38 protein-coding genes (1 of these 38 running past the window's edge) are annotated in these 42,067 nt (G+C 47.0%); 20 read left to right on the top strand and 18 right to left on the bottom strand.

The annotated features are described in order from the left end of the window. Positions 1 to 40: 40 nt before the first annotated feature. Both Q4Q54_RS14905 and Q4Q54_RS14900 read right to left on the bottom strand, forming a co-directional pair. Positions 41 to 1,105, bottom strand: a complete 1,065-nt coding sequence (locus Q4Q54_RS14905; protein WP_311988831.1) for a 3-deoxy-7-phosphoheptulonate synthase — start codon at positions 1,103 to 1,105, stop codon at positions 41 to 43. A 182-nt stretch (positions 1,106 to 1,287) separates the two neighbouring features. Continuing rightward, complete coding sequence (locus Q4Q54_RS14900) at positions 1,288 to 2,100, bottom strand: pyruvate, water dikinase regulatory protein (RefSeq protein WP_311988830.1); 813 nt, start codon at positions 2,098 to 2,100, stop codon at positions 1,288 to 1,290. A 124-nt stretch (positions 2,101 to 2,224) separates the two neighbouring features. Here Q4Q54_RS14900 and ppsA point away from each other — a divergent pair, with 124 nt between their 5' ends. From ppsA to Q4Q54_RS14880, 4 genes are all read left to right on the top strand, one after another. Further along, the gene (gene ppsA / locus Q4Q54_RS14895) at positions 2,225 to 4,594 is read left to right on the top strand and encodes a phosphoenolpyruvate synthase (protein ID WP_311988829.1); all 2,370 of its coding nucleotides are present in this window, start codon (positions 2,225 to 2,227) and stop codon (positions 4,592 to 4,594) included. A gap of 98 nt (positions 4,595 to 4,692) precedes the next feature. Beyond that, positions 4,693 to 7,734 (top strand): FAD-binding and (Fe-S)-binding domain-containing protein, encoded by a 3,042-nt coding sequence (locus tag Q4Q54_RS14890; RefSeq protein WP_311988828.1) that lies wholly within the window; start codon positions 4,693 to 4,695, stop codon positions 7,732 to 7,734. A 122-nt stretch (positions 7,735 to 7,856) separates the two neighbouring features. Next, positions 7,857 to 8,330: a DUF1285 domain-containing protein gene (locus tag Q4Q54_RS14885; RefSeq protein ID WP_311988827.1), complete on the top strand. Its 474-nt coding sequence runs from the start codon at positions 7,857 to 7,859 to the stop codon at positions 8,328 to 8,330. A gap of 145 nt (positions 8,331 to 8,475) precedes the next feature. Next, positions 8,476 to 8,892 (top strand): MarR family winged helix-turn-helix transcriptional regulator, encoded by a 417-nt coding sequence (locus Q4Q54_RS14880; RefSeq protein WP_006081948.1) that lies wholly within the window; start codon positions 8,476 to 8,478, stop codon positions 8,890 to 8,892. Between the two features lie 138 nt (positions 8,893 to 9,030). On the opposite strand, the gene Q4Q54_RS14875 is transcribed toward Q4Q54_RS14880, so the two are convergent. After that, a complete protein-coding gene (locus Q4Q54_RS14875; protein WP_006081947.1) occupies positions 9,031 to 9,375 on the bottom strand; it encodes a hypothetical protein in 345 nt (114 codons plus the stop codon). Between the two features lie 192 nt (positions 9,376 to 9,567). Then, entirely contained in the window at positions 9,568 to 10,602 is a 1,035-nt protein-coding gene (locus Q4Q54_RS14870; RefSeq protein ID WP_012197261.1) for a Glu/Leu/Phe/Val dehydrogenase dimerization domain-containing protein, read from the bottom strand. Positions 10,603 to 10,882: 280 nt separating this feature from the next. On the opposite strand from Q4Q54_RS14870, the gene Q4Q54_RS14865 reads away from it, so the two are divergent. Continuing rightward, on the top strand, positions 10,883 to 11,332 hold the full coding sequence (locus Q4Q54_RS14865; RefSeq protein ID WP_106650731.1) for a DUF4826 family protein: 450 nt from the start codon (positions 10,883 to 10,885) through the stop codon (positions 11,330 to 11,332). Between the two features lie 179 nt (positions 11,333 to 11,511). Here Q4Q54_RS14865 and Q4Q54_RS14860 read toward each other — a convergent pair whose 3' ends face one another. The 6 genes from Q4Q54_RS14860 to rluE form a co-directional block, all read right to left on the bottom strand. Beyond that, complete coding sequence (locus Q4Q54_RS14860; RefSeq protein ID WP_311988826.1) at positions 11,512 to 12,651, bottom strand: cupin domain-containing protein; 1,140 nt, start codon at positions 12,649 to 12,651, stop codon at positions 11,512 to 11,514. A 152-nt stretch (positions 12,652 to 12,803) separates the two neighbouring features. After that, the gene (purB, locus tag Q4Q54_RS14855; RefSeq protein WP_012089398.1) at positions 12,804 to 14,174 is read right to left on the bottom strand and encodes an adenylosuccinate lyase; all 1,371 of its coding nucleotides are present in this window, start codon (positions 14,172 to 14,174) and stop codon (positions 12,804 to 12,806) included. Positions 14,175 to 14,203: 29 nt separating this feature from the next. After that, a complete protein-coding gene (gene hflD / locus Q4Q54_RS14850; protein WP_006081942.1) occupies positions 14,204 to 14,821 on the bottom strand; it encodes a high frequency lysogenization protein HflD in 618 nt (205 codons plus the stop codon). A gap of 3 nt (positions 14,822 to 14,824) precedes the next feature. Beyond that, on the bottom strand, positions 14,825 to 15,943 hold the full coding sequence (gene mnmA, locus Q4Q54_RS14845) for a tRNA 2-thiouridine(34) synthase MnmA (protein WP_311988825.1): 1,119 nt from the start codon (positions 15,941 to 15,943) through the stop codon (positions 14,825 to 14,827). A 282-nt stretch (positions 15,944 to 16,225) separates the two neighbouring features. Continuing rightward, positions 16,226 to 16,720: an NUDIX hydrolase gene (locus Q4Q54_RS14840; RefSeq protein WP_311988824.1), complete on the bottom strand. Its 495-nt coding sequence runs from the start codon at positions 16,718 to 16,720 to the stop codon at positions 16,226 to 16,228. Positions 16,721 to 16,787: 67 nt separating this feature from the next. Beyond that, positions 16,788 to 17,573: a 23S rRNA pseudouridine(2457) synthase RluE gene (gene rluE, locus Q4Q54_RS14835; protein ID WP_259510503.1), complete on the bottom strand. Its 786-nt coding sequence runs from the start codon at positions 17,571 to 17,573 to the stop codon at positions 16,788 to 16,790. 343 nt (positions 17,574 to 17,916) lie between these two features. On the opposite strand from rluE, the gene Q4Q54_RS14830 reads away from it, so the two are divergent. Beyond that, positions 17,917 to 20,142 (top strand): NADP-dependent isocitrate dehydrogenase, encoded by a 2,226-nt coding sequence (locus Q4Q54_RS14830; RefSeq protein ID WP_311988823.1) that lies wholly within the window; start codon positions 17,917 to 17,919, stop codon positions 20,140 to 20,142. Positions 20,143 to 20,464: 322 nt separating this feature from the next. Here the strand turns inward: Q4Q54_RS14830 and cspD are convergent, their stop codons facing one another. Then, the gene (gene cspD / locus Q4Q54_RS14825) at positions 20,465 to 20,671 is read right to left on the bottom strand and encodes a cold shock domain-containing protein CspD (protein ID WP_006081937.1); all 207 of its coding nucleotides are present in this window, start codon (positions 20,669 to 20,671) and stop codon (positions 20,465 to 20,467) included. A gap of 194 nt (positions 20,672 to 20,865) precedes the next feature. Here cspD and clpS point away from each other — a divergent pair, with 194 nt between their 5' ends. Both clpS and clpA read left to right on the top strand, forming a co-directional pair. After that, positions 20,866 to 21,174 carry an ATP-dependent Clp protease adapter ClpS gene (gene clpS / locus Q4Q54_RS14820; protein ID WP_311988822.1) on the top strand — a complete coding sequence of 103 codons (309 nt, stop codon included), beginning with the start codon at positions 20,866 to 20,868 and terminating at the stop codon, positions 21,172 to 21,174. 43 nt (positions 21,175 to 21,217) lie between these two features. Then, positions 21,218 to 23,485 carry an ATP-dependent Clp protease ATP-binding subunit ClpA gene (gene clpA / locus Q4Q54_RS14815; RefSeq protein WP_311988821.1) on the top strand — a complete coding sequence of 756 codons (2,268 nt, stop codon included), beginning with the start codon at positions 21,218 to 21,220 and terminating at the stop codon, positions 23,483 to 23,485. Positions 23,486 to 23,601: 116 nt separating this feature from the next. On the opposite strand, the gene infA is transcribed toward clpA, so the two are convergent. The 3 genes from infA to aat form a co-directional block, all read right to left on the bottom strand. Next, a complete protein-coding gene (infA, locus tag Q4Q54_RS14810; RefSeq protein ID WP_006081934.1) occupies positions 23,602 to 23,820 on the bottom strand; it encodes a translation initiation factor IF-1 in 219 nt (72 codons plus the stop codon). A gap of 82 nt (positions 23,821 to 23,902) precedes the next feature. Then, positions 23,903 to 24,613, bottom strand: a complete 711-nt coding sequence (locus Q4Q54_RS14805; RefSeq protein WP_071939369.1) for an arginyltransferase — start codon at positions 24,611 to 24,613, stop codon at positions 23,903 to 23,905. Further along, positions 24,600 to 25,313 (bottom strand): leucyl/phenylalanyl-tRNA--protein transferase, encoded by a 714-nt coding sequence (gene aat / locus Q4Q54_RS14800; protein WP_259561226.1) that lies wholly within the window; start codon positions 25,311 to 25,313, stop codon positions 24,600 to 24,602. The genes Q4Q54_RS14805 and aat overlap by 14 nt, the downstream gene beginning before the upstream one ends. A 54-nt stretch (positions 25,314 to 25,367) precedes the next feature. On the opposite strand from aat, the gene Q4Q54_RS14795 reads away from it, so the two are divergent. Together Q4Q54_RS14795 and Q4Q54_RS14790 are read left to right on the top strand one after the other, a co-directional pair. Continuing rightward, complete coding sequence (locus tag Q4Q54_RS14795) at positions 25,368 to 25,838, top strand: glycine zipper 2TM domain-containing protein (RefSeq protein WP_006081931.1); 471 nt, start codon at positions 25,368 to 25,370, stop codon at positions 25,836 to 25,838. A gap of 70 nt (positions 25,839 to 25,908) precedes the next feature. After that, on the top strand, positions 25,909 to 26,661 hold the full coding sequence (locus Q4Q54_RS14790; protein ID WP_311988820.1) for a Nif3-like dinuclear metal center hexameric protein: 753 nt from the start codon (positions 25,909 to 25,911) through the stop codon (positions 26,659 to 26,661). A 158-nt stretch (positions 26,662 to 26,819) separates the two neighbouring features. Here the strand turns inward: Q4Q54_RS14790 and Q4Q54_RS14785 are convergent, their stop codons facing one another. Together Q4Q54_RS14785 and metG are read right to left on the bottom strand one after the other, a co-directional pair. Continuing rightward, complete coding sequence (locus Q4Q54_RS14785) at positions 26,820 to 27,776, bottom strand: AEC family transporter (protein WP_311988819.1); 957 nt, start codon at positions 27,774 to 27,776, stop codon at positions 26,820 to 26,822. A 294-nt stretch (positions 27,777 to 28,070) separates the two neighbouring features. Then, positions 28,071 to 30,140, bottom strand: coding sequence for a methionine--tRNA ligase (metG, locus tag Q4Q54_RS14780; protein WP_311988818.1), 2,070 nt, complete (start codon positions 30,138 to 30,140; stop codon positions 28,071 to 28,073). A 160-nt stretch (positions 30,141 to 30,300) separates the two neighbouring features. Here metG and apbC point away from each other — a divergent pair, with 160 nt between their 5' ends. The 9 genes from apbC to Q4Q54_RS14735 all read left to right on the top strand — a co-directional run bounded on the left by apbC (position 30,301) and on the right by Q4Q54_RS14735 (position 37,445). After that, on the top strand, positions 30,301 to 31,416 hold the full coding sequence (gene apbC, locus Q4Q54_RS14775; RefSeq protein WP_259580799.1) for an iron-sulfur cluster carrier protein ApbC: 1,116 nt from the start codon (positions 30,301 to 30,303) through the stop codon (positions 31,414 to 31,416). A gap of 11 nt (positions 31,417 to 31,427) precedes the next feature. Further along, entirely contained in the window at positions 31,428 to 32,066 is a 639-nt protein-coding gene (udk, locus tag Q4Q54_RS14770; RefSeq protein ID WP_011846994.1) for a uridine kinase, read from the top strand. Between the two features lie 31 nt (positions 32,067 to 32,097). After that, complete coding sequence (gene dcd, locus Q4Q54_RS14765; protein WP_006081925.1) at positions 32,098 to 32,679, top strand: dCTP deaminase; 582 nt, start codon at positions 32,098 to 32,100, stop codon at positions 32,677 to 32,679. Between the two features lie 5 nt (positions 32,680 to 32,684). Then, the gene (gene pabC / locus Q4Q54_RS14760; protein WP_311988817.1) at positions 32,685 to 33,494 is read left to right on the top strand and encodes an aminodeoxychorismate lyase; all 810 of its coding nucleotides are present in this window, start codon (positions 32,685 to 32,687) and stop codon (positions 33,492 to 33,494) included. Next, complete coding sequence (mltG, locus tag Q4Q54_RS14755; protein WP_311988816.1) at positions 33,491 to 34,528, top strand: endolytic transglycosylase MltG; 1,038 nt, start codon at positions 33,491 to 33,493, stop codon at positions 34,526 to 34,528. Before pabC ends, mltG begins: the two co-directional genes overlap by 4 nt. Before the next feature lie 22 nt (positions 34,529 to 34,550). Next, a complete protein-coding gene (gene tmk, locus Q4Q54_RS14750; RefSeq protein ID WP_006081922.1) occupies positions 34,551 to 35,177 on the top strand; it encodes a dTMP kinase in 627 nt (208 codons plus the stop codon). Then, positions 35,171 to 36,127 carry a DNA polymerase III subunit delta' gene (gene holB / locus Q4Q54_RS14745; RefSeq protein WP_311988815.1) on the top strand — a complete coding sequence of 319 codons (957 nt, stop codon included), beginning with the start codon at positions 35,171 to 35,173 and terminating at the stop codon, positions 36,125 to 36,127. The genes tmk and holB overlap by 7 nt, the downstream gene beginning before the upstream one ends. A 6-nt stretch (positions 36,128 to 36,133) precedes the next feature. Continuing rightward, complete coding sequence (locus tag Q4Q54_RS14740) at positions 36,134 to 36,460, top strand: PilZ domain-containing protein (RefSeq protein WP_006081920.1); 327 nt, start codon at positions 36,134 to 36,136, stop codon at positions 36,458 to 36,460. A gap of 196 nt (positions 36,461 to 36,656) precedes the next feature. After that, complete coding sequence (locus Q4Q54_RS14735; protein WP_311988814.1) at positions 36,657 to 37,445, top strand: YchF/TatD family DNA exonuclease; 789 nt, start codon at positions 36,657 to 36,659, stop codon at positions 37,443 to 37,445. 241 nt (positions 37,446 to 37,686) lie between these two features. Here the strand turns inward: Q4Q54_RS14735 and rsmF are convergent, their stop codons facing one another. Then, on the bottom strand, positions 37,687 to 39,147 hold the full coding sequence (rsmF, locus tag Q4Q54_RS14730) for a 16S rRNA (cytosine(1407)-C(5))-methyltransferase RsmF (RefSeq protein ID WP_311988813.1): 1,461 nt from the start codon (positions 39,145 to 39,147) through the stop codon (positions 37,687 to 37,689). A gap of 223 nt (positions 39,148 to 39,370) precedes the next feature. On the opposite strand from rsmF, the gene Q4Q54_RS14725 reads away from it, so the two are divergent. Further along, positions 39,371 to 40,597 (top strand): nucleoside recognition domain-containing protein, encoded by a 1,227-nt coding sequence (locus Q4Q54_RS14725; RefSeq protein WP_012587487.1) that lies wholly within the window; start codon positions 39,371 to 39,373, stop codon positions 40,595 to 40,597. Between the two features lie 141 nt (positions 40,598 to 40,738). On the opposite strand, the gene Q4Q54_RS14720 is transcribed toward Q4Q54_RS14725, so the two are convergent. Further along, on the bottom strand, positions 40,739 to 42,067 hold the 3' portion of the coding sequence (locus Q4Q54_RS14720; RefSeq protein WP_311988812.1) for an MlaD family protein. It continues 1,311 nt past the right edge of the window; 1,329 of the gene's 2,640 nt are visible here — the last part of the coding sequence; its start codon lies beyond the right edge, outside the window; it ends in the stop codon at positions 40,739 to 40,741.

The raw sequence follows: 42,067 nt of genomic DNA, 5'->3' as shown, positions 1-42,067 counted from the left end.
AAGATGTATATCGCTTCGGACATTTTTTCGAGCGTCAGGCTTATTTCGCTAACAGTACTTTTCGCTCGCGGGAAGCGGCTGCCAGTTTACGCAGCAGGACTTCTGAGTCATCCCAATGTAAGCAGGCATCGGTGATGCTTTGGCCATAACAGAGTGGTTGGTCTGCAACGACTTTCTGGTTGCCTTCCCGTAAGAAGCTTTCAGCCATAATACCGGCGATGGCAGTGCTGCCTGCCCGCATTTGCGCCATGATTTCATCGGCGACGTTAAGCTGTTTAAGGTGGTTTTTCTCACTATTACCGTGGCTGAAATCAATCACTATACGTTGAGTGACCCCAACAGAGGCAAGTTGTTGACGTGCTTTTTCGATGTCTTCGGCGTGGTAATTAGGCGTTTTGCCGCCGCGCAGAATGATATGACCAAACGGATTACCATGGGTGCGATAGACCGCCATCGCGCCATCTTTATCCGGTGAATAGAAAATATGTGGAACTTGTGCGGCGCGCACTGCATCGACGGCGATATTGATATTGCCATCGGTACCATTTTTAAAACCAACAGGACAAGACAGTGCCGAGGCCATCTCACGGTGAACTTGGCTTTCAGTGGTGCGTGCGCCAATTGCGCCCCAAGTAATGAGATCGGCGATGTACTGACCGTTCACCATATCTAAGAATTCGGTGGCGATAGGTAATTTTAATTCAGTGATTTGTTGCAGCAACTCGCGAGCAATACGTAAGCCTTTGTTTGGCTCGAAACTGCCATCAAGATCGGGATCAGAAATTAATCCTTTCCAGCCGACAATCGTGCGAGGTTTCTCAAAATAGACCCGCATTAAGATACACAAATCATCTTTCAATTCTTGATGTAACGCGGCTAAGCGTTGCGCATAATCTAATGCCGCTTTGGTATCGTGTATTGAGCATGGGCCTATGATCACCAATAGACGTTGATCTTCACCCATAATAATGGCTTCGACTTCACGACGTTGCTGAACCAGATAATCGGCCGCAACTTGAGTTAATGGGAACTCAGATGCCAGTTGCGCAGGTGAGATGACTTTTGCTAATAAGGAAGTGCGTAGTTCGTCTGTTTTTATGGTCATTCAAAATACCGAGCTTGCGTGCGGCGCTTTTCGCCAGATTGCCTCGGATTATAACGAATCGAACCGAGTTGCACAGCGCCAATTGTGTTAATTGTCGGCAACTGTGCAATGAATTTGATTTAAGTTAGATTCATTTAAGCTAAATTCACTCGGTTTTTCTGGCTGCGTTTCACTCTGCAAGCTTAGAACATGTGGCGTTCTAGGCCCGTGACATCCAAGATTTTGGTGGCAATTTCTTCCACGGAATGATTCGTTGTATCTATATAAGGAATGCGTTCACGTTTAAATAGCATTTCGACTTCTTTGACTTCTAAGCGGCACTGCTTGAGTGACGAGTAGCGGCTATTCTCCATTCGACTCTGACGGATTTCATGTAAACGCACTGGGTCAATCGTTAAACCAAACAGCTTTTTCTTATTGCGTTTCAACGCTTCAGGTAACTTGAGGTTATCCATATCATCTTCGGTGAAAGGGTAGTTTGCTGCTTTGATTCCAAACTGCATCGATAAATACAGGCTAGAGGGTGTTTTGCCACAGCGTGAGACCCCAAGTAGAACTAGATCGGCTTGATCCATGTGTTTCATGGTCTGGCCGTCATCATTATCCATGGCGAAATTAATGGCATCAATTCGCGCTTCATAGCCGTGATTCGCTTTTCCATGGGTGCGATGTAGCACCGGAGAAGCTGAAACCCCTAAATGTTGTTCGAGTGGGGCAACAAAAGTATTCAAAAAATCATAATCTAAGCCTTCACTCGAGTAGATGATGTCGCGGATCTCCGCTTTTACGATCGAATGGAATACTAACGGCCGCTCACCTGTTGTAATAAAACAATCATTAATTTGTCGCTTAACTTGCTCCGCTTTCGTCAAAGTTTCGACGAATGGAATTGTAAGTGACTCAAATTCTAATGGAAATTGCGAGAGAACCGCATGACCAAAAACTTCAGCTGTGATCGCTGTCCCGTCGGAGATATAGAATACTTTTGGTGCCATACTGACCTCTTGTAGTAATAAAATTACAAATAAAATTATAGATTTACGCGTGTTCGACAGGAGTGTAAAATGCCGCTGCCCTCGTGTGAAGGGGCCACTGAAATAAACTTGCGGAGATAGAACTGTGCAGCAATACGTACTCTGGTATCAAGAATTAGGCATGGGTGACGTCAACTTAGTTGGCGGTAAAAATGCTTCTCTAGGCGAGATGATCAGCAATCTGGCCAATGCCGGTGTTCAAGTACCTGGCGGATTTGCGACAACTTCCCATGCGTTCAACGAGTTCCTTGAACAAAGCGGAGTTAACCAGAAGATTTATGACATTCTAGCCACACTGGATGTAGATGATGTCAATGCGCTGGCTAAAGTAGGTGCACAGATCAGGCAGTGGGTTATCGACACCCCATTTCAACCAGCATTAGAGCAAGCGATTCGTGAAGCTTACGATAAACTTGCCGCTGAAACTAGCGAAGCGTCATTCGCGGTACGTTCTTCTGCAACAGCTGAAGATATGCCAGATGCGTCTTTTGCGGGTCAGCAAGAAACTTTCCTAAACGTTAAAGGATTTGAATCTGTACTGACGGCTATCAAGCACGTTTACGCTTCACTCTTTAACGACCGCGCGATTTCTTACCGTGTTCACCAAGGTTACGAACACCACGGTGTTGCCTTGTCTGCTGGCGTGCAACGCATGGTACGTTCAGACAAAGCGGCTTCAGGTGTGATGTTCACTATGGACACTGAATCTGGCAATAACGATGTGGTGTTTATTACTTCATCTTTTGGTCTGGGTGAAATGGTTGTTCAAGGCGCGGTAAACCCTGATGAATTTTATGTTCATAAACCGATTTTAGCCTTAGGTCATAAGGCTGTTGTGCGCCGTAATATCGGTAGCAAGCTCATCCAAATGGTGTATTCAGATGATGCTGCTCACGGCAAACAAGTGAAAATTGAAGACGTGAGTGCTGACAAGCGTCGCCAATTCTCAATCAATGACGCTGAAGTTGAAGAATTAGCTAAGCAAGCTATGGTTATCGAAAAACATTACGGTCGTCCAATGGACATCGAATGGGCGAAAGACGGTAACGACGGCAAGCTGTATATCGTTCAAGCACGTCCAGAAACGGTTCGTAGCCGTGAAGATGTGCAATTAATTGAGCGTTATCACTTAAAGAGCCGTGGCGCTGTGATCTGTGAAGGTCGCGCTATCGGTCATAAAGTGGGTACTGGTGTAGCCAAAGTATTAACCTCAATCGCCGATATGGATCAAATCCAACCTGGCGACGTGTTAGTGACTGACATGACAGATCCAGATTGGGAACCTATCATGAAGCGCGCAAGTGCTATCGTCACAAACCGTGGTGGTCGTACCTGTCACGCGGCGATTATCGCCCGCGAATTGGGTGTGCCAGCTGTCGTAGGTTGTGGTGACGTGACTGACCGTATCAAGAATGGTCAAATCGTGACTGTGTCTTGCGCCGAAGGTGACACTGGCTTTATCTACGAAGGTAAACAAGAGTTTGAAGTGATTTCAAACCGTGTTGATTCTCTGCCTACATTGCCAATGAAAATCATGATGAACGTGGGTAACCCTGATCGTGCATTTGATTTTGCCCGTTTGCCAAACGAAGGCGTGGGTCTAGCGCGTTTAGAATTCATCATCAACCGTATGATCGGTATTCATCCAAAGGCACTGCTTGAGTTCAATCAACAAGACGCTGCGCTGCAAACTGAAATCAACGAGATGATCGCAGGTTATGAATCTCCAGTTGAGTTCTATATTGCCCGTCTGGTTGAAGGTATTGCGACCATAGGTTCAGCTTTCTATCCGAAGAAAGTGATCGTCCGTATGTCAGACTTTAAGTCTAACGAATACGCAAACTTGGTTGGCGGAGACAGATACGAGCCAGAAGAAGAGAACCCAATGCTGGGCTTCCGCGGTGCGAGCCGTTATATCTCTGAATCCTTCCGTGACTGTTTTGCGCTTGAGTGTGAAGCGATCAAACGCGTTCGTAATGACATGGGTCTGAAAAACGTTGAAGTCATGATCCCATTCGTTCGCACAGTGAAAGAAGCTGAGCAAGTGGTCGGCCTGCTGAAAGAGCAAGGTTTAGAGCGCGGCAAAGACGGTTTACGCGTCATCATGATGTGTGAAGTGCCTTCAAACGCCTTGTTAGCTGACCAATTCCTTGAGCATTTCGATGGTTTCTCTATCGGCTCAAACGATTTAACTCAGCTGACACTCGGCCTTGACCGTGATTCAGGTATCATCAGCCACTTATTTGATGAGCGTGATGAAGCCGTTAAAATGCTACTTTCATTAGCCATTAAAGCGGCTAAAGCGAAGGGCGCTTACATAGGTATTTGTGGTCAAGGACCTTCAGATCACGCTGATTTTGCCGCTTGGTTGGTAGAACAAGGCATAGATACAGTGTCATTAAACCCTGATACTGTGATTGATACTTGGTTGTATTTAGCCGAAGCGCACGCTTGATCTAGATAGTCATTTTATAAACTTGTTAAAAAAGCCGCTTTTTAGCGGCTTTTTTTTGTTTATAATGGCGCCATAACGATAATTGACAGAAGCCATCTATGTTACCCCTGCTATCACATCAACAAACATTAGAGCCAGTGTATTTGGCATACCTTGATGCACTGGAGCAAAGTGAGTATTCCGGTGATATAGACAAACGTTACAGCGCACGTTTAGTGCAAGCCACCGACAACTCGGTATATCAATTTTTACCTCAAGCCGTGTTATATCCTAAAAATCAGCAGGATATCCAAATTGCATTGACGCTGGCCGCCAGCGACACATTTCGCAGCGTGACCTTTAGTGCGCGGGGCGGTGGTACGGGCACCAACGGACAATCCCTCACCCATGGTTTGATTTTAGATGTGTCGCGTTACATGAACCGCGTGCTCGAAGTGAATGCTGAGCAAGGTTGGGTGCGAGTTGAAGCTGGTGTCGTTAAAGATGCGCTCAACGATGTATTGCGTCCCCATGGATTCTTTTTTAGTCCCGATTTATCCACCTCAAACCGCGCCACAATTGGCGGCATGATTAATACCGATGCCTCGGGTGCGGGCTCACTGGTTTATGGTAAGACCTCAGATCACGTGCTGGCGCTACGCAGTGTGTTGATTGATGGCAGTGTGCTGGATACGCATCCCCTAGATGCGGGACTACTGTGTAACCCAGATAACGTCAGTGATAATCCGCTGGGGCAGAAACTGATTTCTGCTGTGGCGGCGGTATGCCGCGAAAAGCGTACTCAGATTGAAAACCAATTTCCTAAACTTAACCGTTTCCTCACTGGCTATGACTTAAAACACGTGTGGAACGACAGCCTGACACAATTCGATTTATCTCGGATTTTAACGGGCTCAGAGGGCACGCTTGCGGTAATAACCGAAGCTAAACTCAATCTCACCCCGCTGCCGACCGAGCGCGCTATGGTGAACATTAAGTACGATTCGTTCCAATCGGCATTGCGTCATGCGCCATCCTTAGTCGCCGCGCGGGCGACTGTGGTCGAAACCGTCGATTCAAAAGTGCTGAATTTAGCCCGTGAAGATATTGTCTGGCACTCGGTATCTGATCTGATCCAAGAAGTGCCGGGTAAAGTCATCGACGGCCTCAATATGGTCGAATTTGCTGGTGACACAGTAGAGGTTGAGCAAAAGCTTGCGAGTCTTGAAGCTGTCTTGACTGAGCAGATCAGCAAAGGCGAGTGCGGCGTATTGGGTTACCAAGTGACGCAAGACAAGCCAAGCATCGAAAAAATATACGGCATGCGCAAAAAAGCCGTTGGCTTACTCGGCGCCACTAAAGGACGTCGTAAACCTATCGCTTTTGCGGAAGATACTGCGGTGCCGCCCGAAAAACTCGCCGATTATATTATGGAGTTTCGCGCAGTACTCGATGGCCATAATCTGCAATACGGTATGTTCGGTCATGTGGATGCGGGCGTGTTGCATGTACGGCCCGCACTCGATATGTGCGATGTTGAAGATGAAAAACTACTGCGGGTCATTTCCGATCAAGTGGCTGCACTGACGCTTAAATATGGCGGCCTGATGTGGGGCGAGCACGGTAAAGGCGTGCGTGGTGAATACGGTCCTGCTGTCTTTGGTGATGAATTATACGGCGTTCTACAAGATATCAAAGGCTTGTTCGACCCCGACAACCGATTAAACCCCGGCAAGCTGGTGGCGCCTAAACAGACTGGCTCCCTCTATTACGATGTTGACAGTGTTAAGCGCGGTAAATTTGACCGACAAATTCCCATCGAAGTACGTGATGCGTTCCCCGATGTGATGAATTGTAACGGCAACGGCCTGTGTTTTAATTACAGTAGCTATTCGCCCATGTGCCCATCGTTTAAGGTGACAGGCGATAGAGTACAGTCGCCTAAGGGACGTGCAGGACTCATGAGAGAGTGGCTCAGGCTGCTGGAGGCTGAAGGGGTTGATGTCAACGCACTGGCAAAAGCAAAGCCCTTAGGTTTGCTGCAGCGCGTTCAAAATACCCTGAACGCCCAGCGCGATTATGATTATTCCCACGAAGTGATGGAATCGCTCAAGGGCTGTTTGGCCTGTAAAGCCTGCTCTGGGCAATGTCCGGTCAAAGTGGATGTGCCTAAGTTTAGGGCGCAGTTCTTTAATATTTACTATCAACGCTATTTAAGACCGGCGAAGGACTATCTTGTTGCAGGTATCGAAGATAGCTTGCCATTAATGGCCGCTGCACCGCGTCTTACTAACTTTGCCGCGCAAAATCCATTGAGCCAATGGGTGATTAAAAAGGCGATTGGTTACGTGGACGCGCCTGCGTTATCTGTGCCGACCTTGAAGCAAAGACTCGATGGTCATGCAAGCCGTGGTTACGACTTAGCTGCACTGCAGGCTATCCCAGAAGAGGCGCGCTCACACTTTGTGCTGGTGGTGCAAGATCCCTTTAACAGTTTCTATGACTCAGGTCTTGTGCTGCGCTTTATCCAGTTGATTGAAAAGCTTGGTTTAAAACCTGTGTTGTTGCCCTATAAACCCAATGGAAAGCCAACGCATATCAAGGGATTTTTAGATAAGTTCGCGAAAACTGCGCAGTCGAGTGCGGACTTTTTGAACCAAGTCCATAAACTGGGCATGCCTATGGTCGGTATCGATCCTGCCTTAGTCTTGTGTTATCGCGACGAATACCGTGAAGTCTTAGGCGCTAATCGCGGTCATTTTGAGGTTAAGTTAGCCAACGAATGGCTACTTAATGTCATCAAGGATCTACCCGCGAAAGCGCCACAAGATAAGCAATATACCTGGTTTAGTCATTGCTCTGAATCGACGGCCAAGCCAAATACCGCCAATGAGTGGACTAAAATATTTGCCCATTTTGGTGCTAAGTTAAGCGCAGTCAATTTAGGTTGTTGTGGTATGGCCGGAACCTACGGTCATGAGGCGGAAAACCTCGAGCGCTCTAAAGCTTTGTTTGAGATGTCTTGGCAGCAAACTCTCGCTAAGATTGAACAGCCGCAAGTGTTAGTGTCGGGCTATTCTTGCCGTACTCAAGTGAAACGTTTTGCCGGTTACAAGCCAAAACATCCACTTGAGGCCTTGCTTGAGTTAGCAAATATATAGTGGTGTTTATCGCTTAGCTTCACCAGTGAGCTTGTCATTATCCTCACTGGCATATCTAAGTGTTGAATGTCACACTAAAGCCAGCCGCAAGGCTGGTTTTTTTATGGACGACGGAGGCCTAGATGGAAAAGATGACTGACAGTATTCAACACACACTCAAACAATTCGCCGCCGATAGCGCATTAACGACAACAACGCCATTGTGCAGTGACATCCCACTATTTGACATTAACGCCTTGGGTGATTGGACGTATTTGGGTACATCGCTGCCAGCAAAGTTTGCTAAGTTGTTCGCCAGTATTTTGCATTGCATCGATGATGAGTATTTCTTAATTACCCCAGTGGAGAAGGTGCGAGTGCAGGTTGAAGATGCGCCGCTGCTGATTGTCGATTTCGAGCGAGCGCAACCTCATTCTCTGCTCAATGTGAGCACCAGTATTGACACTCTGCACCACAATGTGGATATAAAGCAGATGAAGCTCACCGATGACAGTGTTTATTTGCCGCTTGAGCGTGGGTTATGGGGAAAATTAGGCCGTGCCTGTTACTATAATTTTGTGAATGAATTCAATTTATCTGATCTAAATGAGCAGTGAGTTCGTAGGTTAATCGCATAATTAGCTGTGGTGTTAGCTAGTTTATTGCGGGTTAAGTGGTAGTATTAAAACTGACTCTGGGTTCTTATAATGGCGCACAGGGTAAGTGAAAACGCGTTAAAACCTTTGTTGTAGGAGGTGCTGTTTGAATCGTCATGAAAGCTTAGGCTATCTTGTTTCCCACTTAAATATCGAGCTGCAAAATGAGCTTGATCTGCATCTTAAGCGATATCAACTCGATATAAAACTGTGGCCTGTGCTGTTTGCTTTGTGGCAAGAGGAGGGCATCAGCCAAACTGAATTGTCTAAGCGTTGCGATGTGGCAAATTACACGATGACGCGTTTACTCGATCAGTTGCAGGTACAAGGTCTTATTACCCGCCATCAAGAAGCCGATAATCGGCGCGCCTTTCAAATTTTTTTGACCGATGAAGCCAAAGCGTTAGAGCAAGATCTGATTTGCGAAGCTGAGCGGGTCAACGAAAAATTCCTGTCTAACCTCAGTGATGAGGAGCAGCAGCAGTTCGTCTTACTGTTAAATAAGATCAATCGCTTGGCTTAATGATACGGATTCATTCGGTATGGAGGGATACTGCGGTTTAGCCGTTTTCACTGCTATCTGTATGTGATTGCCTAAATTCATTTTCTCCAGTTTAATCCCATCATTCATCTGTCACTTCGCGGGATTAAACTGGCTCAATCAATTCAAGTAAAGTGCAAAGACGCAGAGTAGGCTGACGGCTATTACTGAGTGTTGCAAATAACGGCGGCTGGCTAACAAATTTTCTTTGCCTTGTTTTAGGCTGGCCACGAGTGTGTGCTGCTTATAAATTCGGCACATCAACTCATCGGTTTGGGGATCGATAAGCAGTTCGAACTTGCAAGGTGCGCCGTCTTTAAGTTGGATGGTATGTTCGCTCTGAGGCTTAAAATTCAACTTGTGCGACACCATCTGGCCGTTGACAAAGACCCGCTCTAAACCGCTCCAATTACTGGCTTGCAGTTCAACTACATCTTGGTTGAGATCATACTTAAAACGGATCATAGCGCTATCCTGTGCTGGGACCTGAGAGGCTAATTCAAGCAGACAAATATGACGTTTTCCAGCGTGATTTAATGAATATTCTGTGTCGAAATTAAAAGCGCGGCTAAACCATGGGCTTAGCGTTAGATTAAATTTTAGATAACAAAAAAGCGACCTGAGGTCGCTTTTGCGGATGTTACACAGGTAGAGATATTACTTTTTAGCGGCTTCGATAATGGCTTTGGCCATTTCATCAGCCACTGCGCCGGTTGTACGGTTCTGCGCATCAGCTTGGCTGAATATTTTCAGCAGGGTGTTGTAAATTTCTTCTACTTTAGCGGTCGATTTCGCCGCATCATAATCTTTTTCGAACGACACGTTGATAATACCGCCTGCGTTGATCACATAGTCTGGTGCGTACAGTATGCCCATTTCTTTCAGCTGTTCGCCGTGGCGTACTTCAGCTAATTGGTTGTTGGCACAGCCAGCAACAATTTTGGCTTTCAGCTGCGGTAAGGTCGCATCGTTTAAGGTTGCGCCAAGGGCACAAGGAGCATATACATCCACATCTTGTGAGTAGATTTCTTGTGGCGCGACCACAATAGCGCCAAAGTCGGTAGCGACTTTGTCTAACGAGGCTTGATGAATGTCGGTAACAATCAGTTCAGCGCCTTCGTTATGCAAGTGTTTGCACAGGTAATAGCCAACGTGACCTACGCCTTGAACGGCGATTTTAAGGCCTTTTAGGCTGTCTAAACCGAGTCTATGTTTAACCGCAGCTTTGATGCCTAAATAAGTGCCAAGGGCGGTGAACGGTGATGGATCGCCACTCTTGCCTTCAAGACCCGCCATATAAGGGGTTTCTTCATGGGCGATCATGATATCAGCCGTAGTAGTGCCAACATCTTCAGCGGAATAATAGCGGCCGCCGAGGCTATTGATGAAACGGCCAAAAGCGCGGAATAGGGCTTCGCGGTCTGGTCTTTTAGGATCGGCAATGATCACTGATTTGCCGCCGCCCATGGTTAAACCGGCAAGGGCGTTTTTGTAAGTCATGCCACGAGAGAGGCGTAATACGTCAGTCAGGGCTTCATCATCCGATTGGTAATTCCACATCCGGCAACCACCCACGGCAGGGCCAAGGTTGGTGTTATGGATGGCGACAATGGCCTTTAAGCCACTTTCTTTATCATGACAGAATACGACCTGTTCATGTTCGTCAAAGGATACATGATTAAATACAGCCACGTGAATTTCTCCGCTATACACAATGAAAAAGCCGACGAGATGAGCCTCTATCGACTGCTTGTTATATTTATTGCAGAACCATAGCATTTAGCGATACTCTCAACCATGCATAATGACCGAATAAATACATTATTTGTGGCAATTTAGCTTTCCACTTTACGTAAACGTAAGCTTTGCGGTTGAAAATGGATTGTACTGAATTTAATGTAACGAATAGAATGAATCGCGTACTGATCCCAAGAATTAGGTTCGCGTTATAACAATAAGATAGGACGGAAGTATGACTGAACAAGCTGTCGACCAAACTCAACAGAATTTATCAGCGGAAGAAATAGAAAAGCTGCGTCAAGAGTGGGTCAGAACTCAATTTCAAAAAGCGAATCGTTTCCTCGCTGAAAAAGGCGTGATCCCAACTAAAGTCTTGGCCGATGAAAGTCGTTATCTTGCGCCTTACATGGCAATTTGGAAAATGGAATCCAAGCGTCCCAGCAACAAAACCTATTGGGTTATGTCGGGCGATTTACCCTCGGATTTCGTCGATGTGAAAGTGGCAGCAACGGCCCGTGATGCGGTACGTCATTTCTCTATGATGTGGCAAATGCAGGCGGAAAACTTAGTGCGTTCGGGTGCAACCCGTGATGCCACTCAGGCTAAATTTGCTCAATTATTAGTATCGCGTGCCGAGAGTTTATATCGTATGCACAATGACGATAAACTGTGGAATGCTTAAACTCAAATGAGTTGAGGATTGTATTTAGATAGTATTGAGTTAATACAGTCACTTGTGTTGGTTGCTCAAAATAACGGCATAAATAATAAAAAGGCACTCAATTGAGTGCCTTTTTTATACTGACTTTTATGTTGATTTCCTATGTTAAGAACAAGAGCATCTAGCAAAGTTGATAGGGCTTATTCTTCGCTGTCGCTTAAGTAGAAGAAACCTTGATTGATGAGTTTCAATAGTAAGGCTTGAACTTCTTCATGCTGACATATTTCAGTTGCTTCATCGGCGTTTAAGCTGACGTTATCGCTCAACTGTGCGATAACGTCCACAGGTGTTTGGGGCAATTCGTGCACATCACCATTGATGAATAATCGCGGCGTGGCATCATTTTCAAGGCGCAATACTTTCAAACCACCGATACGGCTGACGCCAGCGCCTTGGGCGAAGGCATCTTGCAGATCCGCTTCTGTGTAAGCTTCTTCGCCTTCACACAAATCAAGCTCGAAACGGTTTTGACTAAGCAACTTGCCCAACACGATTTGATAACTATTAGGATCTTGGCTCAGCTGACTCAAGAGTGACATTATGCCCACTTGATGGTCTTGGCTGACGATACCCGCTGAACTCGGTTCAGTTTGCGACGTGAAACGCTGCTGACCTAAGTTATTGTCGAGCAGATAATCGGCGACTTCACTGATCAGTTCTTGCTGGCTTGGTGCACGAAAACCAATTGAGTAACTCATTGCCACTGTTAGGGTTTCGCCGCAATGTGGGAAACCTGGTGGAATATAAAGCATGTCACCTTTTTCTAACACCACATCGATAATTGGGGTGAAGTCTTCTACCAGCGGCGAGTTGGGATTGCCACCACGGCGTTGTTGCGGGGTATTGTCACCCACAGTCCAGCGACGTTCACCTTCACCTTGAATGATAAACACATCGTAGTTATCAACGTGCGGGCCCACACCACCACTTGGCGTTGCAAATGAGGCCATCAAGTCATCGAAACGCCAGTCAGGTAAAAAACGCAGCGCTTCAACTAATGGTTGCGAATCGGGGTACCAATGGTTGACCGCTTGCACTAGCAATTGCCAATGGGTTTCACCATAGCTGTCGTAATCTTCAAACGGGCCTTGAACCACTTCCCAGTTATCATCTTTAGTGACGACGATACGCGAAGAGATTTCTTCTTCACAGGCAAGGCCTGCTAGTTCATCGGCGCTGATCGGATCTTCAAACTGTGGAAACGCTTTTTTGATCAGTAGGGGTTTCTTTTGCCAGTATTCACTAAGAAACTGGGCGATATCGAGATTGAGTGTATACATAGTGTTAAAAAAGGCGACCACATCGCGGAGATGTGGGTCGCCTTAATCCTTATTTCTGTTTAAGAAAGAGTATTGTCCGTCGCCAACTTCAGTTAATAACTAATTTCAGTCAATAGCTTACTATTAGTTAATCGCCAATTTTAATTAATAACTTACTTCAGTTCGTCGACAAACGTTTCGGCGCGACCAATGTAATTGGCGGGCGTCATTTTCTTCAGTTCAGCTTTAACTGAGTCTGGTAATTCAAGTCCGTCAATAAACACTGACAGTTGCTGCGCGTCGATACGTTTACCGCGCGTCAGTTCTTTTAATTTTTCGTATGGTTTTTCAATGCCATAACGACGCATCACCGTTTGTACAGGTTCTGCTAACACTTCCCAGTTGTGATCTAACTCATCACGCAGGTGCGCTTCGTTAACTTCTAACTTGCTGATGCCTTTTAAGGTCGCTTGATACGCGATCAACGCATGGGCAATACCCACACCTAAGTTACGCAGCACAGTCGAGTCAGTTAAGTCACGTTGCCATCTTGATAACGGCAGCTTAGACGCTAAATGTTGCATCAGTGCGTTAGCGATACCTAAGTTACCCTCAGAGTTTTCAAAATCGATGGGGTTAACTTTGTGCGGCATAGTCGATGAACCGATTTCACCGGCGATAGTGCGTTGTTTAAAATGGCCTAGGGCGATGTAACCCCAAATATCACGGTCAAAGTCAATCAACACAGTGTTGAAACGGGCAACCGCATCAAACAGTTCGGCAATGTAATCGTGTGGTTCGATTTGCGTCGTGTAGGCATTCCAGTGTAGGCCAAGGCTAGTCACAAAACGCTCTGACAGTTCATGCCAGTTAACTTCAGGATAGGCTGACAGGTGAGCATTGTAGTTACCTACGGCACCGTTCAGTTTGCCCATGATTTCAACATTGGCGATTTGTTTGATTTGACGTTCAAGGCGCATCGCCACGTTCGCCATCTCTTTACCTAGTGTTGATGGTGAAGCAGGTTGGCCATGGGTGCGTGACATTAATGGCACTGAGCGATATTCAATCGCCAGCTTTTTAATTGCCGTCAGCAACTCGTTGCAGTAGGGCAGTAAGACTTGCTCACGGGCTTCAGTCAACATTAAACCGTGGCTTAAGTTATTGATATCTTCTGAAGTACAGGCAAAGTGAACAAACTCACCCACAGCGGCTAATTCGCTATTGCCGGCGATTTTTTCTTTGATGAAGTATTCAACCGCTTTCACATCGTGGTTAGTGGTGCTTTCGATAGCCTTAACACGTAGCGCATCTTGTTCGTTGAAATTGTCTTTAATGCCATCGAGCACGGCGATAGCAGACGCGCTCAATGTTGGCACTTCGCTAATGTCTGGGCAGTCTGCTAACAGTTTTAGCCAATTGATTTCAACCTGAACACGGTACTTGGTAAGACCGAACTCGCTGAAAATCCCTCTCAATGACGCGGTTTTACTACCATAACGACCGTCTACCGGAGAGATAGCAGTTAGTGCGGAAAGATCCATGTGAAGCTCCTTGATGAACGCTAATTTTATTATAGGGTAAGACTTTTCTTGGCTGTATCGACTATTGCTTTGCGGGCGAAGACTAAGTGTCGACGCTTACCGCCTAGTTGGCGCCACAGTACAGCGCTGCGCATGGCTGCAAGCAGTAGAGCGCGAATTTTTTGTTGTACGATAGGGCGTTGCAAACATACTGGATTACCAGAGATTTGGATTTTCGGCCCTAAATTACTGATGATGTCACTGTAAATGCTGGCAAGATTGGCAATCACTTGCTCATCGGTGATCGCAAAATGATGTAGCTGGCGATTCACTTGATTAATGCGCTCGGCCAACATGCCTAACCCACTGTTAGAGCGAACTAATTTTCGCTCTAACGCCAACACGCCAACTAAATAGCGGGTGATTTCAACATCTTTTTGACTGCTGTCACCGAGCTGATTCAGGATCAGCTTATAGCCTTTTTGCAATACGATTTTGTCTTGGTAGACATCGGCAGTATTGTCAGGATTAGTGACAAGAATGGTGTTTAAGCTCGCCGCGAGCTCGGCATTATCTAATTCGCCATGGCGGGCTAAATGTTGAACTTGTGCAATGGCTTGCAGTATGCCAGCAAACGCCATGGTCCGATTAACTAATTGCTCGTTCACGCTTTACCCTCGGATCAATTGATCTATGATGCCGCCACCTAAGCAGACTTCACCATCATAAAATACCGCAGACTGTCCTGGCGTCACCGCCGCAACAGGCTCATCGAAGACCACGCGCAAGGTGTGTTCATCTGTGTAGGTCAAAGTACAAGGCACATCTTGTTGGCGATAACGGGTTTTCACTGCGATATGACAGCCATCGACAGGTCCGGTTCTATCCACCCAATGCAGTTGGTTAACTGTCATGCCTGTCGACATCAAACGAGGATGGTGTCCGCCTTGCCCTACGATCAATACGTTACGAGCAAGATCCTTATCGACGACATACCAAGGATCGTCATTGCTGTTTTTCATGCCGCCAATGCCTAAGCCTTTACGCTGGCCTAAGGTGTGGTACATCAGCCCTTGGTGTGTGCCTATGACTTCGCCTTCTGGGGTTTCGATATTGCCAGGCTGCGCAGGTAAATAAGTGCCTAGGAATTCAGTGAACTTGCGCTCACCGATAAAGCAGATGCCGGTGCTGTCTTTTTTATCATGGGTGATTAGGCCCATTTCTTTCGCGATTTCACGTACTTCATGTTTTTCCAATTCACCGACAGGGAATAGACTTCGGGCCACTTGCTCGTGGCTAAGGGTGTAGAGGAAATAACTTTGATCTTTATTGCCATCGACGCCACGGAGCATTTGTGTGCTGCCATCGCTATTGTCGCGGCGGCGCACATAGTGGCCCATGGCGATGTAATCGGCGTCGAGGATTTCGTCGGCAAATTCTAAAAATGCCTTAAATTTGATTTCTTTGTTGCACATGATATCGGGATTTGGCGTGCGCCCCGCTTTGTATTCGGCGAGGAAATACTCAAAGACATTGTCCCAATATTCGGCTGCAAAGTTAACTGTGTGTAGCTTGATCCCGAGCTTGTCGCATACGGCTTGGGCATCTTTTAAATCTTCTGCGGCAGCGCAGTACTCGTTGTTGTCATCTTCTTCCCAGTTCTTCATGAAAAGGCCTTCAACCTGATAGCCTTGCTGCATAAGCAAATAGGCTGAAACAGATGAATCTACACCGCCGGACATGCCGACAATGACTTTTTTTCCTGTACGAGTGGGTTCGATTGATGTCATAGATCCTAAAAACCATTGAGTATGTGTGTTGGCTAGGTTGTTGAAGTTAAGCCGCGACATTGAGCGCGTAACAAAAAGTGCCTAACCTAGCTTAAAAAACATGGGCTAGCGTTAAATCCAAGCTAACTTAAGAGCTAACTTAAAAATCAGGGTGTAGTGCGATCGGTCAGTAAAACTCGTATTTAGGGCCTACTGTACAGTCTGCTATTTAGCCACGTAGAGGCCGATAGGCACTAGCACATGCATAAGTTTAACAAGCAGTTTATGCGGGGCGGTATTCTATCACGCCTTACTCGCTTGGGCTATCGCGAGGCGGTCACTATTGAGTAAGGAGAGGGGATAAGTTTGACCCTGTTGTGCGTTATTAAGGTAGTCTTTTAGGCAATCGAGCACTAAGGGGCTGCGCAGTATAGATGACTTAGCTTCTATCTGTGCAAAACTCAGCCAGTGCGCACTGTGGATAGCCTTGTCCTGCGGCGCAAGTGAGGGCATATCATCTAACTGTACGAAGAAGGTAAAGCGCACAAAGGCTAAGTCTTCACTGGCGCTAAATTGATAGATGCCGACGAGTCCTTGGGGGTTAAGTGATAACCCCGTTTCCTCAAATACTTCGCGCTCACAGGCTTGGATTAAGCTTTCATTTGCTTCTAAGTGACCCGCTGGCTGATTAAAGCGCTGCTCGCCATCAATCCACTCTTCTACCATCAGATATTTGTCCTGTGAAGTCGCATGAATAATACAAGCGACGGTCACATTGGGTTTATATCGTTGACTCATGGTGTCTCCTTTGAGTGGACATGGTGCCACTTTTTAGTGGCGTTGGGCGTAGAAACTTGGCTGAAATTTAGACTTCATCACCGAGACGGATACATTTATGCTCGCCCGATGGTAAATTATCTAGACTCCATTGGCCTATTTTATAACGGATTAATCTTAAGGTCGGAAAACCGATATGCGCTGTCATGCGTCTGACTTGGCGGTTACGGCCTTCATGAATTTGGATTTCTAACCAAGTTGTTGGGATATTTTTGCGTTCTCTCACCGGTGGATTACGTGGCCAAATATCGGGTGAATCCATGATTTTGACTTTAGCTGGTAGCGTCATACCATCATTTAATTCAACACCTTGGCGCAGTTTCGTCAGTGCATCTTCCGTCGGCACGCCTTCTACTTGCACCCAATAGGTTTTAAAGGTTTTCTTTTTCGGTTCTGTCAGTCTTGCCTGTAATTGACCGTCATTGGTCAGCAACAACAAGCCCTCACTGTCTCTATCTAAGCGGCCTGCGGCATACACGTCAGCAATGGGGATATAGTCTTTTAGGGTTTTACGACCTTGTTCATCGGTAAACTGGCAAAGTACATCAAAAGGCTTATTAAACAGCACAATAATCGGCGCAATCGTTTGGCTCTGCACCGGTTTTGCCGCAGCAATTGCGCGTCGATTAGGATTTTTAAAGGGTTCTTTCTTTAAACTGCCATTGGCATTACGTGCCGGCGCCACTTTGCTATCTACGGCGGCAGCGCGGTTGGCTGGGCCTCTGCTTGCGGGCTTAGCGGGTTTAATCGTGCTCTTGGCTGGGGAATTGGCGCTGGAATTGGCACGTTTAGGTGGAAACTTGTTTTTGTTCATACTTTTGCTAACAGGAGGTTGAGACACGCTTACCTGACTTGATTGAGTCGTTAATGTGGTCATAGTGTACTTGGCATTCGCCGTTAGTGGAATTTGAATATTATTGCGAATGCTCTATGATGTCGGCCAGAAAATGTGATCTGTGCCTAAATGTTTATTAGGTTTTAATGAGTCGTTGTAACAAATTTTAGCTTGCGCGCAAAGGCAGAAGGGCATTGATAATTTGAAAGGTTAAGGCGGATTCGATTGCCTTGATTGATATTTTTACTGTGCTCAGATTTGTTCGCCATGCTATAAAATTATTATAAAAAATATTAAATTTTACAATAATGTAGGATGTAACATGAAAGATAACTCATCAACAATTATTTACACTGAAACAGACGAAGCGCCAGCACTGGCCACCCTCTCACTCTTACCTATTATCAGAACGTTTACCGACGCAGCGGGCGTTGCGGTTGAAACCCGTGATATCTCGTTATCGGGCCGTATTATTGCCAGTTTCCCTGAGCAACTGACCGAAGCACAAAAGATTGGCGATCATCTGACTGAGCTTGGCGAGTTAGCGAATCAGCCAGAAGCGAATATCATCAAGTTACCAAATATCAGTGCTTCGATTCCACAATTAAAAGCCTGTATCCTTGAACTCCAGCAAAAAGGTTACAACATCCCTCACTATCCGGATGAGCCAAAAACCGACGCTGAAAAGTCAATTAAAACACGTTACGACAAGATTAAAGGCAGTGCGGTAAACCCAGTACTGCGTGAAGGTAACTCAGATCGCCGTGCCCCATTATCGGTGAAAAACTTCGCCAAAAAAAATCCGCATTCAATGGGTAAATGGGCTACAGATTCTAAGTCTCACGTTGCCCACATGACTGAAGGCGATTTCTACGGTAGCGAGCAGTCTGTTACTTTATCCGATGCGGGCAGCGTGAATATCGTGCTGACGCAAAAAGATGGCCAAGAAGTGGTGCTCAAATCGGGTCTTAAGCTGCTGGCTGGCGAAATTATCGATGCTGCGGTATTGAGTAAAAAAGCCTTAGTAAGCTTCTATGAGCGTGAAATCGAAAACGCCAAAGCTGAAGATGTGCTGTTATCGCTGCATCTGAAAGCCACTATGATGAAAGTGTCTGATCCTATTATGTTTGGTCACGCTGTGAAGGTATTCTTCAAGCCAGTGTTTGACAAACATGCGGCGCTTTTCGCTGAATTAGGTGTAGATGTTAACAACGGTTTTGGTGATGTTTATGCCAAAATCGCGACATTACCTGCCGATAGCCGCGCCGAAGTCGAAGCCGATATCGCCGCCGTTTACGCTGCACGTCCTGCATTGGCTATGGTTGATTCTGACAAAGGTATCACCAACTTACACGTGCCAAGCGACATCATTATCGATGCGTCTATGCCTGCTGCGATTCGTTCATCTGGCCAAATGTGGGGACCAGACGGTCAACTGCATGACACTAAAGCTATGATCCCAGATCGTTGCTATGCCGGTATCTACCAAGAAACGATTGCCTTCTGTAAAGAGCACGGCGCTTTTGATCCTAAAACCATGGGCAGCGTGCCAAACGTGGGCTTGATGGCGCAAAAAGCCGAAGAGTACGGCAGCCACGATAAGACCTTTGAAATACCTGCTGACGGTGTGGTCAACGTTGTCGATGCAAGTGGTAAAGTATTGATGAGCCATAACGTGGAAGCGGGCGATATCTGGAGAATGTGCCAAGTTAAAGACGCACCTATCCGTGATTGGGTCAAACTGGCCGTGCGCCGTGCCCGTTTAAGCAATACCCCTGCGGTATTCTGGTTAGATAGCAAACGTGCCCACGATGCGCAAATTATTGCAAAAGTGCAGCAGTATCTGCCAGAGCATGATACTGATGGCATAGATATCAGCATCATGTCTCCAGAAGACGCGACGCGTTTGTCTTTGGCTCGCATCAAAGAAGGCAAAGATACCATTTCAGTTACGGGTAACGTTTTACGTGACTACCTGACTGACTTGTTCCCCATCCTAGAGCTAGGCACCAGTGCCAAAATGCTATCAATCGTTCCGTTAATGAACGGTGGTGGTCTATTTGAAACTGGCGCGGGCGGTAGTGCACCTAAGCACGTGCAACAGGTTGAGAAAGAAGGTCACTTACGTTGGGATTCACTCGGTGAATTCTTGGCTCTGGCGGCATCTCTTGAGCATTTAAGCCAAACTGTCGGTAATTCAAAAGCCCAAGTGTTAGCTGATACCTTAGATCAAGCCATTGGCCAATTCTTAGACAGCAATAAATCGCCATCAAGAAGAGTCGGTGAGTTAGATAACCGTGGCAGCCATTTCTACTTAGCCATGTACTGGGCAAAAGCCTTAGCCGCGCAAACGAGCGATGAGCAGTTACAAGCTCACTTTATTCCGTTAGCGCATGCACTGGCTACGAATGAGCAAGTCATCGTCGCTGAGTTAAACAATGCACAAGGTGCACCAGTCGATTTAGGCGGTTACTACCGTTTAGATGCGGCTAAGGCTGAAAAAGCCATGCGCCCAAGCGAGACGTTAAACAAGCTGTTGATTGCTTAATCTTGTTAGTTTTAGCTTTTGGATGGTGTGCGCGTCAGTGTGGGCCATCAAAGTTGATGTAAAGTTGTAAGTCATTAGACTGATTTTAAAAAGGGATCTGCATGGCAGATCCCTTTTTTATGCCCTAAATTTGCTGTCGAGACAGATGATAAAATCTTTTTGTGGGGATGCTATGGGTGAGGGACTGCGATTGATCTTGAATTAAATTCATGCGTTATGCTGACAAGCGATGGAGCATTAAGTGGTGGGGATTGATAAAACACGCAGTAATAAAAAGGCAGGGACAAGTCCCTGCCTTTTAGATCATTGGCCTCACCAAACGTTATTTTGTTGGTGAAATGGCTGAAGCGTGCATCCCTTTTGGACCGGCTTCTACTTCAAATTGAACGGGTTGGCCTGCTTTTAGAGTTCGATAGCCTTCCATTTCAATGGTAGAATAGTGTGCAAAAACGTCCTCACCACCTTGATCAGGGCAAATAAACCCGAATCCTTTGGCGTTGTTGAACCATTTAACAGTTCCGCTTGCCATACTTCCACTTCCTTCTGTTGTCTACTTACCAGTAAGATAGTAAAACCTGTATAGACGGGTATTCTTTCACCGTCTGCACAACAGAATGTAAGGAGTAAAAGCGGAAGTCAAGCTAAAATTAACAAAGGGGTAACAACTGATTAATTTGAACTGATCAATTGGAAGAGGCCAACACGAGAGGCTAGTATTAAAAAATGGCAAAGATAGGAAATATTGAACACGTTGAAGAACGTGTCGAATCAGAGTTAATGCCGCCTTCGATGTATAAGGTGGTACTCAATAATGATGATTACACCCCAATGGATTTTGTGATTGAAGTTTTGCAGGTTTTCTTTCGCAAGAAGGAGCAGGAAGCGACCGATATCATGTTGACGATCCATCACCAAGGAAAAGGTATTTGCGGTATTTTCCCGTTTGGGATTGCAGAAACCAAGGTGATACAAGTAAATCAATTTGCAAGACAAAACCAACATCCGTTACTGTGTTCGTTAGAGAAAGCATAAAACCGCTTTACTCTGTAGTCTGTTGTTAATTTTGGGGGTGCTTATGCTGAACAAAGACCTGGAAGTCACCTTAAATCTGGCGTTTCAGCAAGCCAGAGACGCGCGTCACGAGTATATGACAGTGGAACATCTGTTATTAGCTCTGATCGACAATCCTGCGGCTCAAGAAGCGTTAATCGCCTGTGGAGCGAATCTAGATAAACTCAGAGATGAAGTGGCAAGCTTTATCCAACAAACAACCCCAATCATTGCCGATATTGATGATGACAAAGAAACTCAGCCAACGCTGGGGTTCCAACGAGTGCTGCAACGTGCAGTATTCCATGTGCAGTCATCGGGTCGCAATGAAGTAAACGGCGCTAACGTGTTAGTCGCCATTTTCAGTGAGCAAGAATCCCAAGCCGTGTATTTACTGCGCCGCTGCGATATTAGTCGCCTAGACGTTGTGAATTTTATTTCCCATGGTTTCGCTAAAAACGATGATGCTGAGTCACATCAAGATCAAGAACGGGTTGAAGATCAAGGCGAAAGCAGCGAAGAGCGCAGCATGTTGTCGCAATTTGCGTCCAACTTAAATCAACTTGCTAAGCAAGGGATCATCGACCCACTGATTGGTCGTGACCAAGAAATTGAGCGCGCGATTCAAACCCTGTGCCGTCGGCGTAAAAATAATCCACTGTTAGTGGGTGAGGCGGGCGTAGGTAAAACGGCGATTGCCGAAGGGCTGGCGTATCGCATCGTCAATAAACAAGTGCCCGATGTGATGCTTGAAGCCACAGTGTATTCCTTGGATTTAGGTTCACTGCTGGCGGGAACTAAGTATCGTGGCGACTTTGAAAAACGCTTTAAGAGCCTGTTAAAAGAACTGGCGGCGGATAAGCATGCCATCCTATTCATCGATGAGATCCACACCATTATCGGTGCGGGCGCGGCCTCTGGCGGCGTAATGGATGCCTCTAATCTACTGAAACCTTTGCTATCTAGCGGCAACTTGCGTTGCATGGGTTCGACTACTTTCCAAGAATATCAAAGTATTTTTGAGAAAGACCGCGCACTTGCACGTCGTTTCCAAAAGGTGGATATCAATGAGCCTTCAGTGGAAGAAACCACTAAGATTTTGATGGGACTTAAGTCTAAATACGAAGAATATCATGGGGTTCGTTATACACAGGCTGCGATCAGCAGCGCTGCGGTATTATCGGCCAAGCACATCAATGACAGACATTTACCCGATAAAGCCATCGATGTGATCGATGAAGCGGGTGCACGTATGGTGATGTTGCCTATGAGCAAACGTAAAAAGACCATAGGCCAAGCCGAGATTGAGTCGATAGTGGCGAAAATGGCGCGTATCCCTGAGAAGTCGGTATCCGCCACTGATAAGGACTTACTGCGTAATCTTGAGCGTAACCTTAAGATGGTGGTCTTTGGTCAAGACAAGGCCATTGAGAGTCTGAGTTCGGCCATTCGCTTATCGCGCAGTGGCTTAGGCACAGACAGAAAACCTGTAGGTAGCTTCTTATTCGCGGGTCCCACCGGTGTGGGTAAAACCGAAGTCACTAACCAACTGGCCAACTGTTTAGGAATGAAACTGGTGCGCTTTGACATGTCTGAGTACATGGAAAGCCATACCGTGTCACGCTTGATTGGTGCGCCTCCTGGATATGTGGGTTATGACCAAGGTGGCTTGCTCACCGATGCTGTGATTAAAAATCCGCACTGCGTGGTGCTACTGGATGAAATCGAGAAGGCCCACCGCGATGTCTATAACTTGCTGTTGCAGGTGATGGATCACGGTACTTTGACCGACAATAATGGTCGTAAGGCTGACTTCAGACACGTGACTTTGGTGATGACAACGAACGCGGGTGTTCAGGAGACTATTCGTAAGTCGATTGGCTTTACCCAACAAGATCACACCCAAGATGCGTTATCTGAAATTAATCGGGTATTTTCGCCAGAATTTCGAAATCGTCTCGATTCCATCATTTGGTTCAACCATTTGGATATGACGATTATCGCCAAAGTGGTCGATAAATTCTTGGTGGAATTGCAGGCTCAATTGGATGCAAAACACGTTACTTTGGAAGTCAGCGACGAAGCCAGAACCTTGTTGGCCGAGAAAGGCTACGACAAGAACATGGGCGCGCGTCCAATGGCTCGGGTCGTGACCGAATTGATCAAACGTCCATTGGCAGACGAGATCTTATTTGGTGTCTTAGAGTCAGGCGGAGTGGCGCATGTGGATGTGAAGGAGGGCGAGCTTGTCATTCGTACCGAACGTCACGAAAAAGCGACAACAAAAGCTTAACGCTTGATTATCCATTAGTTTTAGACATAAAAATGGCTGCAATTGCAGCCATTTTTTTCATCTTTCGCAAACAAAAAAACCCGGCCTTGCCGGGTTTTTAAATCTAAGAGGCTATATCAGCGTGCGCGGAAGACAATGCGACCTTTGGTCAGATCATAAGGAGTCAGCTGGACGGTAACTTTATCGCCAGTAAGGATCCGGATGTAGTTTTTGCGCATTTTGCCTGAAATGTGGGCTATCACCACATGACCATTTTCAAGCTCTACACGAAACATTGTGTTTGGCAAGGTTTCAAGGATAGTGCCTTGCATTTCAATGTTGTCTTCTTTCGCCATTAATTAATTATCCCATTAGCCTTCGAATATAAAAAACGGGCGTATCATGCCCCAAATTCACCCTGCTGTAAAGGGGAAGTACTTAGCAAACTTGGGAATACTCCCAGCCCGTCGGTGTGAGGATTTGATATGGGCGATATAAACGCTTGTAGGACATCTTACGGTTTTCATCTATTTGATATCCGAGATAAACAAATTCTTTGTCCATGAGTTTTGCCAATCGGCACTGAATTAAAATTAACAGGGCGCCGAGGGAACGCTGTTCTTCGTCGGGGTCAAAATAGCTGTAAATCGCCGACAGACTATTGGGTAAGGTATCTGTGACCGCGACGGCTAATAATTTATCGCCGTTATAGACCTCGATAAACGTCGGCGGCAACCAATGGCAAAAAAGAAAGTGATTATATTGATCTTCACTCGGGGGAAACATAGGGCCGTCAAAATGTCGCTCACGAATGTAATTTTCATACAGGGCATATTGTTCGGCGGTTTGTTCCGATGTAATTCGCCAGGTCAGATCTTGGTTTTTGGCTAAGGTGCGTTTTTGGCGTTTCGATGGCACAAATTCATGCGCTGGCACACGAATAGGCTGGCACGCGCTGCACCTTGGGCAACGGGGTTTATAGATGGAGCCGCCACTGCGGCGAAAACCCACCGCGAGTAAACGCTCAAATAAAATGGGATCGAGCGTATCTTCTTGGATGACAAGTAGCTGCTCCTGCTGGCCATCGAGGTAGCTGCAGGGAAATATTTGACTGATACCGATAGCGATCGATGCTTTACTCGAGTTCAAGGATGACCTCTTTAGTGGTCCAAGTCGCTGGGTCCACGGGATTGTTTCTCAGTTCGCTCAGTAACGTTATAAAATCAATACGTTTAATGGCTTTCGCTCCCAAACTTTCTAGGTGAGGATTCATCACTTGTGCATCGATGAGTTTGAATCCCATTTTGAGTAAATGCTGTTGCAGCGCTGCAACGGCGGCCTTGGACGCATTAGTTTTACGGTGAAACATGGATTCGCCGCAAAACACTTGGCCGATTGCTAAGCCGTAAAGCCCACCAATTAAACGTTCGCCTTCCCAGACTTCAATGGAATGGGCGTGACCTGTGTGATGCAGTTCGCGATAGGCCATTTGAATTTCTTGGGTGATCCAAGTGCCGCTCTGTTTTTCTCTTGGCTGCGCACATCCCGCCATCACATCGGTGAAAGCGTGATTGATTGTGATCCGCCAAGGTTGTTTTTTTAAGTATTTCCGCAAACTTGTGCTGATGTGTACGTCACCGGGAATAAACACGGCACGGGGATCGGGCGACCACCACAAAATAGGATCATCTGAGTTAAACCAAGGAAAAATACCGTTGTAGTAAGCCGAGAGTAAGCGTTCAGGACGTAAGTCGCCGCCGATAGCCAATAACCCATTAGGATCGGTTAAGGCGAGTTCGGGTGAAGGAAAAGCTTCAAATTCGTGATTCAGAAAAGACAGTGACTTCACAATTGAGTATGATTTAGTTATAGACCTTATTATTAAGTTAGCGGAAATTCAGATATGTGGAAACCTACTCTAGCAAGCTTTATGTTTATTTTTGCGTTTATCCTCAGCCCCGCGAGTGCGGGTTATGACCGTAATCAAGCCGTGCCAGTTGAGAAAGTGCTCTATGGCGATATCACTTCGGTACGTAATATCACTGAAACCCAGCTGATTGAAGACCGTAATCGAGGTTGGAAAACCTTTGGTGGCGCCTTAGCGGGTGGGGTGATTGGTAATCAGTTTGGTGGCGGTTCTGGCCGTGATGTGGCGACCATTTTAGGCGCCTTGATTGGTGGCGGAATCGGTAATCGTTATGGCAGTGGCACGAGCGTGCAGTCATTGAAGCTGGTGGAATTGATGATCAATCAAGAAGATGGCACCCAAGTTATGGTGATCCAAGACTATGATGCTGGCATGGTATTCAATGCGGGTGACAGAGTGCGTGTCGTCTATCTGCAAGGTGGTGTGCGTGTTGATGTCGCGATGTAAGCGACTGTCTTATCTTGAATAAGTCGTCATCTTCAGTAAATGATCATCTCGAGTAAAGGACGGTAAAGCAATGACACGGACAGAATTAACCCAATATTTAGCCGATTTTTTACATGTATCGGCGTTTAAAGATTACGCGCCCAATGGGCTGCAGGTAGAAGGCAAGGATGAGATCCGCACCATAGTGACGGGCGTGACTGCGTGTCAGGCTTTGATCGATGAAGCGATTCGCTTAAACGCCGATGCGATTTTGGTCCATCACGGCTTTTTTTGGAAGAATGAGCCTGAAGTGATCACTGGCATGAAACAACGCCGGATTAAGGCACTGCTCGAGCATGATATTAATTTATTTGGCTATCATTTGCCCTTAGATGCCCACCCAATGCTGGGTAATAACGCGACCTTAGGCAGGCAACTTGGGATCGTCGACGCAGAAGCCATCGAAGAGGTGGCTCAGGGGCTGCTGTGGCGTGGAAAACTTGATCTTGCAGTTAGTGCTAGCGAATTTTCTCACACCCTTGAGGATGCGTTAGGCAGAGCCCCACTGCATATAGGTGATGGCGATGCCAAGATCCAACATTTAGCTTGGTGTACTGGCGGCGCGCAGGATTATATCGATGTTGCGGCGAGTTTAGGTGTGGATGCGTTTATCAGTGGTGAAGTGTCCGAACGCACTTTCCACAGTGCGGTGGAGCAGGGCATACATTATTTTGCGGCTGGGCACCATGCGACCGAACGTTTTGGGATTCAAGCCTTAGGCCGTCATCTCGCCCGCGAGTTTGATCTCTTGCACCATTTTGTGGATATCACTAATCCGGTCTAATCCATTAATTAAGCGGCTTATGGTGACTATCTAACCGTTTATCCCTAAACGAAAGGCGAGCATGGCTCGCCTTTTTGCTGTGAGTTATGGTGACTTATCAGCACTCAAACTTGTTCCTCTAGCTGATTTAGCAATCAGCTCTTAGCCTTTAGCAGCAGCTAGATCAGCTCCAAAGTGGACAATACAAAGATGCCTAAGGTGCACGTGATTAACGAGCAGACTGTGGTCAGCGCGATAATATTGGCCGCAAGGGGCGCATTGCCACCCATGGCGCGTGCCATCATATAGCTTGCGGCTGCGGTGGGAGCAGAACTCATTAAAAAGACCAGCGCTAACTCAATCCCTCGATAGCCCAACAGCAAGGCCCCAAGCGTGATAAAAAGCGGGGCAAAGATCAGTTTCAATGCGGTCGAGAACCAAGTTGAATGCTTTTCATGTTTGAGTGAACCAATATCGAGCGAACCGCCAGTGCACAGTAACGCTAGTGGCAGGGTCATATTGGCAAAATATTGGCCCGCATCGAGCACCATTTTCGGTATTGGAATAGCAAGTAAATAGAACAACATACCGACCAAAATGGCAATGATCAGCGGGTTTTTGGTAATGGTCTTGATAATCACGCCAAATGCGCGTTGGCTGGATTCTTCGCCTTTAGGGCTGAGGCAAATAACCGCTTGAATATTGTAGAGCAGCGTCATCGAGGCGACATAAACCGCAGCTAAAGCAACACCAGAACTGCCGTAGGCGTTGGAAACATAAGCTAAGCCGATAATCGCGGTATTGGCCCTGAATCCCCCTTGAATGATCACGCCTTGGTCTTTGTGCTTTGGAAATAGTCGTCCAGTTGCATAGGTGGATAGTATAAAAAACAGCAGATTGGCCGCTAACCCATAGCCAATTAAGGGCGCACTGGAGGCGAGATCGTGATTGGAGCTAATAATGCTAAGGAACAGTAAGGCTGGCAGCGTCACGTTAAAGACTAATTTTGATGCGACATCAATAAAGTTTTCATTGATAATTTGGGTGCGTTTTAGGATCACACCGAGCGCTAACATCAAACAGATTGGACCCGTAATCGAGGCAGAAAACAGCAACTGCTCAACGATATTTCCCATAACTACTCCTCGAATGATTCACTGAACATTGCGTCGATTTTAGACCTGTCACAGATATGGATATCACACTGCAGCGAATGTCTTGTCGATAGAAATACGAGCATTAACTCGATCTCTGAAACCTGTCACTTAAAGCAGTCACTTAAACCTGTCAGCTAAACCTAGTGGCGTAAACTCAGTCTTTTAAAAGACGAATTGACACTCGGCGCCACGAATTGGCTAACAGTCAAAACCAACAAATAAGGCCACATAAAATGCGGCCTTATTGATTTTTCGAGCGTTATCTAGCGCAGATTACTTAACACGCATACCAGGCTGTGCGCCTTCATGGGGTTCTAAAATCCACAGGTCGCTACCACCAGGGCCAGCGGCCAACACCATGCCTTCGGACATGCCAAAACGCATCTTACGTGGCGCTAAGTTCGCCACCATCACCGTCAACTTGCCTTCGAGATCTTCTGGCGAATAAGCCGATTTGATCCCGGCAAACACTTGGCGTGTTTCACCACCGATGTCGAGTTGTAACTTGAGTAATTTGTCAGCGTCAGCAACATGTTCAGCTTTAACGATGCGAGCGATACGCAGGTCGATTTTAGCAAAATCATCAAAGTTGATGGTCTCACTGATAGGATCGTTAACCAGTGGCTCACTACTCACCGATGAAGCTTTAGCGGTTTTTTCAGGCGCAGCCGTCTTTGGCGCATCGGCCGTGACTTGCAGGTTATCCTTGGAATCAGCAACCATGGCATTGACTTTATCCAGCTCAACACGTTGCATCATTGCCTTGAATGGGGCGATTTCATGACCCGCTAAATCTTGGCTCAATGCATCCCAAGTGAGTGGCAATTGGAAGAAGGCTTCTACATCTTGGGCTAAACGTGGCAATACAGGTTTTAGATACGTCACGAGAATACGGAACAGATTCAAGGCGTTTGAACACACTTGATGGGCTGCTTCCTGTTGATCGTCATGTTTAACCATTTGCCAAGGCGCAGCATCGGCTACAAACCCGTTGGCGATGTCCGCTAATGCCATGATTTCACGCATCGCTTTGCCGTATTCGCGCGACTCGTAAAAATCGGCAATCACGTCTTGCTTGGCTAAAAACGCCTCAGTCAGGGTGGTGTCGTTAATTTTCGCGAGCTTGCCATCGAAGCGTTTAGTGATAAAACCTGCGGTGCGCGAGGCTAAGTTCACTAGTTTACCGACTAAATCTGAGTTCACGCGCTGGGCGAAATCTTCCAGATTTAAATCTAAATCGTCGATACGGCTACTGAGTTTGGCGGCGTAGTAGTAACGTAAATATTCAGGATCTAAATGATCTAAATAGGTACGCGCCTTAATGAACGTACCTTTCGATTTAGACATCTTCGCGCCATTGACCGTCACATAACCGTGGGCATAGACGCTGTTTGGCTGACGATAACCTGAGCCGTGCAGCATGGCTGGCCAGAAGAGGCTATGGAAGTAAACGATGTCTTTACCGATGAAGTGATAAACCTCAGCAGTAGAATCTTTGCCCCAGAATTCATCGAAGCTCAGCTCAGGACGTTTTGCACACAGGTTTTTGAATGAACCCATATAGCCGATAGGCGCATCTAACCACACGTAGAAATACTTGCCCGGTGCATCGGGAATTTCGAAACCAAAATACGGTGCATCACGGGTGATGTCCCATTGCTGCAGACCTTGCTCAAACCATTCGTCGAGTTTATTGGCCATTTCGACTTGCAGTGCGCCAGAGCGAGTCCACTCTTTTAGCATGCCTTCGAAGGCGGGCAGGTCGAAGAAAAAGTGCTCAGTGTCTTTCATCACTGGCGTTGCACCCGATACCGCTGATTTTGGATTGATCAGTTCAGTTGGGCTGTAAGTCGCGCCGCAAGAATCACAGTTATCGCCATATTGATCAGGTGACTTACACTTAGGGCAAGTGCCTTTTACGAAGCGGTCGGGTAGGAACATGGATTTTTCAGGATCGAATAACTGAGAAATGCTCTTGCTCTTGATGTAGCCGTTATCCCTTAGCTTGAGATAAATATCGCTCGCCATGAGGCGGTTTTCTTCGCTGTGAGTGCTGTGATAGTTATCGAAGGCGACATTAAAATCGGCAAAATCCTGCTGATGTTCTTTGTTCACTTGGGCGATCATATCTTCAGGCGCTATGCCTAATTGCTGGGCTTTAAGCATGATCGGCGTGCCATGGGCGTCATCGGCACAAATATAGTGGCACTCATGTCCACGAAGTTTTTGATAACGCGACCAGATATCTGTCTGGATGTATTCCAACATGTGACCTAAATGTATCGGTCCGTTTGCGTAGGGAAGTGCGCTGGTCACGAGAATTTTACGTTGTGAAGTTGCCATCTTGTCTCAAATATCGTGGTGGGCCAAAAATATTGGTAGAGATACTAACCGATTACAGGATGATTTTCATCAAAAGCTGAGCCGATTGAGCTAAATCTGCGCTAATGTTTTCTGCATTATCTGGTACACTTGGGCAAATTTATTGGTGGGGGTAATTCTTTTGTCTTCAACTCAAACTGATTATCGTCTAAATGACGATCTTCTCGGGCCAGTTCTGGCTATTCTCGATTCATTTATTGACCCATATCTCGCGAAAGGGTTAGTGAGCGCAGGATGCGTAAATAAACTGGCGTTGGAAGGTAAGCGTTTGCAGCTTGGCTTAGTCTATCCATACCCTTGCATGACCCAGTATCGCGACACTGTGATGGCGTTGACCAACAAGTTGGCCGTGCTCGATGCTATCGATGAAGTCGAATGTGAAATCGATTTTCAACCTAAAGCCTATTCAGCGTTATCTTCTATCGCACCTATTGCCAATGTGAAGCAAGTGATTGCCGTTGCCTCAGGTAAGGGCGGCGTGGGTAAATCAACCACAGCGGTGAACTTAGCCTTGGCCTTAGCGGCTGAAGGCGCGCAGGTGGGTATTCTCGATGCGGATATTTACGGCCCGTCAGTGCCTATGATGCTAGGTATTCCTAATTTCAGACCGCTTTCCCCCGATGGCAAACATATGACCGCCGCCAGTGCCCATGGTATTGCTGCGCAATCGATTGGGTTTATGCTCAGCGGTGATGAAGCCGCCGTGTGGCGCGGCCCAATGGCAGCGGGGGCGCTAGCGCAACTACTCAATGAAACCCAATGGCCAGAACTGGATTATTTAGTCGTCGATATGCCGCCGGGTACGGGTGATATTCAATTAACTCTGTCGCAAAAAGTGCCGGTGAGTGGCGCTGTTATCGTCACTACGCCGCAGGATATCGCGCTGGCGGATGCCAAGAAGGGCATCAATATGTTCCAGAAAGTGAACATTCCTGTGCTGGGTATCGTCGAAAACATGAGTTTCCATTTATGTCCCGAGTGTGGCCATAAAGAACATCCATTTGGAACACACGGTGGCAGTAAAATCGCCGAGCGTTATCAAGTTCCACTGTTAGGCGCCTTGCCGCTGCACATCAATATCCGTGAAGCCATGGATAACGGTGCGCCGACGGTCGTTGCCGAACCAGACAGTGAAGTAGCCGCACTTTATCGGGAAATTGCCCGTAAAGTGGGCGCAGAATTGGCTTTAAAGCAAAGCCAGAAAACAGTTTCTATTAGTGTTTCAGATGACGAGTAAGGTTTAAGGGTATGAATTCTCAGCAGTGTGTCATTATTGCAATTGCTGGCGCGTCAGCATCGGGCAAAAGTTTAATTGCCAAAACGATTTTTGACGAATTACGCCGCGATTTAGGCACAGATCAAATTGGGGTAATTAATGAAGACGCGTACTATCGCGATCAGAGTCATTTATCCATGGATGAACGGGTATTAACGAATTACGATCATCCTAAAGCGTTGGACCATCAACTGTTGTGCACCCATTTACAGTTGCTTAAGTCTGGCGAAGCTGTTGATATCCCTTGTTATAGCTACACAGAGCACACTCGTACAGCAGAAACTCTGACGATGACACCGAAAAAGGTGATCATTTTAGAAGGTATCTTACTGCTGACCGATCCTAAGTTACGTGCGTTGATGGACGCGAGTGTGTTTATGGACACGCCGCTGGACATTTGTTTCCTACGTCGCTTAACCCGTGATGTGGCGGAACGCGGCCGTACGATGGAATCTGTGATTTCTCAGTACAAAAAAACCGTGCGTCCTATGTTCTTACAGTTTATCGAACCGTCGAAACAATACGCCGATATTATCGTTCCCCGTGGCGGTAAGAATCGTATTGCGACCGATATTTTAAAGACTCGTATCCAACATTTACTGGCAAAATAACGACATAAAAACTCAAGGAGTAATAGGCAAGATGCGCTTAACCGATATCGAAATTGAACAGGCCCTTGATAACGGCACTATCGTAATAGAACCTCGCCCAGGTATAGAAGCTATTTCAGGCGTCAGTGTTGATGTGCGCTTAGGTGGACAGTTTCGCGTCTTTAAAGATCATACTGCGCCTTATATCGACTTGAGTGGTCCAAGCGTCGAGATGCAAGCTGCGCTCGATCGGGTGATGAGTGAAATTATCGAAATCCCTGATGGCGAAGCGTTTTTCTTGCATCCTGGCGAATTGGCTTTGGCTGTGACTTACGAGAGCGTAACTTTACCCGCCGATATCGTCGGTTGGCTCGATGGTCGTTCATCATTGGCGCGTTTAGGCCTGATGGTGCACGTGACGGCGCACCGTATCGATCCGGGTTGGCAGGGTAAAATCGTGCTCGAGTTCTATAACAGCGGCAAGTTACCTTTGGCCCTGCGTCCTCGTATGACCATAGGCGCGCTTAACTTTGAACGCTTAAATCATGCGGTTGCACGTCCTTATAACACCCGTAAGAGTGCCAAGTACAAAGATCAGCAAGAAGCGGTGGCTAGCCGTATCAGTCAGGACTAACACACGTGTTTTGGGTGAATGGCGCATCGCAGGCGAGTATCGACCCTTCCGATCGAGGGCTTGCCTACGGTGATGGCCTGTTCGCGACTATGCGGACAGGCGCTGAGGGGATTTTATTTTTAGAGGCCCATCAAGCTCGTTTAACCGCAGGCGCCGCAAGGCTTGGGTTTCAATGGCAAATGAGTGAAGCACTGCAACAGCAGCTTTATGCCTTAGCCATTGAATATCCTCATCATTGTATTAAGTTAATCGTTACCCGTGGTGTCGGTGGCCGTGGTTACACACCACCAGAAACAGTTAATCCGACCGAAATTGTCTCAGTTCATGCTATCCCAAGCCATTATGCAAAGTGGCAGCACGCGGGCATTTGCCTTAAAACCTCGTCGGTACGCTTAGGTTTGCAGCCCTTGTTGGCTGGGATGAAGCATTTAAATCGACTCGAACAAGTGTTGATTAAATCCCACCCTTTATCTCAGGGGTTTGATGACTGGTTAGTTAACGATATCGAAGACAATGTGATTGAATCTTCGATGGCGAATGTGTTTTTTATCAAAGGCAATCGCGTTATAACCCCTTCACTAACCCAGTGCGGCGTGGCGGGTGTGATGCGCGAACAGGTTATGTTAGCCTTGCTTGAACAGAACATGAATATCGAATGTTTGCCCGTTGGCGCCGAGCGTTTAATTGAATTTGACTCGGCGTTTATCACTAACAGCGTTTTAGGAATTGTGGATGTACTGGCGATAGACTCGCTCAAGTTCAGCCGTGCTCCGATTACCGCGCAACTTAGACAGACACTTTCACTTACCCTATGAAAAAACTCATTCTTATCGGCAGTTCAACCCTGTTGACCTTGCTGACATTAGTCTGTTTGGGCGCCTTTTGGGGCTATCAAACCGTCATTGAATACAGTCAAACGCCGCTGAGTCTCAGCGAGCCTAAAGAGCTGACCGTTGAACGCGGTACCAGTGTCAACCAACTTGCGCAGCAACTTGCCGACGATGGCGTGATTCAAGACACGTGGAAACTCAAGTGGTTACTTAAGTTCCGCCCTGAGCTTGCTAAGATCCGCTCGGGCCTTTACGAAATTTCACCTTCACAAACCATTACCGATTTGCTGAATGATTTGATTGCCGGGAAAGTGAAAACCTTCAGTTTGACCTTAGTTGAAGGCAAAACCATCGTTGAATGGGAACAACAACTTGCCAGCGCGCCGCATTTACAGATGTCACCAGAGGTGTTTGCCGCTGTCTTGATGGCGCAGGGCGATGACTCAGGTTTGCCAGAGGGTAAATTCTTCCCCGACACCTATCATTATACCGCCGAGGCGGATGTTAAAGTCCTGCTGACTCAAAGCTATAAGATGATGGAGCAAGAGCTTGCTAAAGCGTGGGCGGAACGGGCACCAAATCTGCCGTTAAAATCCCCCTATGAAATGCTGATTTTGGCATCGATAGTTGAAAAGGAAACCGGCCAAGCCCATGAGCGCGACCAAATTGCCGGCGTATTTGTTAATCGTCTTAATCAAGGCATGCGTCTACAAACCGACCCGACGGTTATTTATGGCATGGGCGAACGCTATAAGGGCAATATCACCCGTAAAGATTTAGTCGAAGAGACGCCTTTTAACACTTACCGTATTTTTGGATTACCGCCGACGCCGATTGCAGCACCGAGTAAAGCCTCACTGATGGCCGTGTCTAAACCTGCTAGTGTGAGTTATCTCTATTTCGTGTCACGCAACGATGGTACCCATGTGTTTTCAAGCACACTTGAAGCACACAACCAAGCTGTAGATGTGTATCAGCGTAAGAAAAAACCGGCGACGCCAGAAAAATCACCAAAGTAAAAATGCAGAGAAAGAAAATCCAATGTCAGTTTTTGCAAAATTTATCGTTATTGAAGGTTTAGAAGGCGCGGGTAAGTCGAGTGCGATTAACCTTATTCGCGACTTTATTGAAAAACATACGGGTAAAGCGCCGATCTGCACCCGCGAGCCGGGTGGCACGCCACTGGCCGAGCGTATCCGTGATTTGGTCAAAATTGCCGATGCGACCGATCCCCTGTGTGACGAGGCCGAGTGTTTACTCATCTACGCCGCCAGAGCCCAGTTGGTTGCCAATGTCATTAAACCCGCGCTTGCGCAGGGTCAATGGGTATTGGGTGACAGACACAATTTATCGTCATTGGCCTATCAAGGTGGTGGCAGGGGCTTAATGCCGTTAGTGGAGGCGGTGAGCACTGCCACCCTTAAAGGCTTTAAACCCGATCTCACCTTGTACTTAGATTTAGATCCCAAGCTTGGGCTAACCCGCGCGGCTAAACGCGGTGAGCTTGATAGAATCGAGCAACAAGCGATTGATTTCTTTGAACGGGCTCGCGCGACTTACCTTAAACTTGCCAGCGAAGATGACAGCATAGTGGTTATCGATGCGAGTCAAACCATGGCCGAAGTGCATAAAGATATCTTAGCCGTACTACAGGCGATGGCATGGTAGCCGAGTCAGGGTTTACGGCTGCGCAATTGCCTTGGCTCGAAGGGCCAAGACAGGCATTTTTAGCGCAACTCACGCGGCAAAAAATGCCCCATGCGCAACTTGTCGGCATTGATTCAGCCTATGGTGGTGAGCTGCTGAGTGTGTTCATGGCGCGTGCGGCCATGTGTTTGCAGCCAACACCGGCGGGGGCCTGCGGTTTTTGTAAGTCTTGTCAGCTCTTTGATGCGGGCAATCATCCCGATTTTTACCATATTGCTGCCGATGGCAATCAAATTAAAGTCGATCAAATTCGTGAGCTTTGCACACGTCTGACGGCCACAGCCCAGCAAAGCGGTATGCGAGTGGCGATTATTCATCATAGCGAGCGGCTTAACTCCGCTGCCGCCAACGCACTCCTTAAAACCCTTGAAGAGCCTGGTAAAGACACTTTACTGATATTGCAGTCGGATACGCCTGCACGTCTAATGGCGACGGTCAGCAGCCGCTGCCAACGCATTCCCTTCGTTGTGCCAAGTCGAGAGATCATCAAAAACTGGTTAGCGCAGCAATGTGATATCCAAGAGGATGTTACTTGGTGCCTGAGCGTGGTGGGTGGACCGCTAAAGTTGGCAGAGAGCTTGCAATCTGAAGGTGGTCAACAGAGCCGTTATCAATCCTTGTTACAGTTTCGCAAAGATTGGGCCCAAAGTTTGTCGTCTGGTCATCTGTGTGCTAGTTTGTTAACTATAAGTGAACAACAAATAATTGATGTTATTAAGGTTTTATACCTGCTTATACGACAAGTGTTACTGAAAAATAGCCACCAAGATGCGTTTATCCATGCGCAGCTCGGGAACTTGGCGGCCAAGATCATGGGAATGTGTCATAGCTTAAGTACAATGCCGAGCGTCAATTATCTGGCCTTGTGTCAAAGTTATGTCTTAGAATATAGAGAGATAACAAATAAGTAATATGCCATGGTAGATCTCGTCGTTAATTTTGATACCTTACATCAGCTATATCGTGCCTATATGCCTTTTATTAAGCCGGCAGGATTATTCATAGCCACCAGTGAAGGCCATTACCTTGGCCAGCCGCTGACGATTGCGTATCGCTTACCGGGCGCGACCATAACGAATGAATTTCGCGGTGTCGTGGTATGGATCAATCCCTTAGGTGCTTCGGGCGGCCGTCCTGTAGGCATTGGCATTAAAATTGTTTCTGAGCCCGATAGCCATAAACACCACATCGAAAAATTACTGTCGCGCGAACTGGCCTCCGGCGATCTAACCTGCACTATGTAAGTTGGCTCGCATTATTGCTCTGGTTTGAACGTTAATTAGGTTTAAACGCTCTGATTTAAGCGTTACTCTCGTTTAACTGTTCTAGTTTTAACATTGGCCCACACTCTAAACTGATACTTCGCCTCCGTGGAATTTGACCTCGATCCCTTGGCTGGGTATCCTTGTCGTCCTTTTGTTATTCAGCTTGGAAATCCCTGTGCTTATTGATTCACACTGCCATCTCGATCGCCTTAAAGCGGCGCCTGATCAACAAACCCTAGAACATGTTCTGGCCAGCGCGAAAACCCGTGGCGTGGACTATATGCTATGCGTCAACGTGCGCCAGCAGGGATTTGAATCGATGCGAGATAAAGTAGCAGCCTTCGATCAGGTATTTTTATCATCGGGCGTGCATCCATTAGACGTTAAAGAAGGGCTTGATGTTGAGCAAATCCGTCGCTTTGCCACCGATCCTAAAGTGGTCGCGATTGGTGAAACTGGCCTAGATTATTTTTATGCCGACGAAACTAAATTGCTGCAACAACAATGTTTTGAGCAGCAGATCGCCCTTGCGGTCGAAGTGAATAAACCTTTGATTGTCCATACCCGTGATGCACGTGAAGACACGATCACTATGCTTAAGCAGGGCAACGCGGATAAAGTCGGCGGCGTACTGCATTGCTTTACCGAGAACTGGGAAATGGCGAAAGCGGCGATTGATCTTGGTTTTTACATTTCAGTATCAGGCATAGTCACCTTTAAAAATGCCGGTGAACTTCGCACTGTTATCCGTAAAGTGCCACAGGATCGCCTGTTGGTTGAAACGGACTCGCCCTATTTAGCACCTATTCCACACCGTGGACAAGAAAACCAGCCCGCCTATGTGCGTGATGTGGCTGAGTTTGTGGCCGAGCTTAGAGGTGAGCGCTACGAGGATCTTGCTGAGTACACGAGTAATAACTTCTTTAATTTATTCAAAGATGCGGCGCGTTTAGTCGGCCGTTAGCCTCAAGTGCTTTGACCCATGTTATGCGATTGCGTGATTGTTAGCGTGCAGGCATAAAAAAAGGCCCAAAACGATGAAAGCTGTTTGGGCCTAGGGGAATGGCTCGTTGAAGAGCCGTGCGCTACAGGTGAAAGCGCCATGCAGTGCGCTTTACAATAGACTCAGTGTAGTCGAGCTTTTGCCCTAGAGTCGCGTTCACCTTCCCCTTTTTTAGGTTATTTATCGCTAAAAAACAGCAGCACTATAACGATTTTGTCTGTTCTGGTAGCAATAACACTTTATCTTTCACTAAGTCTCTGGGCAGGTTGTTTTTTAACTTATTACCTAAATGTTTCGCCATGCCTAACGGCGCGCCGCCATAACAGACGATCACTTCACCTTGGGCTTTTCCTGCGGTCGCTAAGGGAATATCTCGCCCCATCAAATACTCTTTGGCTTCAGCATCGCTCACATCGACCGTTTTTGCCGTTGGGCTAAGTTGTTTTCCCGCTAAAGCAATAATTGCTTCATGGCGGACTTTAAAACCGTGCTTACTGTTATCGGCGAGTTTAATACCAATACGCTGAAAGCGCATACGGCCGATAAAAGCGTTGAATTCATGAGGAAATAGCCAGAATTCATCATCGCGAACCATGATGAGTTCGTCCGGTAAGCTGATACCTAAATCCTGCTGAAAATAGTCTTTTATCCCTTGGGCTTGTTTCGCTGATGCGGTCGTGAAGGGGAAGTTTTTCTGCAGTTTAGGCTCAGGCTGTAACCGCGGCACAGAGGCAGTTTTTGTCAATTTAGCGACAAAGAAACCTTCACTGTCGTAAATCTGTGGCCAGACATGCAAGAAGCCTTCGGCAGTCGTGGCTCGCTCAGCGCCATCAAATAAATCACTTAAGGATTCAAATTGCACGGCATCGCCGTAGACTTGCTTTAAATACTCGCACACGCCTTGGTTTTCGAGACGGTTTAAGGTGCAGGTCGAGTAGACCAAACTGCCGCCGGGTTTCAGGGCGAGAAACGCCGATTCGATTAAGGCTTTTTGGGTTTCGCTAATCGCCAACACATCGTCAAGGCTCCAGTGCTTTAGCGCATCGGCGTCTTTACGCACTGTGCCTTCGCCGCCACAGGGCGCATCAATGAGCACGGCATCGAAACTTTCGTATAGGTATTCGCCAAACACACGGCCATCGAAATGGGTGAGAGCGCAGTGACTTGCGCCCATGCGCAGCACATTGGCGTGCAATACTTTCACGCGGCTCGCCGAATACTCATTCGCCACCAATAAACCTTGGTTTTGCATCAATGCGGCCATTTGCGTGGTTTTTGAACCCGGCGCAGAGGCGAGATCGAGAACGCACTGCCACTTTGTACTAGTCGTAAATGCATTAGGCGTAAAAAGTGCGGTCGGCGGCAACATAGAGCTGGCTTCTTGAATGTAGAATAGGCCCTGAATGTGCTCTAACGCATTGCCGAGTTGTTCTTCTTCATCGTAGCTGATCCAAAATCCGTCTTCACACCAAGGAATGGGATCGAACGTCCAGCCCTTAGGTTGCATCAGAGTCTTAAAGTCGTCGCTGCTGATTTTTAAGGTATTGACCCGAATTGAACGTCTAAGCGGCCTGTCGCAAGCGGCAATAAACTCATCCATTGACAAATGGGCGGGGAGTTCTTGGGTAATTGTATCGATAAAATTTTGATTTAATTGAACCATTGATTTCATTGAACCATAGGAAAATAGACTGTGTATCAACTGGCGCGAGTATATCATAATCCCTTATTGGGTCTGAGATTTTATCCCAAGTGCCTCAGCCGTTATGGTGATTTGAGGTTTATGCACTGACGATTGCCGTAATATTGCAATGAGTCGCCATAAAGCTAGCACTCAGTAGCCATGAGCTAATAGAATAAAAACAAATAAAAATAAGGGGATTAGCGTGCTTAATCGCGTGTGGTTAGCTTTCTTTGTTACGGCATTGCTGGCAATAGCGGTGCAACTGTTCAATGGGCACATAGAAGTCCTATCGGCTTCGGTCGCCGCATTATTTGCTAGCGCTAAGCTTGCCGCTGAAATTTCCCTTGGGCTGATTGGTGTACTTTCTCTGTGGATGGGATTGATGCAGGTGGGCGAGAAGGCCGGTGTGGTCAGCGCCATCGCCTTTGTGTTTGAGCCCTTACTGCGCCGCTTGATGCCAGAAGTGCCCAAGGGCCATCCCGCCTTTGGCAGTATCACGATGAATTTAACGGCGAATATTTTTGGTTTAGATAATGCCGCCACGCCGCTTGGTTTAAGGGCGATGCATGATTTGCAGAGTTTGAATCCGCTAAAAACTGTGGCGACCAATGCGCAAATCTTATTCTTAGTGCTCAATACTTCCTCTGTGACCTTAGTGCCTGTGACGGTATTCCTGTACCGTGCCCAACAAGGTGCAGCCGCGCCTGCGGATATTTTCCTACCGATTTTACTGGCAACCTCGGCCTCGACATTGGCGGGCTTACTGGTAGTGGCGTTAGTGCAGCGGATTTCGTTATTGAACTCTGTGGTGCTCGGTTATGGCGCCTTGATGCTCTCTGGCCTAGTGGCGAGTGGTTTTTATCTGATGACCTTAAGTGCTGAAGCCATTGGCACAGTGTCGACGGCAATGGGTAACGGCATTTTATTGTTATTAGTGTTTACCTTCGTCATTGTTGCGGGCATCCGTAAGGTGGCGGTTTATGATGAGTTTATTGAAGGGGCGAAGGCGGGTTTTGCCCAATCTATCCAGCTGATCCCTTATTTGCTCGCCATGTTATTGGCTATAGGTTTACTGCGCGCATCCGGCGCTTTGGATTATCTGTTGCACTTGATTGCCAGTGGCGTACGGATATTGGGTTTCGATACGCGTTTTGTCGATGCTATGCCGACCGCGCTGATGAAACCTTTTAGTGGCTCAGGTGCCAGAGCCATGATGCTCGAGACAATGGATCATCACGGCGTCGATTCTTTTGCTGGCCGATTAGCGGCGATTTTTCAGGGCAGCACTGAAACTACTTTTTATGTTCTCGCCGTGTATTTTGGTTCTGTGGGTATTCGCCATGGCCGCCACGCCTTAGCCTGTGGGTTAACCGCGGATTTTGCAGGGATCAGCGCTGCGATTGCCGTTTGTTATTGGTTTTATGGATAAGGGGTTAGAGTGTTGAGCGACCTAGAATGTCTCAATAGAATTGCAAGGGAAGCTAAAAATAAATCAGGCGCATAATGCGCCTGATTGACTTTTAAGAGCTTTAATATTAGTGCGTTGGTGTAAGTATTTTGAAGAAAAGAATTACTGGGCGGGTGCCCATTCCTGCCATTCGTTTTCGGCTTTGTGTTGCAATCTTAATACTGTTCCTGCTGCTAAACGATTAACCTCTTGAGTCGTGTCCTTAGTCGCGACATTAATACCGCCAGCGAGTAAGGTTTCCAGCGAGCCCGCTTCGATTTGCGCACCTGAGAATAGGCCAACATCAACTTTAATCCCAGAAGCATCCCAGAACTGACTGCTTTGATTCACTAAGTGACTGTACTGCGGCTCAATATGGGCCTGCATCAGCACGCTATTGCCCTGTGTCGACAGGTGATAACCATCGATTTGACCGACTTTGATACCACGGAAGAAGATAGGTGTGCCGACTTTCATCGAGCCTAAGTTGTTATCTTCTAAGACGAATTTAAGCGCATCTTCGTCAACGTTGGCATAACTGCTGGCAGCGAGGTTGGCAACAAACTGGGTCGCTTTTTGACTGCTTGTACCCGGCAGTACACCGATATAAGGGCCAGTGATCAAGGTTTCTGGCGCTTTAATTCCCGCCAGAGAAATTTGTGCATCTACTAAATGATATTCACAGTCGCTGCGGCTGAAATGTTCGGCATATTCCCCGTAGAGATATGCGCTAGCTGTGAGTGTATTGAGATCCGCATTGAGCTTCACTTGCGACACTTCACCCACTTGATGACCTTGATAGCGAATCGCTGCCTTGGCCGTAAGCTTGCTGGAGGCGGGTAATGTGAGGCGAATTGCCTGCGCCTGAGTTAATGCCAACTGCTTGCTCTCATAGAGTTTTAAGTTAGCTGCATTGCTGGCTTTGTCATTGCTATCAAGCAGTCCCAGACTGATGCTGCCCTTTAATGCTCCTTGAAGCGGCGCGACCGCAACATCAATGCCCGCAAGACTGGCGCTAATATCCACTGCGCTGTTACGCCAGAACACATTCGGCTTTTTCAGCAAGGGCTGGAATTGTTTGTCGATAGCGAGCTTGATAGCAAAGTCTTCGGTCTTACTTTGCCAGTTCACTGAGTCAACTGTCCCAATTTGCATCTTTTTATAGTAAATCGGTGAGCCTTGGCTGACATCGGCGCCATCTTGACTGATTAAGGTCAGATACACTTGTTGCTGACGATCATAGAAGGCTGTCGCGGCATCCACTGAGCTAAACAAGATGAGGGCGCTGTTGGCGGCGAGTGGCGTATCGCTGTGGCCTTGGATCAAGCTAACCGCACCTTGAGTGAGCGTCGTAAAGTCCCTTGCTTTGACTGAAACGCCCTCTAGTGATGCTCTTACTGTTAATGCCGACTCTGGCACAAAATAGCTGTCGCTGCGAATTAGGCTAGCAAA

The sequence above is a fragment of the Shewanella sp. SP2S2-4 genome, assembly GCF_031932025.1.
GTDB lineage: Bacteria > Pseudomonadota > Gammaproteobacteria > Enterobacterales > Shewanellaceae > Shewanella > Shewanella baltica.
This window is presented reverse-complemented; position numbering and strand designations above follow the sequence as displayed.

Coding starts and splice junctions, on each gene's coding strand:
- cspD (WP_006081937.1), bottom strand. CDS start 20,671: ATGGCAAGCGGAACTGTTAAATGGTTCAACAACGCCAAAGGATTCGGG.
- Q4Q54_RS14875 (WP_006081947.1), bottom strand. CDS start 9,375: ATGATCCGTTTTAAGTATGATCTCAACCAAGATGTAGTTGAACTGCAA.
- Q4Q54_RS14840 (WP_311988824.1), bottom strand. CDS start 16,720: ATGAGTCAACGATATAAACCCAATGTGACCGTCGCTTGTATTATTCAT.
- mltG (WP_311988816.1), top strand. CDS start 33,491: ATGAAAAAACTCATTCTTATCGGCAGTTCAACCCTGTTGACCTTGCTG.
- rsmF (WP_311988813.1), bottom strand. CDS start 39,147: ATGGTTCAATTAAATCAAAATTTTATCGATACAATTACCCAAGAACTC.
- Q4Q54_RS14885 (WP_311988827.1), top strand. CDS start 7,857: ATGGAAAAGATGACTGACAGTATTCAACACACACTCAAACAATTCGCC.
- infA (WP_006081934.1), bottom strand. CDS start 23,820: ATGGCGAAAGAAGACAACATTGAAATGCAAGGCACTATCCTTGAAACC.
- Q4Q54_RS14865 (WP_106650731.1), top strand. CDS start 10,883: ATGACTGAACAAGCTGTCGACCAAACTCAACAGAATTTATCAGCGGAA.
- Q4Q54_RS14785 (WP_311988819.1), bottom strand. CDS start 27,776: ATGGGAAATATCGTTGAGCAGTTGCTGTTTTCTGCCTCGATTACGGGT.
- mnmA (WP_311988825.1), bottom strand. CDS start 15,943: ATGACATCAATCGAACCCACTCGTACAGGAAAAAAAGTCATTGTCGGC.
- tmk (WP_006081922.1), top strand. CDS start 34,551: ATGTCAGTTTTTGCAAAATTTATCGTTATTGAAGGTTTAGAAGGCGCG.
- holB (WP_311988815.1), top strand. CDS start 35,171: ATGGTAGCCGAGTCAGGGTTTACGGCTGCGCAATTGCCTTGGCTCGAA.
- Q4Q54_RS14795 (WP_006081931.1), top strand. CDS start 25,368: ATGTGGAAACCTACTCTAGCAAGCTTTATGTTTATTTTTGCGTTTATC.
- Q4Q54_RS14860 (WP_311988826.1), bottom strand. CDS start 12,651: ATGTATACACTCAATCTCGATATCGCCCAGTTTCTTAGTGAATACTGG.
- Q4Q54_RS14900 (WP_311988830.1), bottom strand. CDS start 2,100: ATGGCACCAAAAGTATTCTATATCTCCGACGGGACAGCGATCACAGCT.
- udk (WP_011846994.1), top strand. CDS start 31,428: ATGAATTCTCAGCAGTGTGTCATTATTGCAATTGCTGGCGCGTCAGCA.
- Q4Q54_RS14890 (WP_311988828.1), top strand. CDS start 4,693: ATGTTACCCCTGCTATCACATCAACAAACATTAGAGCCAGTGTATTTG.
- Q4Q54_RS14905 (WP_311988831.1), bottom strand. CDS start 1,105: ATGACCATAAAAACAGACGAACTACGCACTTCCTTATTAGCAAAAGTC.
- clpA (WP_311988821.1), top strand. CDS start 21,218: ATGCTGAACAAAGACCTGGAAGTCACCTTAAATCTGGCGTTTCAGCAA.
- purB (WP_012089398.1), bottom strand. CDS start 14,174: ATGGATCTTTCCGCACTAACTGCTATCTCTCCGGTAGACGGTCGTTAT.
- Q4Q54_RS14830 (WP_311988823.1), top strand. CDS start 17,917: ATGAAAGATAACTCATCAACAATTATTTACACTGAAACAGACGAAGCG.
- Q4Q54_RS14740 (WP_006081920.1), top strand. CDS start 36,134: ATGGTAGATCTCGTCGTTAATTTTGATACCTTACATCAGCTATATCGT.
- rluE (WP_259510503.1), bottom strand. CDS start 17,573: ATGAACAAAAACAAGTTTCCACCTAAACGTGCCAATTCCAGCGCCAAT.
- metG (WP_311988818.1), bottom strand. CDS start 30,140: ATGGCAACTTCACAACGTAAAATTCTCGTGACCAGCGCACTTCCCTAC.
- Q4Q54_RS14790 (WP_311988820.1), top strand. CDS start 25,909: ATGACACGGACAGAATTAACCCAATATTTAGCCGATTTTTTACATGTA.
- clpS (WP_311988822.1), top strand. CDS start 20,866: ATGGCAAAGATAGGAAATATTGAACACGTTGAAGAACGTGTCGAATCA.
- dcd (WP_006081925.1), top strand. CDS start 32,098: ATGCGCTTAACCGATATCGAAATTGAACAGGCCCTTGATAACGGCACT.